The sequence below is a fragment of the Rickettsia massiliae MTU5 genome (assembly GCF_000016625.1).
GTDB classification, from domain to species: domain Bacteria; phylum Pseudomonadota; class Alphaproteobacteria; order Rickettsiales; family Rickettsiaceae; genus Rickettsia; species Rickettsia rickettsii.
Genome location: NC_009900.1, coordinates 1,142,810 through 1,200,480, shown reverse-complemented (window position 1 = coordinate 1,200,480; position 57,671 = coordinate 1,142,810). Strand labels below are relative to the sequence as shown.

The window sequence follows — 57,671 nt, the reverse complement described above, 5'->3', positions numbered from 1 at the left end:
GAAACAAGCCGTGTTAAAAAAGGAGTATCAACTACCGTAAAATGTTTTATAGAAAATTTGCCGTCTAATATTGGCACTATTTCACCTTTTTTTACTTCATATCTTTTTGTATTTAAGTTGATGTTAATCTGACCGTTTTGCATAGTGGTATACATTCCGAGTCCCTTAAGCAATGCTCCGGCATTATCGGATTCAATTAACCATTGTTCAAAAGTTTCCTTAGCGGTAAGCGACATCTTAACTTTTTTATTATCAATATTAGCATTTAGAAAGCCGGAGAAACATCGCACTTTATCACATTTAATTGCTAAATCAAGATTACCTAGAATTATATTATTCTTTAAAAGTATTTTTGATATATTAGTTTTTAAATTAATATTACGTGTAGAATCTCCCGCTTTTTCTAAAAACTGCATCATATTAGCATTTGATAAATCTAATCCGCTTCCATAAAGTGCCGTATTAAGATTATGGTTATCTATGATTATTTTTCCTTTTAAATCCGTATGATTATGTTTAACAGAGGCTAGATTAATATTATAAATATTTTTCTTAATTAAGGCATTACCGTTAATTTTTAGATTATCCTGCCCTGAAAGGTTAAATTCAATATTTCTATCGAAATTTTTATCATTTAATTTAGTATATAAATATAAATTGGCTTTTTTATATAATTTTTTATGAATAGATACTTTATCTATATAAAATTCTAAATTATTAAGATTAGAATTAACGGTAATAAAACTCTCATTATTATGCTGTTTTTTATACTCAAAATTTAAAACGGTGCTGCCTGAAATTAATTTCAACACTCCAAATCTTTGATTATTTGCCGCAATATTGCTTTTTATTTTAAGTAAACACTCATTATTTTTATCCGATATATCATGATCATAAGTAAAGCTGCTTGCATAATTATTAATGTTACCTTTACCGCTAATATTTAGTTTATTATCTTTAAAACTACCTTTGGCTTCACCGTTTTGTAATAGGATATTATTGTCTAAGGTGTTAAAAGAGATATTTGTTAATGTCGACAAAACATTATAGCTATTAGGGATATTGGGGCTAATAGGAATTATTAGCTCTATTATTGAATTTGCCGTTCCTTTGATTTTTTTAAGATCAATATTTTGAGCTTTAATATTTTGATATGCATCATTTGGAACAAAGGCAATTAAGTCATTAATTTCACCTTTAGCAGTAGCATTAAAAACAAATTGTGATTTGTTCGGTCCTTCCCATTTGAAAGTCATAATACCGTCTGAAACGACACTTTTACCGCTATATGCTTCATTAATTAGAAATTTTATTTCCGGTCCTGAAATGATTATATTAGTATCAACTTGAGTCAAAGGCGGTAAATCTGTATGATATTTATATTCAAAATTCGAGATATGTAAATTTGCTTTTAAATTATCTTCTACTAAAATATTTTTTTTTAAAAATTTTTTATCTAATTTAATATTTAATTCTCCGTTTTGGATGTAACCTTGTTTTATATGTTCTCGTAAATATGAGATTATAGGATTATCCGGAATAATTTTTTCGACTGTTTGATAAATTATTAAAGGCATATTTGCGGCAGCTGCACTTGCATCGATATTTTTATCGGTTATTATACCGCTTAGTGATAAAAAAGCTTTGTCCCCAAAGGTGAGTTTGCAATTAATGGTCTTTGGATTATCTTTAGAATAGGCGATTTTATATGAGCATAAAGCATTTCCTAGAGGTAAGGCTGCTCCTTGCTCATCAGTTAAGATATCACTTTTTATTGAAGTTAGTCGTATGTCGGTTAGGGAATCTTTTTTCATTATATTTAACGAATAATCACCGGTTGTTGAAGTATTTATAATCTCTTCATCGTTATTTGAAATTACGGAAATTTTATCGATATTAAAATTAGCCTCTATTAACGCATTAGAGAAGAAATTTTTGAAATTAAAGAAAAGATTAAAATCGTTAATTTCTCCTCTAGCATTATCTATAAGACTTAAGGAAATTTTATCTATGGATAATCGGTTTTCTTTAAATTCTAAATTATGTAGTACAGCCTTTATATTATTTTTACTTAAATAAAATTCAATTATTTTTTTCAAAGGTTCATTTAAGTTTCCTTTATTTGCACTATAAACAGTTAGAGTTATAGCCAAAGATAATGAAATCAGAATTATAAAAATACTAATAAAGGTTTTTTTAATAAAATTCATTTGAGCTTGTAAATCTATTGAAATATGATAAAAGCTTTTTATATACTCGGATAGAACTTCAAAAATTGGCTACGTCATCCTACAAGTACTTCCGGTACTCACGTATTAAGTATACGCTTTGTTCCTCGTTTTGTGGACTCCTTGCACTTTTTGAAATTGAGCTTCGTCTATACTACTCTTCATTTATTTGAGGTATACACTTGGAATATAACGTATAATTTAAAAATTTAATATAAAAATCACAAAAAATTATGAATATTACATTTATCGGTAGTGGATATGTGGGATTAGTTTCAGGTATTATTATGGGCTATTTAGGTCATAATGTTACTTGTCTTGATAATGATGAGGTTAAAATATCCAAATTAAATAAGCAAATATTACCGATTTATGAAGCTAAACTTGATGAGTATCTTAAGCAAGCTTTAGAATCTGATAGGTTAAAATTTACAAATATTTATAATAATGAACTTCAAAATGCCGATGCAATATTTATTACGGTCGGTACACCTTCAAAATGGTTGGGAGAAGCGGATTTAAAATATGTTTATGATGCTATTGATAAAGTTTCCGAGCATATAAATAAAGATTGTTTAATCATCATAAAATCTACCGTTCCGCCGGGTAGTTGCAGTAATATTATAGCTTATTTAAAATCAAGAGGCTTTTCATTTAATGTTGCTTCTAATCCTGAGTTTTTAAGAGAGGGTAGTGCGGTAGAAGATTTTTTATATCCTGATCGTATAGTTATCGGTGTAAATAATAAAGAATCAGAGGAAATATTGCGAAAAATTTATGCACCTTTAATAGAGCAAGGTGCAAAGTTTGTGGTTACCGATTTAGTGACGAGCGAACTTATTAAATATGCTTCAAATAGTTTCTTAGCTACCAAAATTGCTTTTATTAATGAAATGGCTGATTTATGTGAAAAAATCGGCGGTAATATTAAAGATTTATCTAAAGGTGTAGGACTTGACCAAAGAATCGGTCAAAATTTTTTAAATGCAGGACCTGGTTTTGGCGGTTCGTGCTTTCCAAAAGATATTCTAGCATTAAATAATCTTGTAGAAAATCATCATATAGATTGTAGGATTCTTAAGGCAGTAATTAAAAGTAATAAGCAGCGTCCAAGTAATATGGTAGATAAAATAGCTACTTTGTTAGACGGAGATTTAAAAGGTAAAAATATAGCAATTTTAGGCTTAACATATAAAGCAGAAACAGATGATGTGAGAGCAAGCCCTGCCATCGAAATTGTAAAGATCTTATTAAATAAAGATGTATATGTTAAAGCATTTGATCCTATCGGTCTTAAAAATGCTAAAAAGAATTTGGAACATAAAAATTTGCTATATTTAGATTCAGCAGTTGAAGCCTGTAAATCAGTAGATATTATAGTTATTGCAACTGAATGGTCAGAATTTAAAAAACTTAATTGGCAAGAAATTTATGATTTAGTAAAATCGCCGATAATCATTGATCTTAGAAATATACTAGATAATGAAGCAATGCAAAAAATCGGTTTTGGATATTATGCAGTCGGAAGTAAAATGTAGTCTTGTCGTTAAGGCTTCCGATGTCATTCCCGCGTAGGCGGGAATCCAGGGTAAAGCGAGATAAATCGAGCTTTTAAAAAGCTTTAAAGTACTGGATTCCCGCCTACGCGGGAATGACATAAAGAGTCATACAGTAAGACAATAAACTTTAACATTAATTTAAAATGCGACCTGAATTTATTCATTTAAGAACTCAAAGTTCTTATTCTTTTCTCGAAAGTGCATTAACGATTGAGAAGGTAGTAGAACTTGCTTCAGCGAATAAAATGCCTGCTATTTGTTTGGCAGATAAGGGAAATTTATTCGGCTCATTAGAGTTTGCATTATATGCAGTAAAAAAAGGACTGCAGCCGATACACGGAGTTATTCTAAATATAAAATACGATATAGATATTTTTGCTCAAATTTTGCTTATAGCTAAAGATGAAACTGGCTATAAAAATTTACTCAAACTATCAAGCCTTACTTTTACTAAAGATGATCGTAAGATATGTGATCACATTGATTTTGAAGATTTAATCGAATATCAAGAAGGATTAATAGGATTATGCTGTTATACCGACGGTATTGTCGGAAAATGCTTACTAGCTCGCAACGAGGAACAAGCGATGCTGTTTGCACGTAAATTACAGGAAATTTTAGGAGATCGTTTTTACTTTGAGATTATGAGACATGAGCTACCGGAAGAACAGTTTATTGAGGATAGTTATATTAGAATTGCTGCCGAGCTTGCTATTCCGCTTGTTGCTACTAATAAAGTTTTGTTTAGTGAGAAAAGCATGCATGATGCACATGATGTATTGTTATGTATATCAGCCGGTGTTACTAAAGAATATCCGGATCGAAAAACAGTTAGCGAAAATTGTTATTTTAGATCACCGCATGAGATGATAGAGCTTTTTTCCGATTTACCTAGTGCCATCCAAAATACCGTGAATTTAAGAGAGCGTTGTTATTTTGCCGCACATGCAAACCCGCCGATGCTGCCTAATTTTGCCACCAAAGATATTAGTGAAACGGATTTAATTAGAAAAGATGCAAAAGAAGGGTTGCTTGCAAGGCTTGCTACAAAGTTTAAATCTGAAAATATTTCGTTAGAGAATCAAGAAGAATTGAAAACCGAATATTTTGCCCGTCTTAATTATGAGCTGGATATTATCTGTAATATGAATTTTGCCGGTTATTTTTTGATTGTATCCGATTTTATTAAATGGAGTAAAAAAGAGGGTATTTTAGTCGGACCGGGTAGAGGATCGGGAGCAGGCTCGGTTGTTGCTTGGAGCTTGCTTATTACTGATCTCGATCCGATTAAATTTGGCTTATTATTTGAAAGATTTTTAAATCCTGAACGTATTTCAATGCCTGATTTTGATATTGATTTTTGTCAGGAAAGGCGTGAGGAAGTAATTAATTACGTACGTTCCAAATACGGTAATAATAGAGTAGGACAGATTATAACTTTCGGTAAGATGCAGGCAAAGGCTGTAATTAAGGATGTCGCTCGTGTACTTAGCTTACCTTATAAATTCGCTGATTATCTAACGGAGCTTGTCCCTTTTAGTGCAGTTAATCCAGTTAGCTTAGAACAGGCAATGCGTGAAGTTCCGGAGCTTGCAAATGCCGCTAAAGGTAATGGGCTGTATAATTTAGACGGTGAAGCGGAGTTAATTAAGCTCGTGCTTGATACTTCGTTAATTCTTGAGGGGCTGCATAGGCATTCCTCAACTCATGCTGCAGGAATCGTAATAGCAGGTACTGATTTAGTCGATATAGTACCGGTATATAAAGATGCTAACTCCGATATGCTGGTAGTCGGTTATTCTATGAAATATGCCGAGATTGCCGGTTTAATTAAATTTGATTTTTTAGGACTACAAACCCTAACGGTTATTACCGATTGTAAGAAACTGCTTAAAGAGCAAGGGATAGAAGTAGATTTTAACAATATGACGTTTGATGATAATAAGACTTATCAAATGTTGTGTAAAGGTAAAGGAGTCGGCGTTTTCCAATTTGAAAGTATCGGGATGAAAGATGCACTTAGACGCCTTAAACCTGATTCTATACATGATTTGATAGCTCTTGGTGCGTTATACCGTCCTGGTCCTATGGAAAATATTCCTACCTATATAGCTTGTAAGCATAAATTACAACAGCCTGATTATTTACATGAGCTATTGAAGCCAATCTTAGAAGAAACTTACGGAGTGGTGATATATCAGGAGCAGGTACAAAGAATTGCTCAGGTTCTTGCAGGTTATACGCTAGGAGCTGCCGATTTACTTCGTAGAGCAATGGGTAAGAAGATAAAAAAAGAAATGGAGGAGCAGGAAGAAATTTTTGTTAAAGGAGCAATTGCTAATAATATTTCGGAATCTCAAGCTAAATCCATTTTTGCGACCGTGGCTAAATTTGCCGGATACGGTTTTAATAAGGCACATGCTGCGTCTTACGGTGTTCTTTCATACCAAACTGCATATCTTAAAGCTAATTATCCTGCTGAATTTTTAGTAGCATGCTTAAATCTTGAATTGAATAATCACGATAAAATTAATTTCTTTTTACAAGAAGCAAAAGATAACGGCATAAAAATTACTGCACCTAATATTAATATTTCTGAAGGATATTTTAGTGTAAAGTTTTCGGACACTGTCATCCCGCATAGCGTAAGGCCTGTCATACCGCGACTTGATCGCGGTATCCAGGAAATTTCAAAAGATACCGTGGTCAAGCCACGGTATGACATCGCGGGTGCAATAATCTTCGCCTTAGGTGCTATTAAGGGAGTCACGCCGAATTTTGGTAAGTTAGTAACGGATGAGCGAAAAGCAAGGGGGGCGTTTAAATCAATTACTGATTTTATTGAAAGATTACCCCCCAAATCTATTAACAGTAAATTATTGGAAAATTTAATCAAGTCAGGCTGTTTTGATGAGCTGCATGATAATCGATTGCAATTATTGTCAAGCATTCCAAAATTGCTTTCTTATGCAACTTCATATCACGAAGAGCAGGAATCTAATCAATTTAGCTTAATTAAAGTTTCTAGTTTAAGTCCAACTATTTTAGTATCAAGCGATTATGCCGATAAAAATACTTTAGCCTTTTATGAATTTGAGGCTATGGGTTTATTTATCTCTAATCATCCTCTTACGGAATATCAAGAAATATTTAGTCGTTTAAATATTTTAAATACTGCGGATTTGCATAATAACTTACCTGATGGTACTAACCGAGTAAGTCTTGCCGGTGTAATACAAAAAAAGGATTCTCGTATGTCGGCAAGAGGTAGGTTTGTGACGCTCGTGCTTTCCGATCCTGAAAATATCTTTGAACTTAGTATTTTTAGTGAGGAAGTTTTAAAAGATTATGTACATTTACTTGATGTTAAAAGTTTGGTAGTTGTTAATTGTGACATAGTTAAAGATGAGGGAGGAATAAAACTAACGGCAAAAAGCTTTTCATCAATTGAGGATGCAATTAATAATAAACAATTTGAACTACAGTTTTATCCACAAAATCATGAAGAATTACGGCAGATAGTAACCTTGCTTGCAGCTCGTATAAATAACGAAGATCAGAGTAATGCTAGAGCTACAATCTATTTACAAAGCGCAGATGTAAAGAATTTTGTAGCAAAAATTACATTACCTGAAAAATTCTTGCTCCAAGGGCAAGATTTTGAGATTTTAAAAGGATATAGTAAATAGCGTAGTTGTTGCGTGGTTCGGTTTTCCGCTGTCATTCCCGCAAGGTATTGTTGTGTGTGGATACCGAGTCGTCATTGTGAGCAGCCATAGGCTGCTCACAATGAGTAATATTCTTTGATGTTTTTTTACCGCCAAATACTGCATTATTATTTTTATTATCGCTAAGTTCCATATATTTTGTTAGTCGATGTTTGTCTGCTATTAACTTTGCTTCTTTTTCTAAATTGATATTTTGCTCAAGATTTGGATCTTTAATTAATTCTTTAAAATAATTACTTATGGATTTTAATCCCAATTTTCTCGTTAATTTACTTAAATACTTATAAAATTTATTTTTGATAGTTTGTTTTTGAGGTTCTGAATTTTTATTGAATGTATTATCGGTTTTAACTTCTTGTTTTTTATCTTCTAATACTCCTGTATTATTAGGTAGATTTTTATTAACTTCAGTTATTAGTGCATTTACTAAATTTTATTTTTCTTCTTTAAGTACAGCGTCATTCAAAAAGCTTGATAGAATTTTTTGAGTGTATTGTATCCAAGTTAAGGTTAGTAGTTTCTTGTGTTTCTATGTTTGGGAGCGGTATATTAGCTCGTTTTTTGTTTCAATTATAGGTGAGTCTATTAATTTATTCTCTCCAAAAATATCTAGAGTTTGCTGCGTAAATTCATCTACTAATTTTTGAGCTTTTATAGGTGTTATTTATTCATTAAATTTATTTTCACTATAATCTTTGACCATTTGAGTGATTGCTTCGGATGCTTTTGCTTCCGGTATAGTCATTTTGTATTTTTGTGCCATATCTTTTATGACATCATCCAATTTCTTATGTTCTTCCGATAGCTCTAGCGGTTTAGGGTTAGTATTACTTTGTTTCATTTGTTGGAAAATATCTATAGCCGGGCGGTTTGCTATTTTCGTTTGTCTTTGTGCTTTGATAAGTATATTTACATCTGTATCATTTAAGCATTTTGCTGATAGCTCTTTAATGATTTGTTCTTTGTTAGATTTATATAATCTATAATTTTCTAAAACTTTTTTTGAGGGAGCGATTTCGTGATCTTCAAAACAAGTTTGGATATGGTTTATAACAGGCTTTAAAAGATCCTCGGTAATAGGTAAATCAGTGTCCTTATAGGGAAACACAGTAGATAAAAAATCTACTAGATCAATCTTGATATACTTTAAATTAGATTCTTCAGCAACTTTATTAAATAACTTTTCTTTTGTGCTTGGTTGTATGTCCTTCATTATAATTAGTAGCTGAATTGGCAATATCTTTTTGAAGAAGTTGTATTTGAGATACTTTGTTCTTTTATTAAAGGTATATTTAAGATATTTGCTAAATTTTTTTGTTCACTTTCTAAGTTTGATATTATTTGTGATACTTGATTTTGTGTAATAAAATTATATATTTCACGAAATTCTGAATCCGGTACATTGTCTCTTAAAGCTTCTCTTATTGACCTGCTACTACAATGCCCTAAAGTTTGTCCAGTAACTGTTCTGCTTGAATCAGCTGTTGGATTAATAAATTGCCCCGATTTGAATCTGTTGATTTTGTTATTATGAGCTTTTATCACTTCTATTTCATTTATAGATAATATAGAAAATATACTATCTTTTATTTCTTTATCTGTTTGATTTTTGAGTTCATATTTAATTGGGCTAAATTTTGCTTTACTTCTTGCTTCTATTGTTTCATTTATTTTAGATAATTGATCTTTTGGTGTTTGATTTAGCTTTGAATTATCTGCTCTTATCCCAGCACCGGCATTATATATATACGATAATTTTTTCCGTTTTCTTTAGAAGATTTTATAACATTTACATGTAATCCTGTATTAGTAGGAGCATTAGAATATGATAAATATGCTTGTCCGGTTTTTGCAGTTTATCATATATTTCATCTGTAGTTTTTTCTAAAAATTTTTTTAACTGTTCTGCTGGTGGTAATTCAGTTGAGCTAGTTAAATTACGTACTAAAAAGGATTTAAATCTCATCTAAACCATCCATAAAATGGTCTAATTTTTTACCTGTATTTTCGTCAGGATTTAAAAGCTTTATACGCTAGCCGTTATAAAATGAGCTGAGCCTAATGTGGATTTATCATAGGTACGAGCATCGTCAAGCATTTTGCGGTACTGAGTTGCTTTTGCTTCATACTCATATTTCCGTATGTTATTTAAGGCTTGAGTGAGATTTTCATAATGCTTTTTCAGCTTATTTTGGTTATTCTCTTTTAGAGCAGTATTTGTAAGTTCATTATCATAATTTTCTAAGTGACCGAACTTCCTATCATTATTTATATTCTCAGCCATATTTTCAACTAACTAGTGAAACAAGGATAAAAATAATCATGTATTACGAATAAATAAATGTCAATATTACTCACCTCAATATATCTACTTTATCTAATTGCTCCCATGTAAAATTTTTGTCTTCTCGGCCGCAATGACCGTAAGAAGCCATTTTTTGATAACATGGAGTGCGAAGCTTAAGATGTTTAATAATTCTTCCTGGACGCATATCAAAATGCTGTGTTATGAGCTTAGTAATTTGTTCGTTGCTTAATTTGCTAGTACCGTAAGTTTCAGCATAAACAGATATGGGAGTAGCTACGCCTATTGCGTAGGATATTTGTATTTCACAGCGATCGGCAAGTCCTGCTCCTACTATATTCTTAGCAATATAGCGTGCCATGTAAGCAGCCGACCTATCTATTTTTGTTGGATCTTTTCCAGAAAAGCAACCGCTGCCCCGTGTCTTGCCATTCCTCCATAGCTGTCCACGATAATTTTCCTACCGGTTAAACCGCAATCTGCAACGGGACCGCCTATAACAAACCGACCGTCGGATTCATGAGGTATTTAGTGTCTTTATGAAGTAAATTGCTTGGTAATGCCTGTTTAATCATTTCTTCCATTACTGCTTCAATAAGGTCTTTTTGTTGTATTTCCGGATGATGCTGAGTTGATAAAACTACTGCATCAATGGCAATTGGTTTGTTATTTTCATATCGTAACGTGACTTGAGATTTTACATCGGGTCTAAGCCAAGACAAGACATTTTGTTTACGTAAATATGCTTGCCTTTTCATTAATAAATGAGCGTAGTAAATCGGTGCGGGCATGAAACTATCCGTTTCATTACAGGCATAACCGAAAACCATTACCGTCAAATCCATAATTTGGATTATTATAGTCGATTTCGTGTATCTTGCTACGTACTATTTGCTCAATATCCACATAGGTACTAGTAGTAATTTCGCCGCTCACTAGAACTAGACAGGTTGTTACAAATGTTTCACAGGCAACACGACCGTTAGGGTCTTGTTTTAGAATCTCATCAAGTACCGTATCTGAAATTTGATCGGCAATTTTGTCCGGATGCCCTTCAAAAACTGACTCAGACGTGAATATAAAATTTTTCATACATTACGCTCCTTTTAAAATTCTTCAAATGTTATATTAATATATGATTTTTTATATGCTTTACTGGATTCCCGCTTTTGCGGGAATGACATCAAGTCATGCAATAACGCCGCCTTTAGCTAGGAATGATACACCTTCAATGAATTTCCATCCAGTTATTACCTGCTCTAATTTCGGTTATAATCGGTACATCCATATTAGTAGAATTTTCCATGATTTTTTTAATAATAGGTGTTATAATTTCTACTTCATCAATCGGTGCTTCAAATAGTAATTCATCATGAATTTGCAGTACTAATCTTGTTTTAAGTTTACGTTTTTCTATTTCTTGATCTAGATTGATCATAGCAATTTTAATTATATCGGCATTAGTTCCTTGAATCGGAGCATTAATAGCCGCACGTTCTGCAAATTGTTTAAGCTTTTTATCATGAATTAGAGGTACAAAACATTTTCTGCCAAAGAAATTTGTGACATAGCCGTTGCTACTTGCAAAAGCTTTTGTTTGCTCCATATATTCTTGCACTCCTTTATATTCAGCAAAATATTTCTTGATATATTCGGATGCTTCGCCGTTAGTAACGTTTAATTGCTTAGCAAGCCCAAAAGCACTTATACCGTAAATGATACCAAAATTTATAGCTTTTGCTTTACGCCTATGTTCGCTAGTTAGTTCGTGTTTTTGTAAGTTAAAGATCTGACAAGCAGTTTGAGTATGGATATCGTCTTTATTGATAAATGCTTGTTTTAGTGCATCTATATTTGCGATATGGCTTAATATTCTAAGCTCAATTTGCGAATAATCAGCAGATATTAATTTATAACCTTCTTCAGCAATAAAAGCTTGTCTGATTTGATTCCCCTCACTAGAGCGAGTAGGTATATTTTGTAGATTAGGTTCTTGTGAGCTAAGTCTTCCTGTAGTGGTAGAAGTTTGTAAAAATGTCGTATGTACTCTATGTGTTATATTATCTATCTGTTTCGGCAAACTATCGGTGTAGGTATTCTTTAATTTTGTCAGTTGCCGCCATCTTAATAACAAATCTGCAATATTATATCCATGCTCACTAAGTTTTTCTAGTATTTCCGCTCCCGTTGAGTAAGAGCTTGCTTTAGCTGAAGCTTTACCGAAAGGTAATTGCATTTTTTCGAACAAGATTTCGCCTAATTGTTTTGGCGAACCAATATTAAATTTAGTTCCGCTAAGAGCAAAAATTTCTTCTTCAAGTTTTAGAATTTCTGTTCCAAATTCAGCGGATAATTGTTTTAGGTAATTAGCATTTACTGTAATACCCACTTTCTCCATTTTATCTAAAATAAAACAAATAGGTAAATCAATGTCGCTATAAAGTCTAAAGGTTTTGTTGTCTTTAAGCTCCAATATAGTTTGCTTATAAAGTGAGATAAAGTTTATTACTATTTTTGCTGATTCGATAATTATATTTTCTATCAAAGTTTCTTTCAAAACTTCTTTAAATAAAATTTTCTGTGATAAGCCGGCAGATAACGCATACTGCATTAATTCTAAGTCTTCTATAGCCGTAATGTCATGAGATTGGTTTGCATAAAATTTAAGTAGAGGTTTAAGAGAGTAAGTAATTTTTTTTATGGATTTATCGGTTAGTAAATTGAAGATTATATCCGAAAACCAGTTGTTATTAGTTTTAGTATTATAAGAAAATAGATCATGAGAAGTGTTTGAAATTTTAATAATATAGCTTTGGTTTTGCAGTGATAAAATAAAAGCAAGATTAGCTCCTTTATGCTGTAATAAATATATCCCGAATATTCCTATTTTCTCGGCTTCTTTAGCAAAGTCTGCTAACTCATTAGCATTATTAATTTCTTTTATTTCCGTTACTTTATTATCTGCTATCTCTTTGTGGTCATTAATTTTAATATCCAATAAATTTTCTACTCTTTTATATAAAGATCTAAAACCGTATTCCTGTAAAAATCCTGTTAATTTATCGCTATTTGGAGGTGACCATTTTAAATTATTTAGCTGAAAATCTAAATCAACATTAGAATCAAGCCCTATTAACTGCCATGAAATTAACGCCGCTTCTCTTGAATTTTGTAAAGTTTCACGTTGTTTTACGCTTGAGACTTGGTCTAAAGAGTTAAATATATTTTCTACAGAACCAAATTGTGTTATAAGACTACTTGCAGTTTTTGGTCCAATAGATGGCACACCCGGAATATTATCCGATCTATCGCCGATTAAAGCCATTACTTCACGTAATTTATCAGAAGTAGTGCCGAATTTTTTAACAACATCATCCTCCGTAATATATTTCCCTTTTAACGGATCATATATCTTGATGTGTTCAGTCATTAACTGTAATAAATCTTTATCGGAAGAGATAATGACTACATGTTCGCCAAGTGCGGCAGTTTTAGTAGCAAAGGTTGCGATAATGTCATCGGCTTCATAACCTTTCTTCTCTAGAATAGGAAAATTTAAGTTACTTGCAACATCACGAACTAAAGGTAATTGTACAATTAAATCTTCAGGGGGTGGAGGGCGGTTAGCTTTATAGTCGGGATAAATCTGATGGCGAAAATTTTTCCCGCCGCTGTCAAATACTACAGCGACATGTTGAGGCTTAAAGTCGTTCAGTAATTTTAGCAGCATTGAAGTAAAACCGTAAAGAGCACCGACAGGCTCGCCTTTTGGTGAAGTTAAAGGCTGTTGTGTATAATAGGCTCTAAAAACAAATCCGTATCCGTCTATGAGCAATAAGGTATTTTTTTGAGTCATTTTATGATTTTATTTTTAATTAAATCGTCATTGCGAGGAAATTGCATAGCAATTGACGAAGCAATCTCAGGAGTTTATTATTACTTCATGAAATTGCTGTGCAGCCTACAGCTGCTTGCAATGACGACTCAATATTCGTGCAGGCAATGACGTGGCAAAACCTCACAACCCCACTAGATTTCTAGCAAAATCATGTCGGTTGAATATTTTTAAGTCTTCTATCTTCTCGCCTATACCGATAAAGTATAAGGGTAAATTAAATTTTTGTACTACTCTGACAATTACGCCCGCTTTAGCACTGCCGTCTAGTTTAGTCACGATAAGCCCCGTCAAATTAGTAGCATCATTAAAATGTTCTACTTGGTTATAAGTATTTTGTCCGGTAATAGCATCAATGACTAAAACGCTATGAGTGGGTGCATTCTCGTCTAGTTTTTTTATAACTTTTACAATCTTAGACAGTTCATCCATCAAATTTTTCTTATTATGAAGCCTACCTGCCGTATCGATAAAAAGTATATCGATATTTTGTTTTATCGATTCTTCCATCCCGCGATAAGCAACACTCGCAGGGTCAGCCGATTCCTCACCGGTAATAAGTAGTGCATTTGCTCTATCTGCCCAAGTACTTAGCTGATTTATGGCAGCTGCTCTAAAAGTATCGCAGGCTGCAACTGCTACTTTTTTCCCTTGTGCCGAGTACATTGCAGCAAGCTTACCTATAGTCGTGGTTTTACCTGCTCCGTTAACACCGCAAACTAAAATTACGTTTAATTTATTTTTGCTTAAGGTAAAAGGAATTTCTGATTTTGATAGCTGCTGCTCTATTAATTTAGCAAGGGCTTCTTTTACTGTATGATTATCTATTTCTTTGTCAAATTTTACCTTTTTCAACTCTTCAATAATATTAGTTACTACCGAAACACTCATATCACTTGAGATAAGTAGCTCTTCTAGCTCTTCTAGAGTTTCTGCATCTAATTTTTTCTTGTAAAATATTTTGTCGATACCTTCCGATATTTTATTAGAAGTTTTAGATAAACTTTGTTTTAATTTACTAAATATCGAAATCATATTAGATAGTTTTTTGTTTTATGGGTGTTGGTGTTACGCCTGCGTGAGTATCAAATCGTCATTGCGAGGAAATTACGTAAGTAATTGACGAAGCAATCTCAGGACGATTAGGTATCTACACAGATAAGCCATCTTGCAATGATGATTAAGGTACTTATCTCTTTTTCTTATTTTTGCTTTTGTGTTTATTTCCGTCAGTGGTTTTATTGAATCTACCTAAATTTTTAACAAATTTTTGTAGTCCGTTAAGTTCCGTTCCATATGTCCTAGTATATTCATGGACTATTTCTATATCTTGTCTATGAGAATCATCTATTACTACTACTTCCTGCATAAAATTATTAGCATCAAACGTAATTTTTACTATCTTCTGCTTTTCAATTTTTGGATTAAGCCAAGCTCTTTGAGACATAACTCTTTCAACATAATACCAGGTATTTTGGGAATATTCCGGTACCATAGTAGGCGTACCTATTAACTCTACGACTTCTGTTTTATTTAGTTTTTTAGACTCTAATTTTACAAGTGCCGAATCATCTATGGATTGCCCTCTATTTTCGATAGTTTTGCAGCCGCTTAAGGAAAAAAAGGCTAATATACTAAAAATGTATGTTATAAAAATTTTCATAAGTTTAATTTTATCTAGATTTTATTACAGGATTATAATATACTGCTTCACTAATTTGACAAATACTTTTTAATTTATATTTAGAGAGGCTAATAATGGCAGTTCCAAAGAAAAAAACATCAAAATCAAGACGTAATATGAGACGTTCGCACTTAGCACTTGGCAAAGTTAACGTAATAGTTGATTCGCAAACCGGTGAATATAAGCTTCCGCATCACGTTTCTTTAGTCGACGGTACTTATAATAATCGTCCAGTAGTAACAAAGAAAATTAAAACTGAAGAAGAAGTAGCCTAAAAGATTTATGACCTGTAAAATTATTGGTTGCGGCGGGTATCTCCCTTCAAAAATAGTTAGTAATGACGAGCTTGCAAAATTCGTAGATACTAACGATGCATGGATTAGAACAAGAACAGGTATTACGCAGCGTCATATAGCAGGTGATACAGAATATACTTCCCATCTTGCTTTAGAATCAGCTGAAAAAGCTATAGCAGATGCAGGGATATCGGTAAATGATATTGATTTAATTATTACATGTACTACTACTCCCGATAATAGCTTCCCTTCGGTTGCCTCTAAGCTTCAAGGTTATCTTGGTTTAACTAATATACCGTCTTTTGATTTACAAGCAGTATGTGCCGGCTTTGTTTATGGTTTACAAGTAGCAAATTCTCTTATCTCATCAGGTAAATATAAAACTATTTTGCTTATAGGAGCCGAGAAAATGACGTCGTTATTAGATTGGAATGATAGGACTACTTGCGTTTTATTCGGTGATGGGGCCGGTAGCGTAATATTACAGCGTAGTCGTGATGACTCCGGTTTAATAGATAGTAATATCTTCTCAAGCGGGGCTGATTATGAAATATTATACACAAACGGTGGTGTAAGTATGAACGGTATTAGTGGCAAAATAGTTATGCAGGGGCAAAAATTATTTCGTCATGCAATAGAAAAAATGCAACAATCTATAAAAGATTTACTGCATGCTAATCAATTCAGTGTAAGCGATATTGATTATTTTATACCTCATCAAGCAAATATCCGTATTATAAATAAACTCGCTGAACTATTAAATATAGAAGAGCATAAAGTAGTGAAAACCGTAGAAAAACATGCTAACTGCTCTGCTGCTTCTATTCCGCTTGCTTTGAGTACTCTCAAAGCATCAGGCAAAATAAAAAAAGGTGATATTCTACTATTTTCAGCTATCGGTGCAGGTCTTACTTGGGGCAGTGCATTCATTAGATGGTGAATATACTCGTTTTATTAGACATCTTCAGAAACTCTACTGCTAGAGGTAATTTGTACGTTGATCCTGTACTCGAATCCTCACATACCTCTATGTACGCTGCGGTTCTGCGTGCCGTGTCTCCTTCAAATTCCTCTCTATAAGCAAGTTTCTGAAGATGTCTATTTGAAAAATTGGCAACGGCTACTTTATTTGCTTATAATCCTCACATATTATATATACGCTGCGGTTATAAGCTTCAAAATCGATTCCTCTTTGCCCCATTAAACTTCATTTATCTATTTATCCAAAGTATATACGGATAAAATTGTATTATAAAAATGATATTTTTACCACATTTATACATGAGTAATTGCATTTTATAATATTTTAGCCTTTAAACGAATAAAATAATGATATATACTAACCTCACATAGCTTTTGGTTAGTTTAGTTTTATGACTAGCTAAAATGAATTCAATATTAATAAATTATAATCTCAAGGAGTTTAATTATGAAAACAAAACTTACATTAGCTTTTCTTGCATTATTTGTGCTTGCAGGGTGTAATACAACAAAAAGAGCACCGCAATTTGACGGTAATATGATGAACCAAGGTGAAGAAACTTCATTAATGAAAGATTTCGAGAAGCATGCAGGAAATGCAGTATGGTTTGCTTTTGATAGCTCTGCTTTATCACCCAAGGCTAAAGAAGAACTAGAGAGACAAGCTTGCTGGTTATCAAAGCATCCTGAAGTAAAAGTTACTGTTGAAGGACATTGCGATGAACGAGGTGCCAAAGAATATAACATAGGTTTAGGTGAAAGAAGAGCAGCAGCAGTGAAAAAATTCTTAGCTCATAAAGGAATCGATCATAACAGATTAAATACAATCTCTTATGGTAAAGATAGACCTGCTATGATGGGTAATACTGAAGAAGCTTTTGCTTATAATCGTAGAGCTGTAACAGTTGTACACCACTAAAATTATTTACTAATTATAGTATCCTAAAAGGTCGAGTTTACTACTCGGCCTTTTTTTATTTATAACTTGATATTATTATTGCGAAAGCGTTGATGCGTGGATACCAAATCGTCATTGCAAGCCATAGGCTGCGTGGCAATCTCATGAAATAAAAACAAACTCCTGAGATTTTGCTTCGTCAATTACTTTTTCATTTCCTTGCAATGACGAAAAAACTGAACCATATTGCCCTGTTTTTTAGGCGATACCTCAAAATATAAAAATTTTACTAGACTTAACTGCATAATAATTATATAAATTTCAAATGAAAAGGGGCTGTAGCTCAGTTGGTCAGAGCACGCCGCTCATAACGGTGTGGTCGTAGGTTCAAGTCCTACCAGCCCCACCACACAAATTCTTATTTAAATTCGCATTAGCACTGAATTTATAATGATTAATCTAAAAACACTTTCTTGGTATCTTACTAAATTATATTTTAAGTGTTTCTTTATTATATTATTTCTTTTAATCGGGCTATTAATTATCTCAAATATTTTTGATCTTTTACAAAAATTCAAGAATATTTATGTTCCTTTTAGTTTTTTTTGGAGACTTATCTTATATAAGATTCCTTATTTACTAGGTCAAGTATCTTCGTTAATTAGTTTTTCCGCTATGTTATTTTTTCTTAGAAATCTAACAAAAAATAATGAATTAACGGCTATGTTATCTAGCGGTATTCATATTTGGCAAGTGCTTGTTATTCCATGTATTGTAACTTTAATGTTAGGTATAGTTTTTACGACTATATTGAATCCTATCGGTACTATAGGCTTACAAAAATATGAGTTATTAGAAGCAAAACTAACTAAAAAAGCCTTGAGTGAGGGTATAATATCTAAATCAGGCTTATTATTTTTTGAAGCTTTAAATGATGAAAATCAAATTATCCAAACACAATTTATTAATGTTGCCGAGAAAAAATTAAATAATATTACAATTTTATTTGTTGATCATAATAATTCTTTTTTAAAGAGAATTGATGCATTATACGGTATTATTGAAAATAAAATGTTACATTTAAATAGAGTTAAGGTTTTCACAAAAGAGGAAACTAAGGCTTACAATAATTTAACTATACAGACAAATTTATCAATTAATAGTTTAGTAAATAAATTTATTCGTCCTGAAATGGTTTCTATTTGGGTTTTACCTAAATTAATTAATGAATTATTAAATTCAGGTTTACCGGTTATTAATTATCAAATTTATTATTACAAGCAATTATTTAAGCCTATAATGATGATGGCAACCGTAATTTTAGCAAGTTGTTTTATTAGTCTTAAACAGCGTGATAATTCCCAAGAAAAAATACTGCTATTAGGTTTATTTTCAGGTTTTATAGCATATTCGTTATCAGAAATTTTATTAAAAATACTTACTTATAATAATTTGTCTTTAATTGCTGCTATTTTATTACCTAGTATGTTAATATTTTTTATTAGTAACTTTATTATGTTACATTATAAAGAAATTTAATATAGACGAAGTTTAATTTGAAAAATTGGCATCGTCGCTTCTCATTTTTGATCCTCACGTAGTATTCTACGCTGCGGTCAAAAATTCCGAGACTTCTCGCTCTTTTCCAAATTAAACTTCGTCTATATTAAATTTTTATTTACTATGGGACTGTTTATTTTGTTAACAGTTCTATAGAAGTGTTTTTAGAATTTAGAGAGAAAAAATAAAATGATAATGAGATTTTTGGAAGGGTTTTCTTCCGGTATGGCCATAGATCTTGGTACGGCAAATACTATTGTCTATCAAAAAAATTGTGGAATTGTTCTAAGGGAACCTTCTGTTATTGCGTTAATAAAAAAAGACGGTGCTTTTGTGCCTTATGCTTATGGTCATGAAGCAAAAATGATGCTTGGGCGTACTCCTACGGATATTGAAGCAAAAAGACCTTTAAAAGACGGTGTTATTGCCGATTTTAAGGGTGCAGAGGAAATGATAAAGTATTTTATTAGAATGGTGCATAATCGTCGCTCTTTTTTTGGGCCGACAATTGTTATTTGTGTGCCTTCCGGTTCTACGCCGGTTGAGCGTCGTGCTATCCAAGAAGCAGCAGAAAGTGCAGGGGGTAGGGATGTCTATTTAATTGAAGAACCTATGGCGGCAGCGATCGGAGCAGGGCTACCCGTAACGGAAGCGACCGGTTCGATGATTGTTGATATTGGAGGAGGCACTACTGAAGTTGCAGTTTTGTCACTAGGGGGCATAGTATATGCAAGGTCGGTAAGAGTCGGCGGTGATAAGATGGATGAAGCTATTATCTCATATATAAGAAGGCACTATAACCTATTGATAGGTGAGGCTACTGCCGAAAAGATAAAGCAAGAAATAGGTACGGCTTATGTAGATGAAAATGCTGAGCCGAGAAAGATGGAAATTAAAGGACGTGATTTAATTTACGGTATTCCTAAAGAAATGATATTGAACGAAAGACAAATTGCTGATAGTCTAATTGAACCGGTAAGTCAAATTGTTGAAGCGGTAAAAGTAGCACTAGAAGCAACACCTCCTGAATTATCTTCAGATATAGTTGATAAGGGAATTGTTTTAACAGGCGGCGGCTCATTATTACGAAATCTTGATTTTGTTCTTAGTGAAGCCACTAAATTGCCAGTAATAGTTGCAGATGATGCCCTCTCTTGTGTGGCACTTGGAACAGGAAAAGTACTTGAAGATTTTACAAAGCTAAAACATGTACTATTTAAACAGGATTAAAAATGGCAATACTTGCAAATAGAGTAAAAAATTCTTCAAATTCATTAGAATTAATAAGAATAGTATCAAATACTCTTAAGCGTTTTTTTGTTATATTTGGGCTTGGATTGTCTGTATATTTATTTTTTACTACACCTAAAAAAATATCTAGTATATCACTTGAAGTAACCGGTAGTATAGTATCAACTGGTTTAGCAGTTTATGACGATATATTTGAATATATAAATTCAATAACACAAAAATTTGTTTATTTTCAAGATTTAGAACGAAAAAATATAGAACTTAAACTTGAGATAGCAAGATTACAACATTTACAAAGTGAAGTAGAATCGGTAAGAGCCGAAAACATTGCATTAAAAGATTTGTTAACGATTGCTGAGGAAGAAGAATTTGAATATATTACTACTAAATTACTGAGTGTTTCCTTTAATCCCTTTTCTAGAACTGCTTTGATTTCTGCAGGTAAAAAGCAAGGCATTGAACCTGATCAAGTCGTTGTTAATTCAGGAAAATTAGTAGGAAAAGTAATAGAAGTGAGTAATAATTATGCTAAAGTAATGTTAATTAGCGATGTTAATTCTAGAATACCTATTCAAGCTAATTCTTCAAGAGAACAAGGTATTTTAGCAGGTAATAATAATAATAGTAAAATTTTATACTTGCCTAACAATCACTTAGTACAGAAAGATGAGGAGATAGTAACCTCTGGATACGGTAATATTTATCCTGCAGGTATTTTAGTGGGCTATGTGTCTAAAGTTACGGAACATGATGTTATGGTAAACGTAGCAGCTGATCTATCTAAAACAGAATTTGTACAAGTATTATTGCCTAAGGAGTAATTTCTGTTTTTTTTGTACTCTATGTCATTAGCGCAGAATCGAGGCTTTGTTGCATGGACCGGTACAATCCCCTGTGTGTCACCCCGTGGCTTGACCACGGGGTCCAAAAAAACAATAAAAAATACTAATAATTTTAGTATTTTTAACTGGATCCCGCGATCAAGTCGCGGCGCGGGATGACAGAGGTGAAAGTGATCCACGCAACAAAACTTTCCCGTGTAGGTGGGAATTCAGCAAAATAACTTCAATATTGCTACAGAAGTTATATGTTTTTACTAGATTTTCGCCTACGCGGGAATGACATTGAGTAGGCTTTTCGATCCATGTAACAAGGCTGGTAATACTCGACACACTTTGTATATATCTATCCTTTATTTATTCAGAGGTTATTAATATGGCACTTGCTACTAAAGTAAAAGAATTTTTAGAAGAAAAATTAAAACAAGAAAAGATAGATCGTAAATATCTTGCCGAAGTCACTAATATCCCTTATACGACTGTTAGCAGAATTATGAGAGCGGAAGCTAATCGTGAATTCAACCCTGAAATAGATACTATTTTAAAAATAGCAAAATATTTTAATTGTACTATGGATGAGGTAATAAAAAGAAAAGTACAGAATAATTCATAAAGCTTGATACAAGCGAATTTTGCATGACTCGCCTGTACTCACATAGTTTCCCTACTGCTTTTGCAGGCTCGCATTTAAATTCATCTTGTCTAAATCTTTCTGAAATATGCTGTACCTACGCAATAAAACAGAAAATATGACAATAAAAAATAAAAGAGTTCTTCAGAAATTCGCTTATAGAGAGGAATTTAAAGGAGACATGGAACGTAGCACCGCAGCGATGTCTAAATTACCTCTAGAAGTAGAACTTTCGAGGAACTCTAAAGGACTGATTATAATTTTATCTTCCCCTTCAGGTACAGGTAAGTCGAGTTTAGCTAAAGCATTATTGAAAATAGATAATAATTTGCGTTTATCTATTTCGGCAACTACAAGAAAACCACGTTCAGGAGAAGTAGAGGGTATACACTATTACTTTAAGACCGGTCTAGAGTTTGAAAAATTAGTTAAGCAGAATAAATTCCTTGAATATGCTAAAATATACGATAATTATTACGGTACGCCTAAAGAATATGTCGAAATGTTATTAAATCAAGGCTTGGATGTTTTGTTTGATATTGATTGGCAAGGAGCAAGGAGTATTAAGAAAAATGCTACTAATGTTGTTGCTATATTTGTATTGCCTCCTAATATTGAAGTATTGGAACAACGCTTAAGAAATAGAGCGACCGATAATGAAGAAGCAATAAAATTACGTATGCAGTCGGCACAAAACGAAATATCACATGCTAATGAGTATGATTATGTAGTTACTAACGATGACTTTGACCGGACGCTTAAAAAAATACATGCGATTATAGTTGCAGAACGAGAAAAAGCGTTTTGACTTTGTCGTTTTTTCTTTCTATACTGAGAATTAGACGTTATGTTTCTAATTTTCATGGTACTAATTTAAATGCTTAGAAAACAATTCCTTTCATCAATAATAAAACATTTTAAAACTCATAAAGTTTGTGCCTTGTTAGGACCAAGGCAGTGCGGAAAAACTACACTTTCTAAACAATTCGTAGAAGCTTATAATATTCCTAAAATCAATATTTTTGATCTGGAAAATCCTTTAGATTTAGCAAGATTAAATGAACCGATGCTTGCTTTGTCTGATCTAAAAGGATTTGTTATTATTGATGCAATTCAGTATAAACCGAATCTATTCCCTATTTTAAGAGTTCTTGTTGATACAACTGATATTAAATTTTTAGTACTAGGCAGTGCATCAAGAGACTTAATTAAACAAGGTTCTGAAACACTAGCAGGTAGAATAGGTTATATTGAAATGACACCGTTTACCTTATCTGAAGTGTCAGGTACTCAGCAATTATGGATACGCGGCGGATTTCCTTTATCATATCTTGCAGATGATGAAGAGTTAAGTGCTTTATGGCGTCAGAATTACATTAAAACATTTTTAGAAAGAGATATACCAAATTTAGGTTTTACAATTCCGTCTATGCAGTTACGTAGGTTTTGGTTAATGCTTTGCCATTATCACGCTAATATATTTAATGCTTCAGAACTTGGAAATTCTTTATCTATCTCATATCATACCGCAAAGCATTATTTAGATATTTTAGAGGGAACTTTTATGATCCGTATTTTGCAGCCTTGGTATGAAAACCTTAAAAAAAGACAAGTTAAGACTCCAAAAATCTTTTTTAGAGATAGTGGAATATATCACGCTTTATTAGGCTTAAATAATTATGAATCTTTAAGCACTCATCCTAAAATAGGTGCATCATGGAAAGGATTTGCCTTAGAACAAATTATTAGATATTATAAAGCCGAATCCGAAGAATGTTATTTTTGGTCATCTCATAATGGAGCAGAAATAGATCTGTTAATTTTTAAAAATGGAAAACGTTTGGGGTTTGAAATTAAATATACAAATACACCGAGCATTACAAAATCAATGCAAATATCTTTAAAAGATTTAAAACTTGATCAAATGAATGTAATATTTCCAGGTGAGATTAGCTTTAAATTGTCAGAAAAAATACAAGCAATAGGTCTTTCGAGCTTAATTCAAAATGATACAAAAGCTGCAACTATATAGTTACAGCTTTTAGAATGTTATATTATTTCACATCCGCATTTAGAAGCTTTACCGGCAAGTTTGATATCTTTGGAAGCATTATCCACACAATTACCTAAATCTTGATTATATTGGTGGATTTGACTACTCGCTTGCATAGCTTCTTGAAATATTGCGTTATGTTGTTGCTGTTGTGCTTCAAATTGTACTTTTGCAGCTTCTAAAGCTGCTTTTCTTTGTTCAGGAGTTAAATTTTTAAATTTAGACATAATATTACTCTTTAGTTAAATTCCTCTCGTTTTATTATTTGTAACTTTAATATTAGGAGTACGAGCAGGATATAAACTCCCAGTATTAGTATCTTTTACTTGTGTTTGTTCTCTGATTTTATTAGCTAAAGATTTAGTTTTATCCACGTTAATTTTATTTAGTATTTTATTATGATGCTTTATATCCTTTACAACGCCGTCTGTCTTAATTGCTTTATGCTGATTTTTTAGAGCTACATATTTTTCATATGCATCTAAATATTTTTCTGGTTCTTTTTTATAACGCTCTTTAATATCACTTCCTAATTTCTTTATTTTATCTTTATTTATGTTGTGTTCTTTTTCATGTTTAATAATTTCTTGATCTAATATTTTTTTACTATTTTCAATCTTCTCTACATGTGCCTTATGTATTTTTAGCATTTCTTGGTAAAATTCTAGTTCTCCTTTTAATTCTTTAACTTTTTGTGGTGCTAAGCCTTTTTCTTGTAATTGTTGTGATAAATTCGTTATTGTTGTATTTAATTCATTTAATTCTGTATGTGCTTGTTTGTGTTTTTCAGTTATTTTTTTATGGTTTTCATGTAATACTTTATGCGCTTGATTTAGTTTAAATATTTCTTCATGAGTTAATATTTCACGATTTAACTCTTCATGATCAATAATGTTTTCCTTTTCCAGTTTATTTATTATCTTATCTAAACGTTTATTACTTTCTTTAATTCTTTTAGTATCTTTAGTAATATTTTTTATAAATTCATTATGCAAATTATTAAGTGCAGCAATTCTTTGTGCGATTTCTTTTTCTTCTTCGGCAAGTTTTATTGCTCTTTGTGATTTTAGAAATTCTTCTTCTTGACTCCTAGCTTTCTCAAGAGATTGTTCTACTTCATAGTTCTTGAGCTTAGTTTCAGCATTCTCTTTTAGATTGGATATGTCAAAATTCAAGCCATATGCAGCTGCTTCGCTTTGTAAACTACTCAATGCTCCTAGAATTGTTTCTATTCGAGAGCGAGAATAAGAATTTTTAAGATGCTCTTTTAAATTATCGAATTTATATTTTAATGTAGCTGTTATATCAGGCATACATGCTAATCATCTTTAATATTAACGCCAAGAAACGTTAACAAAAGTTAATAATTAAGTCAAGAAAATTTTAACAAAAATTAATCTTGTATTTCTAGCCATTGATTTAATAACTCGTCTAGTTTCTTTTTATCATTAATTAATTGGCTAGTAATGCGGTTATATTTTTGAGGATTATCTAAATATAGATTAACGTCTTCAAGTGCTTTTTCTAAGTGTTTGATGGATATTTCTAGCTTTTCAATATCGTTGGGCAATGTTTCAAGCAAACGCTGATATTTATAAGATAGCTTTTTATTTAGAGGTTCTTTTTGAGAAGTTAGTGGTAGTGGTTTTGAAGCTTTTTTGGCTATAGGAGAGGTAGTAAAATACTGCTTATAATCTTCATAACCTCCTGTTAAATCATGAATTTTACCTTGAGCGAAAACTAAAGTTCTAGTAACTAACCTATCTAAAAAGTCACGATCATGGCTCACGACTATTAAAGTACCTGAATAATCTGCAAGTATATCTAGTAAAATTTCTAGACTATCTATATCGAGGTCATTAGTCGGTTCATCTAAAATTAACAGATTTCCAGGGTTAATTAGAATTTTTGCAAGTAATAATCTATTAGCTTCACCGCCTGATAAAATAGTGGTTTTTGCATTAAGTAGTTTAGGATTAAACATGAATTGTTTTAAATAACCGGCAACATGCATGGTTTTACCGTTTGGCAAAAATACTTGATCACCGCCTGTAGGACATAAAGTTTGTTGTAATGTATGATTAGGTTCTAGTTTTTCTCTATGTTGATCAAAATATGCAATATCTAAATTACCGCCATATATAATTTTGCCGCTTTCAGGGGTAAGCTGTTTTGTTAGTAGTTTGATAAAGGTAGATTTGCCTGCGCCATTTGCACCGATTATACCAATTTTCTCGCCTTTTTTTACACGAAAGCTAAAATTATCAATAATTTTAGTATTTTTATAACTAAAAGTAATATTATCTGCTTCAATAATGAATTTACTTTTAGCTATATTTCCGGCAAGCTCTGCCCTAACTCTTTGTGTTGAACTAGCTAGTTTTGCAATCTGTTCTTGTGTTATTGCTCTTAAAGCTTTCAAATCCGCAAGTCTCTTTTGATTCCGCTTACGTCTAGCAGTAACACCGGCATTTAACCATTCATTTTCTTGAGATAATTTTTTATTTAATTTCCGAAGAGCGGCTTCTTCTTGGTCTATGATAATTGTTTGCCATTCATCAAAAAATTTAAATCCTTTATCAGATTTACGTAAAATTCCTCTATCAAGCCACCAAATTTTATTAGTAACATTTGAGAGGAATGTTCTATCATGACTAACGCAAATAATAGCACCGTTATAAGATTTAACAAATTCTTCTAACCATTCGATTGTTGCAATATCTAGATGGTTAGTCGGTTCATCAAGTAGTAATATTTCCGGCTCTAATATTAAAGCTTTAACAAGGCTTGCTCTTCTCAGTTGACCGCCTGAATAGGTGGATAAATTATCTGTTCCGTTGATTTGTAATTTTTCTAGAATTATATCGATTTGGTATTTATCTATTTCTTTTGTACTATCTGTTTGTTGTAAGACAAAATCATAAACAGTTAGATGAGTTTTTATAGAAGTATCTTGTCTTAAATAACCGGTTGTAACTAAAGGATCTTGAAATAATGCACCGTTATCTAGCTCATAATCACCTGATATTACTTTCATTAAGCTTGATTTCCCGCAGCCGTTACGTCCTATAAGACAAATCTTATCGCCTTTGTACAAATAAAGCTCTAAATCAGATAAAATTACTTTATCCGCAAAACTTAAGTTACCGTCTTTAATGTAATAAATTGGAGTCATAGTTGATTATTGGCTAGTTTTTATGTCATTCCTGCGAAAGCAGGAATCTAGAAAATAACCTTAATATTGGTACAAAATTACATATTTGATAGAATAAACATATAAAAACTTGTTTTTATATGTTTTACTGGATTCCTGCTTTCGCAGGAATGACATTAGTTAAAGGTTGGTAGACGAAGTTTAATTTGGCAAAGCGCAAGGAGTCCATAAGACGAGGAGCGGAACGTATACTTAATACGTGAGTACCACAGTGCTTATAGGACTTTGTGCCAATTTTTCAAATTAAACGAATATACTCTTAATCACTAAACTAGCATTAGTACCACCGAATCCGAACGAGTTGGAAAGCACGTAATCTATCTTAGTTTTCTTAGCTTTAAGTGCAACTAAATCTATATTCACCTCATCCATAGGGTTATCTAAGTTTAAGGTTGGTGGTGCAATCTGGTCTCTAATTGCAAGAGCTGAAAAGATAAACTCAACACTTCCTGCCGCACCAAGCAAATGTCCTATTGATGATTTAGTAGAAGACATTAAAACTTGGGGATTCGCTTCTAAAAATAATTTTTGTACGGCTGCTAATTCTATTCCATCACCAAGTGTAGTAGAAGTACCGTGTGCATTAATATAATCAATCATATCGGGCGTGATAGTTGCATCTAGCATTGCGTCTCTCATAGCTCTATAAGCTCCTCTACCTTCAGGATGTGGAGCTGTCATATGATAGGCGTCACCTGTAGAGCCGTATCCTATAACTTCACCGTAAATTTTAGCCCCTCGATTTAAGGCATGCTCATATTCTTCTAAGACTACAACGCCTGCTCCTTCACCCATAACAAAGCCGCTGCGGTCTTTATCCCAAGGTCTTGAGGCTTTTTCAGGATTATCGTTATATTTAGTACATAATGCTCTAGCAGCAACGAAACCTGCAACTCCGACAGGTGTAACTGGAGCTTCCGCACCGCCTGCGATCATAACATCGGCATAGCCGTGCTTTATCATACGCATAGCATCGCCTATAGCATGTGCCCCTGTAGAGCAAGCTGTTACTGCCGTTTGGTTTGGACCGCTAAAACCGTATTTTATAGAAACAAGACCGGATAAAAGATTAATTAATGAAGCGGGGATAAAGAAAGGACTAACTTTGCCGTTATTTTCTTGATAAAGTTTTATAGAGGTATCTTCGATCATTTTAAGACCGCCGATTCCTGAACCTAATATCAAGCCGGTTCTATCACGAGATTTTGCATCGTCGGGTAACCAGCCGCTATCTTCAACTGCTTCGGTTGCGGCTGCTACTCCGTAATGGATAAATTTATCCATTTTACTTAGTCTATTAACGTCATCTGCTTGTGTAAAATTTTCAAGTTTAAATCCATCTTTCTCAGAGTTATCTATAAGTCCGGCAATTTTACACGCAAGTTTAGAAGTGTCAAATTCTGTAATAGTTTTTATACCGCTTACTCCATCTACAATATTTTTCCAAGATGAGCTAACATTAAGCCCAACAGGAGTAACAAGTCCAAGTCCGGTAATAACTACTCTTTGATGCGACATTTTTAATTATCTATTAGGGATTTAATTTATGCAGATTAAGATTGGCGTTCTTTGATATATTTTATAACATCGGATACGGTTTTAATTTTAGTGGCTTCATCATCAGGGATATCAATACCATATTCAACTTCTATTGCCATCATTAACTCTACGGTATCAAGGCTATCGGCTTTCAAATCTTCTATAAATCTTGAATCCGTAGTTATTATCGATTTATCTTTATTTAGCTTTTCAGCAACCATTTCAATAACTTTCTGTTCGATCTTATCCGTTGTACTCATAATTTTGAACTCCATAAATCATTTAATTTTATATGCCGTATAATAGCGGTTATTCAGCTATTAGACTTTATTTTAACTGTATTGAATATTTATTTAAAATATTCATCGCATTTTATCTTTAAAAGAACTTTTAACACAAAAAATTATTTTATGCTAGCACAAAATAATCTTATTAATTTTTATACCATTAACATACCGCCGTTTACATGTATAGTTTGACCGGTAATATATGATGCCTGATCGCTTGCTAAAAATGCGACTGCGTTTGCCACGTCTTCCGGCATACCGTAAATGCCTAGCGGAATTTTTTGTACTATAGCTTCTCTTTGTTTTTCATTGAGTTTATCGGTCATATTTGATTTAATAAATCCTGGAGCTACTGCGTTAACCGTAATTCCTCTGGTTGCAACTTCGTAAGAGAGTGATTTGGTCATACCTATTAAACCTGCTTTAGAAGCACAATAATTAGCCTGCCCGGGGTTACCTGAAATTCCTACTATTGAAGATATGTTAATAATACGTCCATACCTGTTTTGTATCATTTTTTTTATGGCTTCACGATTTAAAATAAAATTTGCTTTTAAATTAATATCAATAACTTTGTCAAAATCTTCATCTTTCATTCTAATTGCTAGCGTATCGCTAGTAATACCGGCATTACATACTAAAATATCTAACTTTGATGCTTTAGATATTAAATTGCTACATTCTTCCTTATCGGCAAGATTACATACTTCTATCGTATAATTATCTTTTACAACCTTTCCAAGGGATTTTAATTTTTCCTCATTACTACCGCTAATAATTACATGGCTTCCGAGTTTGTGCAGTAACCTCGCTATAGCTCCGCCTATGTCTCCTGAAGCTCCCGTAATTAAGGAAGTTTTACCTGTTAAATCAATCATTTTCTTCCCCCGTTTGATCAAGATTTATATTAGTAATTTTTGACGATTTTTCACGTATTATTTTCTCAATTTCGTTGGAAATTTGTGGATGTTCTTTTAAATATTGTTTGACGTTTTCACGCCCTTGACCTATGCGTACGTTCTTGTAGGAAAACCAAGAGCCGGATTTCTCAACAATATCAAGCTTAACTCCAAGGTCGATTATCTCGCCTTCTTTTGAAATACCTGAACCGTACATTATATCAAAATCTGCAGTTTTAAATGGAGGAGATACTTTGTTTTTGACTACTTTTACTTTGGTTTGGCTGCCTATTACTTCTTCTTTATCTTTAATGGAGCCGATTCTTCTTATATCGATCCTAACAGAAGCATAGAATTTTAAGGCATTACCGCCTGTCGTAGTTTCAGGACTACCGAACATCACACCTATTTTCATTCTGATTTGATTAATGAAAACAGTAATACAATTGGTGCGATTAATTGATGCGGTCAGTTTACGCAAAGCCTGGCTCATTAATCTTGCTTGAGAAGCCATTTGAGCATCACCCATTTCGCCCTCAATCTCTGATTTTGGTACTAAAGCCGCAACACTATCTATTATTATCATATCAATACCGCCGGAGCGAATTAACGTATCGGCAATTTCTAGTGCTTGTTCACCTGTATCGGGCTGTGAAATAATAAGCTCATCAATATTTACGCCTAATTTTTTAGCATAAGCAGGGTCTAATGCATGCTCGGCATCAATAAAAGCACATGTACCACCCTTTTTTTGAGCTTCTGCAATTAAATGCAATGTTAGAGTGGTTTTACCTGAGCTTTCAGGACCGAAAATCTCGATGATTCTACCTTTGGGAATACCGCCGATTCCAAGAGCTATATCTAGCCCAAGTGAGCCGGTCGATACGGCCTCTATATCAACATGCGGACGCTGCCCTAGTTTCATTACCGAACCTTTACCATAGCTTTTTTCAATTTGTGCGAGTGCTGCGGCAATGGCTCTTTCCTTATCTGTATTTGACATAAATTTATATTATAAACTTACCAATTAAAATATAAGCTTGAGAAAGAAAAATCAAATTTTATTTATGTTATTGTGCTTGTAAGATTAAATCTTGACTTCCATACTAGGTGATGCTTAGATGTTAAATTTACTTGTGTTATGGTTAATGGATTTGGACTTGCTTACTATTGTTACCAACTGAATTAACCTAGGACTATTAACAAAATAAATTTTAAAGCTAATTAAATTACTTGTTAACAGTCCCATAGTTCTCGAAAAAGATAGATTTAGTAAAACCCTTATTAAATAACTTATCACATATGGTATCACAATTTCTGCAAACTGAATATATCACTAAAGATAATTCATCATCTATATCTTATAAATTTAGATGGCATATTTTAATTATTTTAAGCATTTGCTTACTTTTGGTATCGATGGATGCATACAATCTTGCATGCTGTTATGCCTACTATAATCCTTGACTTAAAACCATCTAATTTACAACAATTATGGATAATCAATGCATTTAGTATTATCAGGTCTTCTAATTACCGCAGGTGCTAGGAGATAGATTTGGTCGTAAAAGATTATTACTTTGGGGGCTTTTAGTTTTTTCCATCGCTTCAATGTTAGTTTATGTATTTGATAGCTCATGGGGATTAGTATTATGTCATGCTTTACTTGGGTTAGGAGGATCAGTGATGATGCCTTCCACTTTATCGATATTGCGTAACATTTTTACTAATACACATGAACGTATGATCGCAATATCCGTGTGGGGAATAATGGCAACCGTAGGAGCTACAGGACCAGTACTAGGAAGGAGTATTGGTTGAGCTTTTAAGTTGGCAATTTGCATTTTTTATAAATGCACCTATTGCATTAGTAATTATTGCTTTTGGCATAGTTTGGATTCCTGAATCATCTAATCCTAGTAATGAACCATGGGATTGGATAGGAGTATTTCAATCGTTTTTTGGGATGGCAGCTTTAGTTCAAGGCATTGAGATGTTGGCTAAATACGGTATTATGAATCTAGCATCCGGCGGAATGCTATTAATTGGCATTGTGTTACTAATAATATTTACCTTACGTCAACTTAAAAGTGATGATCCGTTAGTGGATATGCGTTTATTCTTAATTAGCAATTTTATTATAGGAGTAATAGTTTATTTGCTGATTACGTGTGTCTTAGGATCCATAATGTATCTTATGTCCTTATGGTTACAGTTTATCAAAGGGGTTAAGTCCTTTGTATGTAGGTCTTTATATGTTGCCTGCAGCAGTTTTTGCTTTAATTGCCTCTTTAGTTGTGCCATATTTACTCACACGATTTATCGCACGTGTAATAATGTTTAGTGAGCTTATCTTTACTACTATATCATTGATCTTACCTAGTATATTAGACTATAGAGATTTATTATCAAATACTATATATCTTGGATTGCTTGGTATAGGAAGTAGTCTATGCCTCTCTACCACCGTAACAGTTATGATGAATGCAGTACCGGCAGAGAGATCCGGAGGTGCAGCAGCATTACAAGAAACAGCATATGAATTAGGTAATGTATTAGGTATAGCTGTTATTGTAAGTATTACGTCTTTTATATATAGTAACAATCTAGTAATCCCTCACGGTGTTTCTGTATCAATGGCAGAAATAGCTCGTGACTCAAATCGGTGAAGGAATAATTATTGCTCAACAAATACCACCTTCATTTGCTCATGAATTAATTAAGGAGGTTAATATTACTTTTATAAATGCATTTAATAGTAGGTATTATTCTAGGAATAATCATGCTAATATTGGCGGATGTGATTATGTATGTTCTTCCTCCTTTTAAAGCATCTACCTCTCTACATTAATATGATGAAACTGGTATAGAAACCTTACCGTCTTTTGCTATTTTTGCACTATTTACCATAATGGTTAAATGATCTTAGTGCTTATTTTTATAGTAGGTAGTTAATAAAATGAGATGATGATATTTTTAAGGCTATAAATCATTACTAAATATTTTTTCTAATTCTGCTAAGCGTTGTTCTATTCTTTCGATATTGCTTTTTGTTATAGGTCTTTCTAGTAAATCTGCTCTCTCGGCTTTTAGATTTTTTTTATTTTCATTTAAAGTACATTCTATGACGAGTCTTGAGATGGTTTTAGTATTTTGGTCAGACATATTTGTTCCCGATTGATTAAACTTAAACTGCTCACGTTTCAACCACCGAAGAGAAATAAACTCTTGGTGGTTGGGGGAGTAAGAAAACCATCAACGATAGCCATAATAGCCTTTAGGTTCTAAGCTTAAGCTTTAAACCTTGGACATAACTATTATAACCCCGACCGAAATAAAGCCGAGGATTGCATCAGTTTTGTGAGAAATGTTCTCACTTTTGGCAGAGGTTTTGACACCCCGAAATAGCACTTTGCTACTCTAAGTATCATTTTATGTATAACTTTCAAAAAGTCAATGATGGTTTGTTATGGTACTAACAACGTTCTATGCTTCTATACCTGAGGAGTCATATAGTGATGATACATCGGCTAATAAAGGCATTTCGCAATTTTGATAGTCAATATCTGTGTAACGAGGGCTAAATATCTCAAATATTTCTGTAATGCTTTCTTTATATTCTTCAGACTCGGGATTTGCTGTTCGTATAATTGTTATTAAGCGTGCAAAGTTGCTGATAGTATTAAAACTATCATCACCGCCAAGACTCTTACATATTTCATGCAATATTCCGCTTGAAGAAGCTAAGTTTATTGCTATAGCGGATGGGGAATTTAATTTTACAATTTCATTATTTAAATTAGTTAGTGGTAGTATTGAGAATTCATATTCCTTAATAGATTTTGCTAGTTTTATAATATCATGTAAATTATTAATTTTTATAACTTCATCTAATATAACTGCATTATTCTTAAAATTTTCATGTAGTAGTGCTATAAATGCTAATTCTTTATTCTTCATTACTAAATCTAAAGTTTCATTTTTTATATTTCTTCCCTTATACCAATCCCATCCATATTTAATGTAATACCCTAAGATAGTACCTACAGCTAATGTTCCTAATGCTACTCCAGCTATATAATAAGCACCGCTATATCCACCGTCATTTGTATCATCGTTAGGTCTTTCTGTAGTAGGGTCAGTGTAAACTTTACCGAGTTGAGCTAAAATATCTTTACCTATTTCTGTAGGAGAGACATTATCTAAAGAGAGACCTAAGTGATTTAGAGTATTTTCAAGAGTATTTATAAACGATTCACGAGGGATTAAAGTTTCTTTATAAGCGTTATAGTTTTGTAAAGCACTCATAGCTTCTTCTTTAGTGCATTCATTTAAACCTAAGAAATCAGCTTCGCTAGTTTCGGTAATATTGCCTTGAGAGAACACATAATCATTCGTTACTTTATAAAGTTGACCAAGAATACTAGCCGTACCGTTTTGATGAGGTGTTACGGCTTGTTGTAAAAGTATATGAGGATTATTTTCAGCATCGATAAAAATATTATTTATTGGAGTATTTAAACCATTGTTGCACTCTTGGTGTAGTATTGAAAAATCATTTGGGGACTCATTGAAAGATTGTTCAATGTTTTTCCAATTACACTGTGCATTATCCACTATATAACCTTTTTTAAAAGCTCCTTTAATAGTACTATATACTGAGGACAATATAGTACCGCTTAATTTATGAATGATGTGACTTATATTACCCGTTAAATTGCTTACTATTTCATTTCCAAATATAGGCATAACGCATTTAAATTTTATATTTAATGTAGATGCCATAATGTTACTCCGTTAATTAATAAAACGTGGTTTCTAAAGTATGTTAATGTTTTTGTCAAGATGAAGTTAAAATAAATTAATATATGGAAAGATTTGAGAAAGATGATTGTTATGCTGTAATGTTTCGTTTTTTCGTTATTGCGAGGGGCGAGGCAAAGCTTCGACGTGGCAATCTCAGGCATTTTGTACTAGACTTCTTGCATAACCTATCTTATAAAGAGGACTTTGCAGGAAACGGATGCGAGTACCGGATTGACGTACAAATTACCTTTAGAAGGAGGTTGGTTATGCAAGAAGTCTAGTACAAAATGCCTGAGATTGCCACGTCGAAGCTTTGCCTCGCCTCGCAATAACGATTTGGTGTCCATGCAATAATACCTTGCGGGAATGACATAGAACGAGCTATACAATATTACTTACCTATGCAGAAATTTTTAAAGATCTCGCCTAGTATTTCTTCTACGTTGATAACACCCATAATTGCACCGATGCAGCGTGCCGTCATTCTGATATCTTCAGTTGCTAGAACTAAATCATTATCTAAGCTAAAAGCCGTTAAATGTGAGAGAGCTTGTTGTAAATAGTTACGATGACGCTGATTTGTTATATAAGGAGTTTCGGTAAATCCTGCCATGTTTTCGGCAATATTTTCAATATTTTTTAATATACTTGAAAGAGCAATATTATTTTTTACTGAAACTCTTAAGCATTTATATTTATTTTCAATAGAAAAGATTTTACTAGCTTCGATTAAATCGATTTTATTAATTATTGTGATAGTATTTTCATCAATTAAATTAATAATATCTTCATTTATAGAGGAGTCTAATTTTTCGGCATCAAACATTATAATTTTAATATCTGCTGTTTTAGCTGAATTTATAGCTCGTTTTATACCTTCCTGCTCGATAATGTCACTACTTTCTTCTCCTATACCTGCTGTATCCTGTAAAATAATAGGATAGCCGCCAATGTCTAAATGTCCCTCAATTATATCTCTAGTAGTTCCTGCAATATTTGAGACAATCGCTATATCTCTCTGCATTAAGAAGTTTAGTAAGCTAGACTTACCAACGTTTGGTGGACCGATAATTGCAAGCTTAAGACCACTTCGTAGTAATTCTCCTTTTCTGTTATCATTAAGATATTCCGATATTGTATTTACAAGAATTGTATGAGTATTAGTAACTTCATTAAGGACGGTATCAGGTATATCTTCATCAGGGAAATCTATATAAGCTTCAAGCAGAGAGATAATTTTTAAAAGCTGACTACGCCAATTATTATATAATTCTTCAAGTTTGCCGTTTGCTTGTCTAATTGCTTGCTTATGCTGCATTATAGTTTCGGCATTAATTAAATCGGCTATCCCCTCTGCTGCCGTTAAATCAAATTTGTTATTTAAAAAAGCTCTTTTGGTAAACTCTCCTGCTTCTGCCAAACGAATACCAGCTATATTTAATAATGCATTTGTCAGTATTATAGATATAGCTTTACTGCCATGCGTGTGAATTTCGACTACGTCTTCCCCGGTAAAGCTACCAGGTGACTTAAAATAAACAACCATAACATTATCGATTAGCTCCTTAGTTTCAGGGACTGTAATTTGTTGATAATACATTAATCTCGATTTAAAGTCCTTTCTACCGGTAAGTAGCTGTAAAACTTCTAAGCTTTTAGGACCAGAAATCCTAAAAACCGCTACGCCTGCTTTACCGAATGCAGAGCTTTGTGCAAATATCGTTTCCACTTATTTTCTATGCCTCTTGCTTAAGTTATTTTATATAATATAATAACAACAGAAATAATCATATTATTACTTAAGAAAATTATGACCCCAAAAACAACCTCTTTAAACTTTAGCCGTTTAAATTGTCAAATCCCGAATTATAAAACTAAAATTCTAGAACTTAGCAAGGAACGTGAGTCAAGTTCTATATATATAGATTTTGTTCAAAAGTTTTTAAATTATATTCCGATAGATTATGATTTTGAGAATAGAGAAAAATTATTCCAAAATTTTGCAGATGAAGCCTTTAAGTTTTTTAAGCAAAGGATAGTAAGAGCAAGAAAAATAGCAATAACAAAGGCAGTTATCGAAAATGATCCGGCAATAAATGTCTTGATATTACTTGATAATAAGCCGCATATTGTTGATTTTATCATATGTCTGCTTAAAAACATAAATTTGCAAACTAAGTTTTTACTCCATCCGGTAATAAACTGTGTCCGAAATAGTAAAGGAGAATTAGAAAAAATATTAGAAAATTCTGTGTCGGATGAAAAATCAGAATCAATACTACATTTAACCATTTTAGGAAATTTTGATGATAAAACTACTACATTTTTAACCGAGGCTATAAATGAAAGATTAGAAAAGTTAGAGCAAAGCTATAGCCATTTACCGCAATTACGCACAAAATTACAAGATTTATCTAAAAATATAATTGATAATTATCAATTAAATTTTAAAGAGGCTCAAGAATTCTTAAATTGGTTACAAAACGATAATTTGGTTTTATTAGGGACTCTGGATTTTGAAGTAAAATCTTTAAAATTAAGCAATGAAATAGGAGCAGCAAAAATATGGCAAGAAGTAAAAGACGAGATTGATGATATTATAAAATGTTCTGCTAATTCTTTATATCAAAATCAATTAATAATACTCGGTAAAATAAATAGTGCGTCGCTTATCCATGCAGATAATTTAATCGACTATATCTTAGTGAAAAAATTTGACTCTTCGGGTGAATATATTGCGGGAAGTATAATTTTCGGTATATATAATTCAAATATGTATTACCATTCAATAAGTAATATTCCAATCCTACGACAAAAATTTAATTTTGTAATTGAGAAAGCCGGTTTTGCATTATCTGGTTATAATGCCGATAAGTTAAGAATTTTAATGGAGTCGTTACCGAGAGAAGCTTTAATACAAATTGATCAAGGCGATTTATATTGTATGTGTTTACATATGCTCTCAAGTATGATGAGTAAGAAGCTTAAATTATTTATTCAATATGATTGGTCTAGTTCTTTTCTTAATATCATAATTTTTCTGCCACGAGAACGTTTAACGTCTGAAATGCATAATATGATAGATTGTTATTTAGCAGAAAAATTCGGTAGTAAAATTTTATCCAACTATATCACCGAAGTAGCCGGTAATTTTTCTTATCTTTTTGTAACGCTTGAAGCACAAGGGGAACATAAAATAAATTTTGAAGCAGAAATAATACAGCAAGATTTAGATCGTATCTCTACACGTTGGAGTGAAGATTTTTATTTTAAGCTTTCTAAAAAATTCGGCGAATATCAAGCAGGTATTAATTTAAAGCTTTTTGATAATGTTTTTCCGGCAGATTATAGGCAAAAATTTTCTCCGGAAATAGCTTTAGTAGATATTGAATATCTAACGGAAGCAAGTAAGTCACAAAAATGTATGTTTAATCTAGTTTCTGTAAATGAAACGGAATTTTACTTAAAAATATATAGTCCAAAAGTAAAACTTGCACTTTCTAACATATTGCCGCCAATAGAAAATTTAGGTTTTAAAGCAATTGATGAACAAACTTTTGCAATTAAGGAGGCTCTCGAAATCAAAGAAAGCTGGATATATAATTTTATCTTAACTTCTATTGTACCTGTAAAGGATAATATTACCGAATTAAAAATAAATGTTGAAGAAGCTTTAGACAAAATGGCACTTGGGATGCTTGCTAATGATTCTTTAAGTAAATTAATAGTGCTTGCCGGTTTTAATTGGAAGCAAGTTAAACTCGTCAAAGCTTTAACAAGATATTTACATCAAACGGGATTTAGTTACGGTAAAGGTTATGTACAGTTAACGTTACTTAAACATCCCGAATATACAAAAATGTTGGTAAATCTATTTGATATAAAATTTAATCCTAAATATTCGGATAATAATTGTGACGTAATTAAAGACAAACTAAATAATTACTTAGTAACCGTTGAGATGAGTAGTGAAGATAAAGTACTACGTAATATGCTTGGTATAGTTAATGCTATTACTAGAACAAATTACTATCAACCACATAAACATATTTTTTCATTTAAGTTTGATTCTTCAAAAGTACCGGATTTACCTAAACCTGTTCCGTTTGCCGAAGCATTTGTTTATTCTAGAAATTTTGAAGCTATTCATTTAAGAGGCGGTCCCGTATCACGCGGAGGGCTTAGATGGTCGGATAGAGCAGAAGATTATAGGCTTGAGGTCCTTGGGCTTATGAAAGCACAAATGACTAAGAATTCCGTTATTGTCCCTGTCGGTTCTAAAGGCGGCTTTTATGTTCATTTTACTGAGGAAGGGCTTACTCGTGATGAATATATGGAAAAAGTGGTAGAATGCTATAAGAATTTCCTAAGAGGTTTATTAGACATAACTGATAATATCATTGACGGTAAAGTAGTACATCCACAAGACGTTATTATTTATGATAAAGAAGATCCTTATTTAGTTGTTGCTGCCGATAAAGGTACAGCCTCATTTTCGGATTATGCTAATAGTGTGGCAAGAGAATATAATTACTGGCTTGATGATGCTTTTGCTTCCGGTGGTTCTGCAGGTTACGATCATAAAAAAATGGCTATTACTTCCAAAGGAGCTTGGATTTCCGTAACTAATCACTTTAAAACTTTAGGGTTAGATGTCCAAAAAGACCCTATTACCGTCGTAGGTATAGGAGATATGTCGGGAGATGTGTTTGGTAACGGTATGCTTAGATCAGAGGCTATTAAGTTAGTTGCTGCCTTTAATCATAAACATATATTTATTGATCCTACTCCTGATCCTTTATCAAGTTTTAATGAGCGTTTGCGTTTATTTAATTTAAAGGGGTCTAATTGGTCTGATTATGATTCTAAGCTTATTTCTAAAGGAGGCAAAGTATTTGAACGCAGTAGTAAATTAATAAAATTATCACCGGAAATTAAAAAATTACTTGATATAAATGATAATGAATTATCACCGGAAGAATTAATTAAAGCTATTTTAAAAGCAGATGTTGATTTATTGTGGAATGGCGGAATAGGCACTTATATCAAAGCTAAAACGGAAAATAATTTAGAAATCGGTGATAAAGCAAATGATAACCTTAGATGTAACGGTGAAGAAATTAGAGCAAAAGTTATAGCAGAAGGCGGTAATGTTGGGGTATCACAGAGAGGTAGAGTCGAATATGCTAAAAAAGGCGGACGCATAAATGCTGACTTTATTGATAATTCAGCAGGTGTTGATTGCTCCGATCATGAGGTAAATATCAAGATTGCTTTAAGTAGTGCGATAACCTCAGGAAAAATTACTTTAGAAGAACGTAATAAACTTCTAAACGATATGACAAAGCAAGTTGAAGAGTTAGTATTACTTGATAATTATAAGCAAACTGAAGCAATAACAATTATGCAATTATCTCCTACTTTAACTGTTAATATACTTAGTCAATTTATAGATATTTTAGAAGAAGCAAAAGTATTAGAGCGGGAAAATGAATTCTTGCCTAGTGCAGAAGAATTGAATAGAAGAGCTATTAGCGGTGAAGTATTAACTCGTCCTGAGCTTTGCATATTGCTATCATATAGTAAGAGATTTGCTTATCATGAGTTAATTAATTCTACTTTTTCCCATGATAAATATTTTGATGCATATCTTATAGATTATTTTCCTGAAATGATGCAAAAAAAGTTTCGTAATGAAATTTTATCTCATCCACTTAAACATGAGATTATTAAAACCGTTACTATAAATAAAATAATTAATCAGCTTGGCGGACCGCTTATTAGTATTGTAAAGCGTGAGATTGGGGCTCCTCTTTGTGATATAATAAGGTCATATACCATTATTTGTGAAATTTTTGATCTTGATGATATATGGGAAACGATAAGTAATAAGCTACCTGCTAATATTGATTACAATGTAAAAATCGACATGTTTACCGAAATAACGAAATTAATGCGTCGAGGTATTTCGTGGTTTATTAAAAATTTAAAACATCCTATTAATATTAGTGGAACTATAGAAGAGTTTAGAGTTCCTGCACAAAACTTAAGAAAAATGGTAGATACTTTATTAGTCGGAGAAACTAAAATAAGATTTGAAGAAAAATTAAATTATTATACCACTAGCGGGGTAGAGGAGTCATTTGCTGCTACTATCGCTACATTTGACAATTTAATTTCAGTATTTGACATTATATATGTAACAAAACAGACTTCAGGGAATAATAAAGAGATAGCAAAAGCTTATTTTGTTATAAGTGATATGTTTAGTCTTGATTGGTTACGTAAAGCTTGTGATAGGCAATTGAACGATTCATTTTGGCGTCGCTTAGGTATTCAATCGCTAAAAGATGATTTATATGACAAACAACGTAGATTATTAATAAAAATAATTAATAAATCTAAAACAACTATTGATTTAGATTTATGGATTGATAATAATAATAACTTAGTTAGAAATTTTCTTGATTTTATTAAAGAAATTAAAGCTCAAGAAACTATAGACTTAAATATAATTATTTTAGCAAACAAGACATTTGAAATATTCTTACAAAAACTTGAGTAAATTATGTCGTCAATGCTTAAGCAGATTAGGTTAGATTCAGGTAAAACTTTAAATCAGGTATCTAGTGATTTAAAAATTAGAAAAAAATATTTAGTAGCTTTAGAAGAGGATGATTTTAATGTTTTACCGGGGGAAGTATACGTAAGAGGTTACTTAAAATTATACTTGGATTATCTTAATGTAAAAGATAGAAATGCAGAGCAGATAGAAACCGAAAAATTATTAAATAATAAAAGAGCTACGGTATTGATAAATTATAAACGTAAAAAACAATTAGTACTTATATCTATTATAATGTTATCAATTATTATTGTAAGTCATCCATTCATAATTAACGCTTAAACGAAAATGAATAATGAAATATTAGACTGCTTACAGAACGAAGCTAATAAAGAGGCATTTGAAGGAGACACGGAACGCGGCACCGCAGCATACATAGACGTACGTGAGGATGCGAGTACAGGATCGACGTACAAATTACCTTTAGAAGCAAGTTATGTAAGCAGTCTAAAGAAATTAATGGAAGAAGTAGAACATAAACTCGATGATTTGTTGAGTATGCTTGTAAATAATCAAAATGAAGTTCAAAAATTACAAAACGAAAATAAAGCATTAAAAGATAATTATATAACAATGCTAGATCAAATTAGCATTTATATTAATGAACTTGAAGAACTAAAAAGACAGCAAAAATAATTATGTCAATTGTTACGGTAACATTAAATAACAAGAGTTTTCAATTATATTGTAATAATGGAGATGAGGAAGAATTACTATCTTTAGCGAATAAATTGAATGATAAAATAGCGGAAATTAAACTTGGTAGTCCCACAGCTTCTTTTGAGCTATTATTAGTTATGGCATCACTTAATGCGCAAGCTGAAATAGCTAGTCTAACAGAAACACTTAATAAAAACGGTCTTCAAAAAAATCATCCCGACGAAGAAAAATTCGCAGAAACCTTAACTACTATAGCAGGTTACCTAGAAAACCTTGCACGTAAAATGGGAAAGTGATATATTAGCTCTTGGCTGCTTGGTTCGTGAGCTTAATATTAACCTAGGACTACCACTAACTTTTAGGACATCGTCCCTGTCTAATACTAATTCAGTTTAGATATATGAAGTCCACCTTTACATAAAGGTCTTTAAAGGATTTTAAGTAACGGCCAAAGCGGTTATGTATACTCGTTTAATTTGAAAAATTGGCTACGTTGTCTTTTGCTGATAATCCTCACGTACTAGTATGTACAGCTGTGGTTATCAGCTTCAAGATGCCTTGCTCTTTTCCAAATTAAACTTCGTCTACCTACTTTTCGTTTACTCACAGTATACCTTTAAAATGAAACAAACAAAATCACGCAATAAAGTTCTCGGTGCTTTTTTAGGCACTATTATTGAATATTACGACTATAGTTTATATGGTTTTTCAGCGGCAATTATCGCTGATAAATTCTTTTCAGCCAGTACTGATCTATTAACAAAGCTTGTAAATGTTTTTGCCGTTTATGCAGCAGCATATTTATCAAAGCCTATGGGTGCTTATATTTTTGGACGTATAGGGGATATATACGGTCGAAAAAAAGCCTTAAGTTTTACGATTATCGGTATTGTAATCCCTACCTTAATAATAGGTTTATTGCCCGATTATGCCTCGATAGGAGTTTGGAGTACAATAATTTTAGTGTTATGTCGCTTCATGCAAGGTATTTTTATTGGAGGGGAATATGACGGTGCAGCGATTTATGTTATTGAACATTTAGGAGCAAAATACCGATTTACTGCCTCGGCAATAACTAGATGTACAGGAGTAATGGGTTTATTATGCGGAATCGGTGCAACTAATTTCTTTAATTCTCATATTTTTCCGGAGTGGGGTTGGCGTATTCCGTTTTTACTAAGTTTACCACTTGCATTAATAACTCTTTATTATCGCCAGAAATTTGATGAAACACCGGCGTTTAAAAAAGCACACTATAGCCAAGATTCTATTGAAAAACTTAGCTCTATAATTAAAAAGCAATGGAAAAATATTGCACGGTTAATATTTTTAGCCGGAGGTTTTGGAGCAACATATCAAATTGCGATCATCTTTATGAAGCAATATTTACCGATCATATTACCTTCAGTCGGTATTATTATGAGTTCTTTTTCGGTCTTAATAGTAATATGTTTTGCTGTTTGCATGCCGATTGCCGGTTTTATTGCAGATCGCTTAGGAGTTAATTCGGTATTAAAAATCGCATTTATATGTACTATTACAGCAAGTGTATTTTTTGTGATAGCAGTAAAATATCAAATGACTAATTTAGGACTTGCAACTAGTTTAATGTTAGCTGTATCAGTTGCACCTTTTAATGCTCTTGCTCATAGTATAGTTATTAAGTCTTTTGTAGTTAAAGAACGCTATCGTGTTATAAGTTTAGGACATAATATCGGCTCAATGTTAATGTCCGGTACTGCTAATTATATTTGTGCAAAGGTAATAAAATCATTTGATTTTAACCTATTCCCGATTTTATATCTTTGCATGTTTGCCGTACTTGCTTATTCTATGACCATATTATTTAACCGTAATAGGTAAAAAATAAATCTTGACGAAATAATGAATGTAAGTATCTTTATTTGTAATTTTTTTAACTTTAAATGTTATTAAAATTTTTCATAAATCTATAATTTTTATTATCTTATCTATACAAGGAAATATTAGTTTTACCGATGCAAACGGAAGTATATATGCTAGATATTGGTAATTGCAAAGAACGTAAATATGACTATGAAGATCATTTGGAAGAATTGTTGAGGCAAGAAATTTCTTTAGCAATGCAGAAGAATGGTTTAAGAGTTAAGTTATTGCAACCAAAGATATTAGAACACAAAAGCTTGATGATTTTAGTATCTCGTTTCCGTAGCTCCTATAATAATGCTTATACTGCTTTATATACGCCTTTATTATGGCCTGAAGCAAAAGCTTTCTCAATGACTTAAAATATAGGTGAACCTGTTATAATTTTAGGAGAAAAAACAGGAACTGATATATTTGTATTACTTAATTATGTGCAAATGATAAAGACTAATGGAGCTCGTACACGTGACTTTTTAATGAGTGCTTTGGGTTGTTCAGTAAGTAATGCAGATAATATATTTATGTCTATAGGAATAGTAGAAGCCAAAAGTGGTAGAATATTATGGACTAATGCAACGCCCCAAGCACAACCATTTAGTAGCTCTATTTTCTCTTCTCGTGATAAATCAGAAATTGGCAATTTTCTCATTCAGTAATAAATATGCTGTTATCTCCATTATAAACTGAATTTTGTGTCGTTCAGGGGTGGTTTTGGTGTGGCTTATTATTATTCCTCTCTGTCATCCCGTGATTTATTCACGGGATCCAGTAAAACATATAGTATGGGTAGACAAAACACATCTAATTTAAGTTCATAAACTATAAATCGTTTTTATCAAATAGGAAAAATTCACCTATTTCAGAGATAATAAACTTATTTTCATCAATATTATGTTTTTTCATAGCTTGTCGAAGTTCCAAAGGAGCGGCATTAAATGCTTCATCAGCTAATTGAAAGACGTCAAAATGACTAGCTATAGAATATTTAGCGCCTAAGTCCAAATGAGTAAATACGGCTTCTTCAGGATGCATATGCACCGGTTTCATAAACCATCTTGGTTCATAAGCCCCTATCGGAATAAGGCTTATTAAAATATTATGTTTTTTTCCGATCTCTTTGAAAAGAGTATAGTTATAACCCGAATCACCTATAAAACAAATATCTCCTATCTTAGTTTTAATGATAAAAGTTCCCCATAATGCTTTATTTTTATCAAATATTCCTCTAGCCGACCAATGCTGTATCGGTTCTAAATAAAATTCTACATCGCCTTTAATTGCATCTTCTTGGAAACTTTTTGAATTTAGCTGTATTTCTTGTTCTTTATATGACTCTCCCCACCCTAAGGTAACAATTTCTGCATCGGTAATATGTTTTTTGATTATTACGTCATTCATTAGCGGTGTAATAATCTTAGGCTTATTTCGTACCCATAAATCTTTAATTGTTCTGATGTCTCAATGGTCATAGTGATTATGGCTTATTAATATAACATCGATTTTAGGTCAATCAGTAAAATTAATACCGGGTTTTACCACTCTCTTTGGTCCTGCAAAAGTAAAAGGACTAACCCGCTCCGACCGTACCGGATCGGTTAAGATATTTAAACCGTCTATTTGAATTTAAAAGGTTACATGCCCTACATAGGCTACTCGTACAGCGTCATCTCGATCGCTTGATACTAATGTATTTCGTGGAACTCGTCTGTAGTCCCGTACTAATCTAATGTACACTGTGCAGACTCGTCCTTAAATTCATCTTGTCTGAAGCGATCGAGATTTAGCTGTGTATTTTTATTGCTAGTTATTTTTTGTGGTGGAATATCAGTGTAGTAAGCGGCAATGCTGTCGGCCATTTTGGTCGTTTTGAAGTTATTTTCCATTTTAGAATATCAAGTAAGGTTTTATATTAGGATCAATATTGAAAAACATATTTTTATTTAGATAGACCTTCCTTTCGGTTTATTAGAGCTTTTAACTTGTTCAGCAAAAGATTTTTTCTCTTTATTTGTGGGTTTATGAATAAATCCTTTAGTTTGTTCTCCTATCAACATGGCTTCTTGAAGTATATCTTTTGGTAGTTTAGCTATAGATGCCGATATTTTCGGAGTTTGTTTTGTTTCTACCGTTATCTTTTTTGCTTTATTTATATCTCTGCCTATTACTTCATCTAGTGGAACATTTTTATAATCTGCAAGAGCAACAATTGCTCCCATATCAGGCATTTTTGTACGACCATCTAGAAAATTTTTCCACGCTGTTTCATGAGTACCTGTTTTTTCACTTAACTTATACGGGGTTATATTGTCTGTTTCTAATATATTCAGTACAAATTTTTTAAAATTATTTCTAATTTCTTCTGGACCATCTTTATTTGTTTCTGATATATCGTTCATCTGATTAAATCTTTCTTTTGACCTTATATCTTCGCTCATTATTTTTTCCTGTAAAATTTACTCCTAAAAATTGAGAGTTAAAATAACTTCATAGATAGCCTCTGAGACTTATTTATTAATATATAACTAATAAATAGTAAATAGAAGATAATTATAATGAAAATAATAAATTTAAGCTATTGAATTAAGTATTTAGGTCTTATATATGAAATTTAAATTAATCTATTTTAACGTTTTTTGTCACAAATTATAAAATTTTTCTGTAGTAGGAACCATGTCTTTTTCACTTCTTTTACTATAAATTAAATTTCAGGTGCAGAATCTAAGATATTTTAAAAAGATTATATAAATTAAAAATTGTTTTTTCTGCATCTTGATCCTTTATGAATAAGGTAATTTTAACTTCTGATAATTGTATCATGTTAACATTTATATTATCTTTCGTTAACTTTGATAATATCGTTTCAAGTAATTTACAATCATTTTTAATCCCATAACCAATAAGAGAGATTGTAGCAATTTCGGTATCAAGAGTAAAATCTTGTATCTGCTTATCATCTTTTAAATTAGTCAGTAAAGCTTGTAAATTATTTTTATCGGTTAAATTTGTAATAAAACTATATTCTTCATTATTTTTTGTCTCTTGCATAAACTCAATATGATTATTATTTTGTGTAATCATATTTGCAACTTGCAAAAAACTTAAAGAAATGCTCTTTACAGATATTTTTAATAAATTTTTATTAGAAGTAATGCTGTTAATAATCCCATTCTCCATATTTTTATCCTTTGAAGTGATTAACGTACCTTCTGTATCCGGTGAAAATGTTGACAGAACACGCATATCTATTTTATATCGCATTACTAACTCTCCGGCTCTAGGGTGTAGTACTTTTGCTCCACTTGATGCTAGTTCTAACATTTCTAAAAAATCTATTTCTTTTATCTTCTTGGCATTTGGAATAATTCTTGGATCAGCAGTAAATATTCCCTCTACATCGGTATAAATATCACATCTATCGGCTTTCATAGCTGCAGCGATTAAGGCGGCAGTAGTATCAGATCCTCCTCTGCCCAAAGTAGTTAACCTATTGGATTTGTTAATTCCTTGAAAACCGGCTATTATAGGGACGGTATTTAACTGTAAATATTTTTCTAGTAAATCTGTAGTAATTGATTCTACTAAAGCTTTACTATGATTATGATCGGTGAGCATCGGTAATTGCCAAGCTAGAAATGATCGCGCCTTTATGTCTTCTTCTTGAAGAGCGAGCGCTAGTAATGAAGCAGTGACTATTTCACCGCTAGAAAGTGCTACATCATATTCTGCAAATTGAGAAATGTTGTTAAGGCTTGATACTTCATTACACAATGTGACAAGTTGATTAGTAACACCTGCCATAGCCGAAACTACGACAATTACTTGGTTATTTTTAGCTATTTCGGTCTTGATGATAGGAACGATTTTTTTGATTCTATCAATATTTGCAACGGAAGTGCCACCAAACTTTTGAATTATTAAGGCCATAAGTAAAGAAAGCCTAATAGCAATATTATGTTATATAATTAATTTCCGCCTGTCGTCATCTAGCTCACTTACAGACATTATTGTGTGGAACGGTTTTCAATTGTCATCTCGTGACTTGATCACGGGATCCAGCTTAAAATACTAATAATATTAGTACTTTAAATTGTTTTTATGGACCCTGTAGTCAAGCCACGGGGTGACAAAGTGGATTTTACCAATCAACGCAACAATGCCATAAAAAGCATTTTGCGTTCCACGTAACACTAGTAGATCAAACCATAATACTTAATAAGTACTGGCAATTTCTTTAACATTCACGATTTTATGATTTCGCTTAGTTAAAAATTCTACTCTACCTTCTATCAAAGCAAATATTGTATGATCTTTGCCAAGCCCTACATTCGTTCCAGGATGAATTTTTGTGCCGCGTTGTCTAACTATAATATTACCGGGTATTACATATTGTCCATCGGCTTTCTTAACTCCCAGCCTTCGACCGGCCGAGTCTCTTCCGTTCCTAGAACTACCACCGGCTTTTTTGGTTGCCATTTTATAATTCCTTTTAAGTTATTATTATTGTTTGGTAATATCTAATATTTTTAATTCCGTCAATTCTTGACGATGACCGGCTTTACGACGATAATTTTTTCTACGCTTTTTCTTAAAGACTATAATTTTATTATCTTTAAGTTGGTTAGTAATTTCAGCCGTAACGACAGCCCCTTTAACTATTGGAGTCCCAATAAAAGAAGGCTTTGAGTATTCGCCAATCATTAAAATTTGATCAAACTGAATTTTAGAGCCAAGTTCTCCATCAATTTTTTCGACTTTAATGATACTATTTCTGTCTACTTTATATTGTTTTCCACCTGCTTTTATAACTGCGAACATGAAAACTATCTCTTTAAAAATTTATAAATATTTGTCGTATTATATTATTATATTAGAAATTAGTCAATGATCTTTTTTTATAGCAAATCTATTGTCGAATATCTATTAACACAAATATAATTGCGTATTGAGTTACCGCAGCAAATATTGCGGCTAGCAAATCATCAAGCATAACGCCGATACTGCCCTTAATATTTTTGTCCAACCAATTAATAGGCCAGGGCTTTACTATATCAAAAAATCGGAATAGACAAAAAGGTAATACGAAAAGTAATATAATATTTATTGTTAGCGGACTAAAATATTTAATTAAATACGATTCATTAGCAAATAAAGCGGAAAAAAATACTAAAACGATAGTTAGCATTTGCCCTACTACTTCATCAATTACCACTTCTTTAGGGTCTTCTGAATTTGTATGATTTAAATATATTTTAGTAAAATAAGTGCCGAGTATTAAGAGTATCAAACATAGGCTAAAGCTTATAATAAATATACTGACAAGTTGAGCTTCACCGAGAGTAAGACTTAAGAAAGGAATGATTATTTTGTTATTAACAATAAAATATATTAAGAAATAAGTTAGAGGGAAAGCAGTAATCGATCCAAAAGTGCCTGGGCAGTATTTTATTTTTCCGATATAAAAAAAAGTAGCAAAAAATTCTGAAAATTGTTTTTTAGTAAACATTTCTTTAATTATTTTATCCTAGATTAGAGCTATAATATCTTATATAATTAAATTTTAACTTATACAGCAAAAATATCATGGGAATGAGCGTTAGCCATTTATTAATAGTTTTATTAATTATTTTTGTATTATTCGGTGCCGGCAAATTACCGCAAGTCATGTCCGATCTTGCTAAAGGTCTTAAAGCTTTTAAAGACGGCATGAAAGACGACGGTAGTGATAATGATAAAAATAAATAATTAATTTTTAGTGTCCCTTTGTCATCCCGTGGCTTGACCAGCCTTGTTGCATGGCTTGAAAAACCTACTCAATGTCATTCCCGCTTTCGCAGGAATGACATCCTGAACGTTCGTACAACAACATGGTCAGGCCACTGAGTGACCAAGATACAACAACTCCCTAATTTCCTGAAACAGTAGAATATATCCCATTCTCTTTCCTAATAATATCATATCGTCTCTGAGCTACTCCATCGATGAAATGAATATTACCGGATAAACCTATATAAGGTTGTCTACTGTTCATTCTATTTAAAAACCTTTCAGATGCAAATTCATTGCCTATATAGTTTGCAGTCATACGTCCTAAATCATAAGAAAGAAGATGCATGAAGCCTATATGGTTAATACCTAAGTCTTTTGCCCTATCCGGAACGTTGCTATTGAGTAAATTTAAAGAGCCGGTAAAGCTAATATCGATATTTTCAGGGTAATCGATATCAATACGATTATCACCGATTAAAATAGCCTTTTTATCTAAATTATATTTACGAATACTATCAGCGAGTAGGTTTAAATTTTTTGGATCGTCTGATAGATAAATAACCGGTTTTGTCGTGTCGCTACGTTCATTTATAATATCGGTATTGTCTGAAATATTTCTTGCGGCTTTTGCTATAGATTCAGGATTATCCTCATAAAATTCAGTGCGTGATAATGATGCATTGTTCTGAATCAATATATTTTGCATTACTTGACTAATAGTTTGCGAATGCTTCCCTTTAGGTAATAATGCCATAAAATCTTTATGGTCGTTACTTGCGTAATAATTAATGATACGTATCAGTTGTTTTAAAGGTGCATGACCGAATACAAATAATTTATCTTCTGCAAGAGCCGGATTATTTGACATAGTTATTATAATAATATCATTGGCCTTGGCTTTTTCGGCTATTAGAGAGGTAAAGTTAGAATATAGAGGACCTAAAATAATCTTAGTTTTACGTGCTACTATTTTATCCATAGCGGCTAAAACATTTTTTTCGTCTGAACCGTCGTAAGAAGTAACATGTATGTAAGATTTGATTCCGTCGTTAAGTCCCATTTTAATTAAATCTTTATATTGTTTCCCGACAATACTATCAGGCCCCTGATTTGGCATTAAAATTGCAATCTCAATTTCTTTTTGTGCTTTTTTAGGAAAACTTATAGGTGCTTCTTTAGGAGTTTGACAGGACGTTAAATATATCAAGCAAAAAAATGATAGAACGATTCGTAGTTTATGTTTTATACTAGCCATAATGTTACTTAAAATTAAAAAACTATGATTAGATATCTTTCCAAACCGGGATTATATATTGTTTCAACACCGATCGGTAATTTTGAAGATATAACGCTTCGTGCTATATCGACTTTAAAAAATTCGGATATTATTTTATGCGAGGATACTAGAATATCACAAAAATTGCTAGCAAAACATGACATTCATACAAAATTACAAATTTATAATGATCATAGTGACGAGAAAGATAGAGAAAATATCATAAATTTAATAAAATCGGGCAATATAATAAGCTTAATTTCTGATGCAGGGACTCCTTTAATTTCCGATCCCGGCTATAAGTTAGTTAGAGATATACGCAATCTTCATTGTCATATAGACGTAGTACCGGGAGTATCTGCACCGATTACTGCTCTAACTTTATCGGCTCTTCCTACTGATCGATTTTTATTTCACGGGTTTTTACCTAAAACTATAGAAAGTAAGAAAGAGATTTTTTCTGCACTAGTAAATCTTAAGGCTACTTTGATTTTTTTTGAAACGGCCCCTCGTTTGATAAATACTTTATCGGTAGCTAAGGAAATACTAGGAAACCGAGAAATATGTGTAGCTCGTGAGTTAACTAAACTGTATCAAGAAATAAAAACAGGGGATATAGATGAAATAATAGAGTTCTATCAAAATAATATTTTAAAAGGTGAGATAGTATTGTTGATTTCAGGAAATATACAGGAACAAAACCAACAAAAAAAATTAGAAAAATTTATAGAACTTTGCTTAAGTAAAAACTTAAGTAGCAAAACTACTACCGAACTTGTTTATGACAAATTCAAAGATGTTTATAGTAAAAAAGAGATATATAGATTGGTGAATAAGCAAAAGATTTAATATAAATTTATAGTAGAATATTTACCTCAGAATATGCTAAAATAAAGAGAAAATAACATTCAGTAACATAATAATATGTCAAAAGTTAATCCGAGAGTAGATTTAGCGTTTAAAAAAATCTTCGGAGTAGAAGAAAAGATTTATTGATATCGCTTATTAATTCGATAGTAAGTGAGAAAGATCAGATTGTAGAAGTAACATTACTTAATCCGTATAATCCAAAGAATTTTAAAGCCGATAAACTATCTATACTTGATATAAAAGCCACAAGTAAAAGCAGTAAAAGGTATAATATCGAAATCCAAGTAACCGATGCAGCGGATTACGATAAAAGAGCTTTGTATTACTGGGCGAAAATGTATACGGAGCAACTGTAAAGAGGGATCAGACTATGCGGCATTAAATAAAACAATAGGGATACTACACATACTTAACTTTACCAGTATTACAGATACAGATGAATATCATAATTCTTTTCAGTTAAAGGAAATAAAAAGTGGTTTAGTATATTTTAAAGATATAGAGTTACATATGATAGAGCTTAATAAATTTGCTAAGAATCCTAAGGAGGAGTGATCTGATGTCGTCAAGAAAGTTAAAAATGCTTTAGATATATGGCTAGCATTTTTAACACGTAATGATTTATTAAATAAAGATAATTTACCGAAAGAATTGGATAATGATTTATTGAGAAAAGCATTAACCGTGCTTGAGGTAATAAATTTAAATGATGCAGAAAGAGAGGAATATGAAAATCGTTTAGAGTGGCTTAGAATTGAAACTAGTGCTTTTAAAAAGATGAAAGAGGAAGGAAGAGCTGAAGGCGAAGCTAGAAGCAATATTGAAATAGCAAAAGAAATGCTAATTGATAAAGAGCCTCTAGAAACAATAATTAAATATACTAAACTTTCAAAAAAAGAAATAGAAAAGCTAAAAGCAGAAATCGATAAGGCAGACAAATAAAAAGTCGTCTGCGATATATACTCCGAGTAAATGAAGCATCAGCAGACGACCCATTATAAAAAACAGTATATTTAGTTAGCTGAGCTGTGAGGACAGCCGCAATCTTTTTTAGGCTTATTTCTTTCTGCCGAATCTTCAAGTTTTTTACCGGTTGCCTGCATATCTTGACCTGTACCTTGCATTGTATTACAAGCACTTGTTAAGAAAGCTACAGCTACTAATATAGAAGTTATAAGTGCTGAACGCATAAATTTTACCTTTATCAAATTGAGCTTAGATATTATGAAGTAAGCAAAAAATTGTCAACTTGAAAATATATTAAAATTTAAAGTATTTGTACACATCACTTAGCCGTATCTTTATAATCACATAAGATATTTTGTTGACAAAATATTAATTTCTTAGTATTTCTTTAAGCATTAATATTTAAAAGATTTATAAAATGAAAGAAATCAATGATCAATTGAAAGAAGCACTATCTTCTATGAAAGACGGTGTCTTAGATTGTACAAATTTAGAGGGAATAAGCTTACAAGAGATTTTTAATTTTCTTCAAAATCCTGATATAGTAAAGGATAAAATTATCTCTCTTGATATATCAACTTATGAAAATTGGAAAGAAGTAAATGATTTTATTTTGCAATTAAATGATAATTCATCTTTTAAGCCCCAAACTATAGAAATTTATACCTTCTATAGATATATGGAAGATATTTTTAATTTAAGATTAAAAACAGGCATAAATATTACTACTAATCATACTGATGTTAATATGACAGATTACAGAAAAAAGAGGCTTTATTAAAAAAATTCTTAGTTTTACTAAAGATGAAGAACAGTTAAGTCAATTTATAAAAGCTGCATGTAAAGAAGCTAAAACCCCGGATGGAATCGAAATGCAGTATGGGCAAGTTTTACGGCTTGGTTCTAAGTATAATTTCAGTAAAATAGATAAAAACAATATTCTGATTTACAGGGTATTTCTAAAAAGTTACAAGAGACACAAATACAAAAAGTAAATTCAGAAATTCATCATTATAAACAGGAAGATGATTTACATTTTTATATGGTAAAAGTCAACGGAGCGAATATGTCTACTTGGCAAGATTTTTTGGGTAAGCAGAGTAGCTTTCAAAGTTCTTATCAAGGCAATGATCTGGTAATAAAAATTTTTGATAAGGGGAAGTATGCCTTTTCCGCTAGTTTAGATTATCATGATCAAGGCTTAACCGATGTATTATGTAGCCTTTGTTTCCAATAAAATATGACAAAAAGGTGACTCGCTTGATACTTCATCTATAGAGATGTTTATAACCATGCTGACTTCTCAAAATGCAAGCTTTATTTCGCATTCTGGTATAGCAAGACTTCCAATATATCAAGAAAAACCTTTTATTATAAAACATAAAAATCTTGCAGTTAAACTTCATAGTTTTATTGCCGCCTGTGCCAAAGATATTTATTCTAATAAAAAAGAATATATGATTACTGTACCGGTAAAGGAAATGACACAAATAATTCTTAAAGAATATGAGAAAAAAGGAGTTTTAGATAAAATATATATAGGACATCAGCAAGAAAATTTAGATAATAAACAAACCCCTATAAAACTTATTGAGGATAATGACAACACATTTATTTAGTCTTTATGATAAAAACGGTAATATATTACATGAATTAACTAGTGCACAAATGGAAGGAGAATTCGCTTGGTTTTGCAAACAGCCGTATCTATTATTCAGGGGGCAAGGTAAAAAGGTGCACCGTTCGTTATTTGTCATTTAGAAACATTAGCAACGCTTGATCCTAAACCTAATTCTATAGAACATGAATATTATTCAGAAATAATTGGTAATTTATAAGATTTACTATAACTCTTATTTAAGGTTAAAATAATAATCGCAATACTCTTTAATAGGGCAGATGTCGCAGTCGGGTTTTCTAGCTTTGCATATATATCTGCCGTGCAGAATTAGCCAGTGATGGGCATGCGTTAGCCATTTTTTATCGATAATCTGCAGTAGCTCTTTTTCTACTATTTCAGGAGTACCGCCTTTAGCAAGCCCGATCCTTTTGGCTACTCTAAAGACATGCGTATCAACTGCCATTGTAGGCATGCCGAATAAGCAATTTAGTACAACATTAGCAGTTTTTCTGCCAACGCCTGGTAGTTTAATTAATTCCTTAAAATCATTTGGTACTGAAGCTTGATAATTGCTTATCAATATTTTACATAATGCAATAATATTTTTTGCTTTGCTGTTAAATAGTCCGATAGATTTTATATATTTTTTAAGTCCTTCTTCGCCGAGTTCTAAAATTTTTTCTGGTGTATCATAAGTTGCAAATAAAGATTTAGTTGCTAAATTGACTAATATATCAGTGGCTTGAGCAGATAATATTACTGCTACTAATAAGGTAAAATCATTCCTATATATTAATTCGGTTTTCGGATTTGGATTATTCTTGCTAAAAATCTCAAAAATTTTATTAACTATTTGTGCTTGCATATATTGCTATAGAAAGTGTATTTTAGAAGATAAATTATTGAGTCTTAAAATGCTAGAAAATAAAAATTTTAAATTTATAGAAAATGAAATAAAAAATAATAAAGTAGTATTGTTCATGAAAGGTACTAAAGAGTCGCCTGCATGCGGATTTTCAGGAACCGTAGTAGCTATTTTGAATAAATTAGGTGTAGAATTTCGTGATATTAATGTACTTTTTGATGCTGAATTACGTGAAGATTTAAAAAAATTTAGCGACTGGCCGACATTCCCACAATTATACATTAACGAAGAATTAGTCGGCGGGTGTGATATTGCTAGAGAGTTATATCAAAGTGGGGAACTTGAGAAGATGTTGAAAGCGTATACTCGGTGAATTTCAAAAATTGGCGTCGTCGTCTACCAAGTTCTGCGGTGCTCACGTATTAAGTATACGCTCCGCTCCTTGCCTTGCAGACTCCTTGCTCTTTTTGAAATTGACCTTCGTATACTACTACTCAACCTTAATATTTTAAGTACATAAACATATAAAAACATGAGCAAATATTTAGAATACCCCGAAGTAGAAAGTAAAGAGCAGCCGCCGAAGAAGCTAGTAGTATTACTGCACGGTGTCGGCTCGGACGGACATGATTTAATAGGACTTGTGCCTTATATCAAAAATTATTTACCCAATTGTCATTTTATTTCCCCGCATGGTATCGAGGCTTATGATATGATGCCTTATGGTAGACAATGGTTTAGTTTGCAAGACCGCAGCCCGCATATTATGGCAAAGCTAATTGCAAATAATATTTCTAAGGTTGAAGATATAATAAAGCAAAAGCAGGACGAGTTAAATCTAACCAACAAAGATACTATCATTATTGGCTTTTCTCAAGGTACGATGATAGGGTTATATTTAACACTAGTTCAAAAAGAGCCGTTTTTCTGTACTATAGGTTTTTCGGGTGCATTAATTCCACCTATGGAAGTTAATAATAAGCTTACTCCTATATGCTTGATTCATGGGGAATTAGATGAGGTGGTCGGTGTTAGCGAGATGTATAATGCTTCAAACTATTTATCTAAGCTGCATATAGAGCATAGTGGACATAAATTAACGTCTCTTGCTCATTCAATAGATGGACGGGGGCTTGAGATTGCGATTAATTTTATAAATAGCCGTCATTGCGAGCAGCCGTAGGCTGCGTGGCAATCTCAGGATTTTGGTACGAGATTGCTTCGTCAAAATTTTCAATTTTTCCTCGCAATGACGATTAGATCTCCACACAACAAAACCAAAAAAGAATATGAGGATGAATGAATATTTTTAATAAAAATTTACATGAAACGGATAAAGAGATTAATGAAATAATAAAGCATGAAAAGCTACGTCAAAGTAGCGTAATCGAGCTTATTGCATCAGAAAATTTCGTAAGTCCTGCTGTGCTTGAAGCTCAAGGGTCGCTTCTGACTAACAAATATGCCGAAGGATACCCAAGTAAGCGATTCTATAACGGTTGCGAGGAAGTAGATAAAGCTGAAAATTTAGCTATAGAACGAGTAAAAAAACTCTTTAACTGCAAATATGCAAATGTCCAACCTCATTCAGGATCACAAGCAAATCAGGCTGTATATCTTGCTTTATTACAGCCGGGTGATACGGTTCTTGGTATGTCTTTAGATAGCGGCGGGCATCTAACGCACGGTGCAGCTCCTAATATGTCCGGTAAATGGTTTAACGTCGTTTCTTATAGTGTAAATAAAGAGACTTATTTAATCGATTATGATGAGATTGAACGCTTAGCGGATTTACATAAACCAAAATTACTTATAGCCGGTTTTTCTGCTTATCCTCGTAATATTGATTTTGCAAAATTTAGAGAAATCGTGGATAAAGTAGGAGCTTACTTTATGGCAGATATTGCTCATATTGCAGGACTTGTTGCCACAGGTGAGCATCAAAGCCCTATTCCTTACGCTCACGCTGTTACCTCTACTACTCATAAAACACTTAGAGGTCCAAGAGGCGGTTTAATTTTATCTAACGATGAAGAGATAGGTCAAAAAATAAATTCTGCATTATTTCCAGGACTACAAGGTGGTCCGTTAATGCATATAATCGCCGCAAAAGCCGTAGCTTTTTTAGAAAATTTGCAGCCTGAATATAAAAGTTATATTCAGCAGGTAATAAGTAACGCTAAAGCTTTAGCAAGTAGCTTGCAAGAAAGAGGATATGATATATTAACAGGTGGTACCGATAATCATATTGTTTTAGTGGATTTGCGTAAAGACGGAATCACGGGTAAGTTTGCCGCAAATTCTTTGGATAGAGCAGGGATTACGTGTAATAAGAATGCTATCCCGTTTGATGAAACTTCGCCTTTTATCACTTCAGGTATTCGCCTTGGTACTCCCGCATGTACTACTAGAGGCTTTAAAGAAAAGGATTTTGTATTAGTTGGTTATATGGTAGCAGATATTT

At 32.3% G+C, this 57,671-nt stretch carries 59 protein-coding genes, 1 tRNA gene, 1 other RNA gene and 5 pseudogenes (2 of these 66 running past the window's edge); 34 read left to right on the top strand and 32 right to left on the bottom strand.

The features are described 5' to 3' along the window. Positions 1–2,210 carry the 5' portion of an AsmA-like C-terminal region-containing protein gene (locus RMA_RS06545; RefSeq protein ID WP_041404872.1) on the bottom strand. Its footprint begins 301 nt before the window's first position, so the window shows 2,210 of its 2,511 coding nt (coding positions 1–2,210); its start codon is at positions 2,208–2,210; its stop codon lies off the left edge, out of view. A 251-nt stretch (positions 2,211–2,461) separates the two neighbouring features. Here RMA_RS06545 and RMA_RS06540 point away from each other — a divergent pair, with 251 nt between their 5' ends. Together RMA_RS06540 and dnaE are read left to right on the top strand one after the other, a co-directional pair. Beyond that, on the top strand, positions 2,462–3,766 hold the full coding sequence (locus RMA_RS06540; RefSeq protein ID WP_041404871.1) for a UDP-glucose dehydrogenase family protein: 1,305 nt from the start codon (positions 2,462–2,464) through the stop codon (positions 3,764–3,766). Between the two features lie 164 nt (positions 3,767–3,930). Further along, a complete protein-coding gene (gene dnaE, locus RMA_RS06535) occupies positions 3,931–7,476 on the top strand; it encodes a DNA polymerase III subunit alpha (protein ID WP_012153166.1) in 3,546 nt (1,181 codons plus the stop codon). A gap of 31 nt (positions 7,477–7,507) precedes the next feature. Here dnaE and RMA_RS06530 read toward each other — a convergent pair whose 3' ends face one another. From RMA_RS06530 to RMA_RS06485, 9 genes and pseudogenes are all read right to left on the bottom strand, one after another. Beyond that, on the bottom strand, positions 7,508–7,771 hold the full coding sequence (locus RMA_RS06530) for a hypothetical protein (protein ID WP_148194426.1): 264 nt from the start codon (positions 7,769–7,771) through the stop codon (positions 7,508–7,510). Between the two features lie 408 nt (positions 7,772–8,179). Beyond that, positions 8,180–8,728, bottom strand: coding sequence for a hypothetical protein (locus RMA_RS10080; RefSeq protein WP_187145914.1), 549 nt, complete (start codon positions 8,726–8,728; stop codon positions 8,180–8,182). Positions 8,729–8,733: 5 nt separating this feature from the next. Continuing rightward, positions 8,734–9,060, bottom strand: coding sequence for a hypothetical protein (locus RMA_RS06525; protein ID WP_238375453.1), 327 nt, complete (start codon positions 9,058–9,060; stop codon positions 8,734–8,736). A 176-nt stretch (positions 9,061–9,236) separates the two neighbouring features. Beyond that, positions 9,237–9,494 (bottom strand): annotated as a pseudogene (locus RMA_RS06520) (hypothetical protein). 47 nt (positions 9,495–9,541) lie between these two features. Continuing rightward, positions 9,542–9,799, bottom strand: coding sequence for a hypothetical protein (locus RMA_RS06515; RefSeq protein WP_041404870.1), 258 nt, complete (start codon positions 9,797–9,799; stop codon positions 9,542–9,544). A 70-nt stretch (positions 9,800–9,869) separates the two neighbouring features. Further along, positions 9,870–10,912 (bottom strand): annotated as a pseudogene (gene metK / locus RMA_RS09575) (methionine adenosyltransferase). Positions 10,913–11,048: 136 nt separating this feature from the next. Continuing rightward, complete coding sequence (gene polA, locus RMA_RS06495) at positions 11,049–13,676, bottom strand: DNA polymerase I (RefSeq protein WP_012153165.1); 2,628 nt, start codon at positions 13,674–13,676, stop codon at positions 11,049–11,051. A gap of 162 nt (positions 13,677–13,838) precedes the next feature. Continuing rightward, the gene (gene ftsY / locus RMA_RS06490; protein ID WP_012153164.1) at positions 13,839–14,750 is read right to left on the bottom strand and encodes a signal recognition particle-docking protein FtsY; all 912 of its coding nucleotides are present in this window, start codon (positions 14,748–14,750) and stop codon (positions 13,839–13,841) included. A gap of 154 nt (positions 14,751–14,904) precedes the next feature. Further along, complete coding sequence (locus RMA_RS06485) at positions 14,905–15,378, bottom strand: outer membrane protein assembly factor BamE (protein WP_041404866.1); 474 nt, start codon at positions 15,376–15,378, stop codon at positions 14,905–14,907. A 95-nt stretch (positions 15,379–15,473) separates the two neighbouring features. Here RMA_RS06485 and rpmF point away from each other — a divergent pair, with 95 nt between their 5' ends. Both rpmF and RMA_RS06475 read left to right on the top strand, forming a co-directional pair. Next, a complete protein-coding gene (gene rpmF / locus RMA_RS06480; RefSeq protein WP_014014787.1) occupies positions 15,474–15,674 on the top strand; it encodes a 50S ribosomal protein L32 in 201 nt (66 codons plus the stop codon). A gap of 7 nt (positions 15,675–15,681) precedes the next feature. After that, positions 15,682–16,635 carry a beta-ketoacyl-ACP synthase III gene (locus tag RMA_RS06475; RefSeq protein WP_012153161.1) on the top strand — a complete coding sequence of 318 codons (954 nt, stop codon included), beginning with the start codon at positions 15,682–15,684 and terminating at the stop codon, positions 16,633–16,635. Here the strand turns inward: RMA_RS06475 and RMA_RS08905 are convergent. Further along, positions 16,625–16,896: pseudogene (locus RMA_RS08905) on the bottom strand (palindromic element RPE1 domain-containing protein). The gene RMA_RS06475 and the pseudogene RMA_RS08905 sit on opposite strands and share 11 nt — an antisense overlap. 228 nt (positions 16,897–17,124) lie before the next feature. Here RMA_RS08905 and pal point away from each other — a divergent pair. The 8 genes from pal (at position 17,125) to RMA_RS06435 (ending at position 23,887) form a co-directional block, all read left to right on the top strand. Continuing rightward, positions 17,125–17,595, top strand: a complete 471-nt coding sequence (pal, locus tag RMA_RS06470) for a peptidoglycan-associated lipoprotein Pal (protein WP_041404865.1) — start codon at positions 17,125–17,127, stop codon at positions 17,593–17,595. Between the two features lie 311 nt (positions 17,596–17,906). Further along, a tRNA-Ile gene (locus RMA_RS06465) sits at positions 17,907–17,983 on the top strand. A 41-nt stretch (positions 17,984–18,024) separates the two neighbouring features. Further along, positions 18,025–19,113: an LptF/LptG family permease gene (locus tag RMA_RS06460; protein ID WP_041404864.1), complete on the top strand. Its 1,089-nt coding sequence runs from the start codon at positions 18,025–18,027 to the stop codon at positions 19,111–19,113. A gap of 210 nt (positions 19,114–19,323) precedes the next feature. Continuing rightward, entirely contained in the window at positions 19,324–20,364 is a 1,041-nt protein-coding gene (locus tag RMA_RS06455) for a rod shape-determining protein (RefSeq protein WP_012153158.1), read from the top strand. A gap of 2 nt (positions 20,365–20,366) precedes the next feature. After that, the gene (mreC, locus tag RMA_RS06450) at positions 20,367–21,206 is read left to right on the top strand and encodes a rod shape-determining protein MreC (RefSeq protein WP_012153157.1); all 840 of its coding nucleotides are present in this window, start codon (positions 20,367–20,369) and stop codon (positions 21,204–21,206) included. 394 nt (positions 21,207–21,600) lie between these two features. Further along, on the top strand, positions 21,601–21,837 hold the full coding sequence (locus RMA_RS06445) for a helix-turn-helix domain-containing protein (RefSeq protein WP_004997409.1): 237 nt from the start codon (positions 21,601–21,603) through the stop codon (positions 21,835–21,837). A 136-nt stretch (positions 21,838–21,973) separates the two neighbouring features. After that, positions 21,974–22,663, top strand: coding sequence for a guanylate kinase (gmk, locus tag RMA_RS06440; protein WP_041404863.1), 690 nt, complete (start codon positions 21,974–21,976; stop codon positions 22,661–22,663). Positions 22,664–22,732: 69 nt separating this feature from the next. Further along, the gene (locus RMA_RS06435; protein WP_012153154.1) at positions 22,733–23,887 is read left to right on the top strand and encodes an ATP-binding protein; all 1,155 of its coding nucleotides are present in this window, start codon (positions 22,733–22,735) and stop codon (positions 23,885–23,887) included. 17 nt (positions 23,888–23,904) lie between these two features. Here the strand turns inward: RMA_RS06435 and RMA_RS06430 are convergent, their stop codons facing one another. The 7 genes from RMA_RS06430 to recA all read right to left on the bottom strand — a co-directional run bounded on the left by RMA_RS06430 (position 23,905) and on the right by recA (position 30,850). Next, positions 23,905–24,135, bottom strand: coding sequence for a hypothetical protein (locus RMA_RS06430; RefSeq protein ID WP_041404862.1), 231 nt, complete (start codon positions 24,133–24,135; stop codon positions 23,905–23,907). Positions 24,136–24,150: 15 nt separating this feature from the next. Next, positions 24,151–25,221: a hypothetical protein gene (locus RMA_RS06425; RefSeq protein WP_012153153.1), complete on the bottom strand. Its 1,071-nt coding sequence runs from the start codon at positions 25,219–25,221 to the stop codon at positions 24,151–24,153. A gap of 80 nt (positions 25,222–25,301) precedes the next feature. Beyond that, positions 25,302–27,083 (bottom strand): ABC-F family ATP-binding cassette domain-containing protein, encoded by a 1,782-nt coding sequence (locus RMA_RS06420; RefSeq protein WP_012153152.1) that lies wholly within the window; start codon positions 27,081–27,083, stop codon positions 25,302–25,304. A gap of 282 nt (positions 27,084–27,365) precedes the next feature. Next, the gene (gene fabF, locus RMA_RS06415) at positions 27,366–28,640 is read right to left on the bottom strand and encodes a beta-ketoacyl-ACP synthase II (protein WP_012153151.1); all 1,275 of its coding nucleotides are present in this window, start codon (positions 28,638–28,640) and stop codon (positions 27,366–27,368) included. A 35-nt stretch (positions 28,641–28,675) separates the two neighbouring features. After that, positions 28,676–28,936 carry an acyl carrier protein gene (gene acpP / locus RMA_RS06410; RefSeq protein WP_008579292.1) on the bottom strand — a complete coding sequence of 87 codons (261 nt, stop codon included), beginning with the start codon at positions 28,934–28,936 and terminating at the stop codon, positions 28,676–28,678. Positions 28,937–29,100: 164 nt separating this feature from the next. Further along, entirely contained in the window at positions 29,101–29,826 is a 726-nt protein-coding gene (gene fabG, locus RMA_RS06405; RefSeq protein ID WP_041404861.1) for a 3-oxoacyl-ACP reductase FabG, read from the bottom strand. Further along, positions 29,819–30,850 carry a recombinase RecA gene (recA, locus tag RMA_RS06400; protein WP_012153149.1) on the bottom strand — a complete coding sequence of 344 codons (1,032 nt, stop codon included), beginning with the start codon at positions 30,848–30,850 and terminating at the stop codon, positions 29,819–29,821. The genes fabG and recA overlap by 8 nt, the downstream gene beginning before the upstream one ends. A gap of 539 nt (positions 30,851–31,389) precedes the next feature. Here recA and RMA_RS11400 point away from each other — a divergent pair. From RMA_RS11400 to RMA_RS11395, 3 genes are read left to right on the top strand one after another with little or no spacing between them, the layout of a single operon-like run. Further along, positions 31,390–31,668: an MFS transporter gene (locus tag RMA_RS11400; protein ID WP_238375452.1), complete on the top strand. Its 279-nt coding sequence runs from the start codon at positions 31,390–31,392 to the stop codon at positions 31,666–31,668. Continuing rightward, on the top strand, positions 31,661–32,191 hold the full coding sequence (locus RMA_RS10070) for a hypothetical protein (RefSeq protein WP_041404860.1): 531 nt from the start codon (positions 31,661–31,663) through the stop codon (positions 32,189–32,191). The genes RMA_RS11400 and RMA_RS10070 overlap by 8 nt, the downstream gene beginning before the upstream one ends. Next, positions 32,103–32,516: an MFS transporter gene (locus tag RMA_RS11395; protein ID WP_337998652.1), complete on the top strand. Its 414-nt coding sequence runs from the start codon at positions 32,103–32,105 to the stop codon at positions 32,514–32,516. Before RMA_RS10070 ends, RMA_RS11395 begins: the two co-directional genes overlap by 89 nt. A gap of 313 nt (positions 32,517–32,829) precedes the next feature. Here the strand turns inward: RMA_RS11395 and RMA_RS06380 are convergent, their stop codons facing one another. The 3 genes from RMA_RS06380 to mnmE form a co-directional block, all read right to left on the bottom strand. Further along, the gene (locus tag RMA_RS06380) at positions 32,830–33,012 is read right to left on the bottom strand and encodes a hypothetical protein (RefSeq protein ID WP_014409076.1); all 183 of its coding nucleotides are present in this window, start codon (positions 33,010–33,012) and stop codon (positions 32,830–32,832) included. A 321-nt stretch (positions 33,013–33,333) separates the two neighbouring features. Beyond that, entirely contained in the window at positions 33,334–34,632 is a 1,299-nt protein-coding gene (locus tag RMA_RS06375) for a DUF5460 family protein (RefSeq protein ID WP_041404859.1), read from the bottom strand. Positions 34,633–35,044: 412 nt separating this feature from the next. Continuing rightward, positions 35,045–36,382, bottom strand: a complete 1,338-nt coding sequence (gene mnmE, locus RMA_RS06370; RefSeq protein ID WP_012153146.1) for a tRNA uridine-5-carboxymethylaminomethyl(34) synthesis GTPase MnmE — start codon at positions 36,380–36,382, stop codon at positions 35,045–35,047. An 81-nt stretch (positions 36,383–36,463) separates the two neighbouring features. On the opposite strand from mnmE, the gene RMA_RS06365 reads away from it, so the two are divergent. The 8 genes from RMA_RS06365 (at position 36,464) to RMA_RS06335 (ending at position 44,499) form a co-directional block, all read left to right on the top strand. Then, positions 36,464–41,218: an NAD-glutamate dehydrogenase gene (locus RMA_RS06365; protein WP_041404858.1), complete on the top strand. Its 4,755-nt coding sequence runs from the start codon at positions 36,464–36,466 to the stop codon at positions 41,216–41,218. 3 nt (positions 41,219–41,221) lie between these two features. Then, positions 41,222–41,560 (top strand): helix-turn-helix domain-containing protein, encoded by a 339-nt coding sequence (locus RMA_RS06360; protein WP_041404857.1) that lies wholly within the window; start codon positions 41,222–41,224, stop codon positions 41,558–41,560. A 6-nt stretch (positions 41,561–41,566) separates the two neighbouring features. Next, positions 41,567–41,914 carry a palindromic element RPE1 domain-containing protein gene (locus RMA_RS06355; protein WP_012153143.1) on the top strand — a complete coding sequence of 116 codons (348 nt, stop codon included), beginning with the start codon at positions 41,567–41,569 and terminating at the stop codon, positions 41,912–41,914. A 2-nt stretch (positions 41,915–41,916) separates the two neighbouring features. Next, positions 41,917–42,234 carry a cell division protein ZapA gene (locus RMA_RS06350; protein ID WP_014409081.1) on the top strand — a complete coding sequence of 106 codons (318 nt, stop codon included), beginning with the start codon at positions 41,917–41,919 and terminating at the stop codon, positions 42,232–42,234. 9 nt (positions 42,235–42,243) lie between these two features. After that, positions 42,244–42,402, top strand: a non-coding RNA gene (ssrS, locus tag RMA_RS08875) — 6S RNA. A 157-nt stretch (positions 42,403–42,559) separates the two neighbouring features. After that, positions 42,560–43,801: an MFS transporter gene (locus RMA_RS06345; protein WP_041404856.1), complete on the top strand. Its 1,242-nt coding sequence runs from the start codon at positions 42,560–42,562 to the stop codon at positions 43,799–43,801. A gap of 134 nt (positions 43,802–43,935) precedes the next feature. Continuing rightward, complete coding sequence (locus RMA_RS06340; protein ID WP_041404855.1) at positions 43,936–44,205, top strand: hypothetical protein; 270 nt, start codon at positions 43,936–43,938, stop codon at positions 44,203–44,205. A gap of 75 nt (positions 44,206–44,280) precedes the next feature. Further along, entirely contained in the window at positions 44,281–44,499 is a 219-nt protein-coding gene (locus RMA_RS06335; RefSeq protein ID WP_238375450.1) for a hypothetical protein, read from the top strand. A gap of 163 nt (positions 44,500–44,662) precedes the next feature. Here RMA_RS06335 and RMA_RS06330 read toward each other — a convergent pair whose 3' ends face one another. The 7 genes and pseudogenes from RMA_RS06330 to RMA_RS06300 form a co-directional block, all read right to left on the bottom strand. After that, positions 44,663–45,241, bottom strand: a complete 579-nt coding sequence (locus RMA_RS06330) for an MBL fold metallo-hydrolase (protein ID WP_148194448.1) — start codon at positions 45,239–45,241, stop codon at positions 44,663–44,665. Positions 45,242–45,478: 237 nt separating this feature from the next. After that, positions 45,479–45,636 (bottom strand): annotated as a pseudogene (locus tag RMA_RS12130) (palindromic element RPE3 domain-containing protein); the annotation flags it as partial. A gap of 147 nt (positions 45,637–45,783) precedes the next feature. Continuing rightward, complete coding sequence (locus RMA_RS06320; protein WP_041404854.1) at positions 45,784–46,278, bottom strand: hypothetical protein; 495 nt, start codon at positions 46,276–46,278, stop codon at positions 45,784–45,786. Between the two features lie 283 nt (positions 46,279–46,561). Beyond that, entirely contained in the window at positions 46,562–47,767 is a 1,206-nt protein-coding gene (locus tag RMA_RS06315; protein ID WP_014365430.1) for an aspartate kinase, read from the bottom strand. 285 nt (positions 47,768–48,052) lie between these two features. Next, positions 48,053–48,316 (bottom strand): 50S ribosomal protein L27, encoded by a 264-nt coding sequence (gene rpmA / locus RMA_RS06310; protein WP_012153137.1) that lies wholly within the window; start codon positions 48,314–48,316, stop codon positions 48,053–48,055. A 24-nt stretch (positions 48,317–48,340) separates the two neighbouring features. After that, entirely contained in the window at positions 48,341–48,658 is a 318-nt protein-coding gene (gene rplU / locus RMA_RS06305) for a 50S ribosomal protein L21 (RefSeq protein ID WP_004997480.1), read from the bottom strand. Positions 48,659–48,746: 88 nt separating this feature from the next. After that, the gene (locus RMA_RS06300; RefSeq protein WP_041404853.1) at positions 48,747–49,346 is read right to left on the bottom strand and encodes a phosphatidylglycerophosphatase A; all 600 of its coding nucleotides are present in this window, start codon (positions 49,344–49,346) and stop codon (positions 48,747–48,749) included. Between the two features lie 77 nt (positions 49,347–49,423). Here RMA_RS06300 and RMA_RS06295 point away from each other — a divergent pair, with 77 nt between their 5' ends. Beyond that, on the top strand, positions 49,424–49,585 hold the full coding sequence (locus RMA_RS06295) for a Sec-independent protein translocase subunit TatA (RefSeq protein WP_014365434.1): 162 nt from the start codon (positions 49,424–49,426) through the stop codon (positions 49,583–49,585). A 160-nt stretch (positions 49,586–49,745) separates the two neighbouring features. Here the strand turns inward: RMA_RS06295 and RMA_RS06290 are convergent, their stop codons facing one another. After that, positions 49,746–50,864, bottom strand: coding sequence for a penicillin-binding protein activator (locus RMA_RS06290; protein ID WP_041404852.1), 1,119 nt, complete (start codon positions 50,862–50,864; stop codon positions 49,746–49,748). 24 nt (positions 50,865–50,888) lie between these two features. Between RMA_RS06290 and rsmI the strand changes: the two genes are divergently transcribed. From rsmI to RMA_RS11380, 4 genes are all read left to right on the top strand, one after another. Next, positions 50,889–51,734, top strand: coding sequence for a 16S rRNA (cytidine(1402)-2'-O)-methyltransferase (rsmI, locus tag RMA_RS06285; protein ID WP_012153132.1), 846 nt, complete (start codon positions 50,889–50,891; stop codon positions 51,732–51,734). A gap of 143 nt (positions 51,735–51,877) precedes the next feature. Next, positions 51,878–52,111, top strand: a complete 234-nt coding sequence (locus tag RMA_RS08870; RefSeq protein WP_012153131.1) for an Rpn family recombination-promoting nuclease/putative transposase — start codon at positions 51,878–51,880, stop codon at positions 52,109–52,111. Further along, positions 52,047–52,310, top strand: coding sequence for an Rpn family recombination-promoting nuclease/putative transposase (locus tag RMA_RS11385; RefSeq protein ID WP_238375449.1), 264 nt, complete (start codon positions 52,047–52,049; stop codon positions 52,308–52,310). Before RMA_RS08870 ends, RMA_RS11385 begins: the two co-directional genes overlap by 65 nt. 96 nt (positions 52,311–52,406) lie before the next feature. Beyond that, complete coding sequence (locus tag RMA_RS11380; protein WP_238375448.1) at positions 52,407–52,697, top strand: hypothetical protein; 291 nt, start codon at positions 52,407–52,409, stop codon at positions 52,695–52,697. A 71-nt stretch (positions 52,698–52,768) separates the two neighbouring features. On the opposite strand, the gene RMA_RS06270 is transcribed toward RMA_RS11380, so the two are convergent. Next, positions 52,769–52,945 (bottom strand): entericidin A/B family lipoprotein, encoded by a 177-nt coding sequence (locus RMA_RS06270; protein WP_014365439.1) that lies wholly within the window; start codon positions 52,943–52,945, stop codon positions 52,769–52,771. 194 nt (positions 52,946–53,139) lie between these two features. On the opposite strand from RMA_RS06270, the gene RMA_RS10065 reads away from it, so the two are divergent. The 3 genes from RMA_RS10065 to RMA_RS06255 all read left to right on the top strand — a co-directional run bounded on the left by RMA_RS10065 (position 53,140) and on the right by RMA_RS06255 (position 54,340). After that, complete coding sequence (locus tag RMA_RS10065) at positions 53,140–53,502, top strand: hypothetical protein (protein WP_014365440.1); 363 nt, start codon at positions 53,140–53,142, stop codon at positions 53,500–53,502. A gap of 261 nt (positions 53,503–53,763) precedes the next feature. Next, positions 53,764–53,958, top strand: coding sequence for a hypothetical protein (locus RMA_RS10225; protein WP_041404850.1), 195 nt, complete (start codon positions 53,764–53,766; stop codon positions 53,956–53,958). A gap of 55 nt (positions 53,959–54,013) precedes the next feature. Next, positions 54,014–54,340: a hypothetical protein gene (locus RMA_RS06255; RefSeq protein ID WP_041405048.1), complete on the top strand. Its 327-nt coding sequence runs from the start codon at positions 54,014–54,016 to the stop codon at positions 54,338–54,340. Positions 54,341–54,574: 234 nt separating this feature from the next. On the opposite strand, the gene nth is transcribed toward RMA_RS06255, so the two are convergent. Next, complete coding sequence (nth, locus tag RMA_RS06250; protein ID WP_012153128.1) at positions 54,575–55,207, bottom strand: endonuclease III; 633 nt, start codon at positions 55,205–55,207, stop codon at positions 54,575–54,577. Between the two features lie 49 nt (positions 55,208–55,256). On the opposite strand from nth, the gene grxD reads away from it, so the two are divergent. Both grxD and RMA_RS06240 read left to right on the top strand, forming a co-directional pair. Further along, positions 55,257–55,580 carry a Grx4 family monothiol glutaredoxin gene (gene grxD, locus RMA_RS06245; protein ID WP_041405047.1) on the top strand — a complete coding sequence of 108 codons (324 nt, stop codon included), beginning with the start codon at positions 55,257–55,259 and terminating at the stop codon, positions 55,578–55,580. Positions 55,581–55,739: 159 nt separating this feature from the next. Then, positions 55,740–56,390, top strand: coding sequence for a hydrolase (locus RMA_RS06240; RefSeq protein ID WP_012153126.1), 651 nt, complete (start codon positions 55,740–55,742; stop codon positions 56,388–56,390). Here the strand turns inward: RMA_RS06240 and RMA_RS12325 are convergent. Then, a pseudogene (locus tag RMA_RS12325) lies at positions 56,358–56,477 on the bottom strand (zinc ABC transporter substrate-binding protein); the annotation flags it as partial. The gene RMA_RS06240 and the pseudogene RMA_RS12325 sit on opposite strands and share 33 nt — an antisense overlap. 29 nt (positions 56,478–56,506) lie before the next feature. On the opposite strand from RMA_RS12325, the gene glyA reads away from it, so the two are divergent. Further along, positions 56,507–57,671: the 5' portion of a serine hydroxymethyltransferase gene (gene glyA, locus RMA_RS06235; protein ID WP_012153125.1), read on the top strand. The gene runs 98 nt beyond the window's last position; the window shows 1,165 of its 1,263 coding nt (coding positions 1–1,165); the start codon lies at positions 56,507–56,509; its stop codon lies beyond the right edge, outside the window.

What these genes read in the sequence shown, in the direction of transcription:
- RMA_RS06540 (WP_041404871.1), top strand. Translation starts at nt 2,462, where the DNA reads ATGAATATTACATTTATCGGTAGTGGATATGTGGGATTAGTTTCAGGT.
- dnaE (WP_012153166.1), top strand. Translation starts at nt 3,931, where the DNA reads ATGCGACCTGAATTTATTCATTTAAGAACTCAAAGTTCTTATTCTTTT.
- RMA_RS10080 (WP_187145914.1), bottom strand. Translation starts at nt 8,728, where the DNA reads ATGAAGGACATACAACCAAGCACAAAAGAAAAGTTATTTAATAAAGTT.
- RMA_RS06515 (WP_041404870.1), bottom strand. Translation starts at nt 9,799, where the DNA reads ATGGCTGAGAATATAAATAATGATAGGAAGTTCGGTCACTTAGAAAAT.
- polA (WP_012153165.1), bottom strand. Translation starts at nt 13,676, where the DNA reads ATGACTCAAAAAAATACCTTATTGCTCATAGACGGATACGGATTTGTT.
- ftsY (WP_012153164.1), bottom strand. Translation starts at nt 14,750, where the DNA reads ATGATTTCGATATTTAGTAAATTAAAACAAAGTTTATCTAAAACTTCT.
- RMA_RS06485 (WP_041404866.1), bottom strand. Translation starts at nt 15,378, where the DNA reads ATGAAAATTTTTATAACATACATTTTTAGTATATTAGCCTTTTTTTCC.
- rpmF (WP_014014787.1), top strand. Translation starts at nt 15,474, where the DNA reads ATGGCAGTTCCAAAGAAAAAAACATCAAAATCAAGACGTAATATGAGA.
- RMA_RS06475 (WP_012153161.1), top strand. Translation starts at nt 15,682, where the DNA reads ATGACCTGTAAAATTATTGGTTGCGGCGGGTATCTCCCTTCAAAAATA.
- pal (WP_041404865.1), top strand. Translation starts at nt 17,125, where the DNA reads ATGAAAACAAAACTTACATTAGCTTTTCTTGCATTATTTGTGCTTGCA.
- RMA_RS06460 (WP_041404864.1), top strand. Translation starts at nt 18,025, where the DNA reads ATGATTAATCTAAAAACACTTTCTTGGTATCTTACTAAATTATATTTT.
- RMA_RS06455 (WP_012153158.1), top strand. Translation starts at nt 19,324, where the DNA reads ATGATAATGAGATTTTTGGAAGGGTTTTCTTCCGGTATGGCCATAGAT.
- mreC (WP_012153157.1), top strand. Translation starts at nt 20,367, where the DNA reads ATGGCAATACTTGCAAATAGAGTAAAAAATTCTTCAAATTCATTAGAA.
- RMA_RS06445 (WP_004997409.1), top strand. Translation starts at nt 21,601, where the DNA reads ATGGCACTTGCTACTAAAGTAAAAGAATTTTTAGAAGAAAAATTAAAA.
- gmk (WP_041404863.1), top strand. Translation starts at nt 21,974, where the DNA reads ATGACAATAAAAAATAAAAGAGTTCTTCAGAAATTCGCTTATAGAGAG.
- RMA_RS06435 (WP_012153154.1), top strand. Translation starts at nt 22,733, where the DNA reads ATGCTTAGAAAACAATTCCTTTCATCAATAATAAAACATTTTAAAACT.
- RMA_RS06430 (WP_041404862.1), bottom strand. Translation starts at nt 24,135, where the DNA reads ATGTCTAAATTTAAAAATTTAACTCCTGAACAAAGAAAAGCAGCTTTA.
- RMA_RS06425 (WP_012153153.1), bottom strand. Translation starts at nt 25,221, where the DNA reads ATGCCTGATATAACAGCTACATTAAAATATAAATTCGATAATTTAAAA.
- RMA_RS06420 (WP_012153152.1), bottom strand. Translation starts at nt 27,083, where the DNA reads ATGACTCCAATTTATTACATTAAAGACGGTAACTTAAGTTTTGCGGAT.
- fabF (WP_012153151.1), bottom strand. Translation starts at nt 28,640, where the DNA reads ATGTCGCATCAAAGAGTAGTTATTACCGGACTTGGACTTGTTACTCCT.
- acpP (WP_008579292.1), bottom strand. Translation starts at nt 28,936, where the DNA reads ATGGAGTTCAAAATTATGAGTACAACGGATAAGATCGAACAGAAAGTT.
- fabG (WP_041404861.1), bottom strand. Translation starts at nt 29,826, where the DNA reads ATGATTGATTTAACAGGTAAAACTTCCTTAATTACGGGAGCTTCAGGA.
- recA (WP_012153149.1), bottom strand. Translation starts at nt 30,850, where the DNA reads ATGTCAAATACAGATAAGGAAAGAGCCATTGCCGCAGCACTCGCACAA.
- RMA_RS11395 (WP_337998652.1), top strand. Translation starts at nt 32,103, where the DNA reads ATGTTGCCTGCAGCAGTTTTTGCTTTAATTGCCTCTTTAGTTGTGCCA.
- RMA_RS06380 (WP_014409076.1), bottom strand. Translation starts at nt 33,012, where the DNA reads ATGTCTGACCAAAATACTAAAACCATCTCAAGACTCGTCATAGAATGT.
- RMA_RS06375 (WP_041404859.1), bottom strand. Translation starts at nt 34,632, where the DNA reads ATGGCATCTACATTAAATATAAAATTTAAATGCGTTATGCCTATATTT.
- RMA_RS06365 (WP_041404858.1), top strand. Translation starts at nt 36,464, where the DNA reads ATGACCCCAAAAACAACCTCTTTAAACTTTAGCCGTTTAAATTGTCAA.
- RMA_RS06360 (WP_041404857.1), top strand. Translation starts at nt 41,222, where the DNA reads ATGTCGTCAATGCTTAAGCAGATTAGGTTAGATTCAGGTAAAACTTTA.
- RMA_RS06355 (WP_012153143.1), top strand. Translation starts at nt 41,567, where the DNA reads ATGAATAATGAAATATTAGACTGCTTACAGAACGAAGCTAATAAAGAG.
- RMA_RS06350 (WP_014409081.1), top strand. Translation starts at nt 41,917, where the DNA reads ATGTCAATTGTTACGGTAACATTAAATAACAAGAGTTTTCAATTATAT.
- RMA_RS06345 (WP_041404856.1), top strand. Translation starts at nt 42,560, where the DNA reads ATGAAACAAACAAAATCACGCAATAAAGTTCTCGGTGCTTTTTTAGGC.
- RMA_RS06340 (WP_041404855.1), top strand. Translation starts at nt 43,936, where the DNA reads ATGCAAACGGAAGTATATATGCTAGATATTGGTAATTGCAAAGAACGT.
- RMA_RS06335 (WP_238375450.1), top strand. Translation starts at nt 44,281, where the DNA reads ATGATAAAGACTAATGGAGCTCGTACACGTGACTTTTTAATGAGTGCT.
- RMA_RS06330 (WP_148194448.1), bottom strand. Translation starts at nt 45,241, where the DNA reads ATGAATGACGTAATAATCAAAAAACATATTACCGATGCAGAAATTGTT.
- RMA_RS06320 (WP_041404854.1), bottom strand. Translation starts at nt 46,278, where the DNA reads ATGAGCGAAGATATAAGGTCAAAAGAAAGATTTAATCAGATGAACGAT.
- RMA_RS06315 (WP_014365430.1), bottom strand. Translation starts at nt 47,767, where the DNA reads ATGGCCTTAATAATTCAAAAGTTTGGTGGCACTTCCGTTGCAAATATT.
- rpmA (WP_012153137.1), bottom strand. Translation starts at nt 48,316, where the DNA reads ATGGCAACCAAAAAAGCCGGTGGTAGTTCTAGGAACGGAAGAGACTCG.
- rplU (WP_004997480.1), bottom strand. Translation starts at nt 48,658, where the DNA reads ATGTTCGCAGTTATAAAAGCAGGTGGAAAACAATATAAAGTAGACAGA.
- RMA_RS06300 (WP_041404853.1), bottom strand. Translation starts at nt 49,346, where the DNA reads ATGTTTACTAAAAAACAATTTTCAGAATTTTTTGCTACTTTTTTTTAT.
- RMA_RS06295 (WP_014365434.1), top strand. Translation starts at nt 49,424, where the DNA reads ATGGGAATGAGCGTTAGCCATTTATTAATAGTTTTATTAATTATTTTT.
- RMA_RS06290 (WP_041404852.1), bottom strand. Translation starts at nt 50,864, where the DNA reads ATGGCTAGTATAAAACATAAACTACGAATCGTTCTATCATTTTTTTGC.
- rsmI (WP_012153132.1), top strand. Translation starts at nt 50,889, where the DNA reads ATGATTAGATATCTTTCCAAACCGGGATTATATATTGTTTCAACACCG.
- RMA_RS11385 (WP_238375449.1), top strand. Translation starts at nt 52,047, where the DNA reads ATGCAGCGGATTACGATAAAAGAGCTTTGTATTACTGGGCGAAAATGT.
- RMA_RS06270 (WP_014365439.1), bottom strand. Translation starts at nt 52,945, where the DNA reads ATGCGTTCAGCACTTATAACTTCTATATTAGTAGCTGTAGCTTTCTTA.
- RMA_RS10065 (WP_014365440.1), top strand. Translation starts at nt 53,140, where the DNA reads ATGAAAGAAATCAATGATCAATTGAAAGAAGCACTATCTTCTATGAAA.
- RMA_RS10225 (WP_041404850.1), top strand. Translation starts at nt 53,764, where the DNA reads ATGGTAAAAGTCAACGGAGCGAATATGTCTACTTGGCAAGATTTTTTG.
- RMA_RS06255 (WP_041405048.1), top strand. Translation starts at nt 54,014, where the DNA reads ATGCTGACTTCTCAAAATGCAAGCTTTATTTCGCATTCTGGTATAGCA.
- nth (WP_012153128.1), bottom strand. Translation starts at nt 55,207, where the DNA reads ATGCAAGCACAAATAGTTAATAAAATTTTTGAGATTTTTAGCAAGAAT.
- grxD (WP_041405047.1), top strand. Translation starts at nt 55,257, where the DNA reads ATGCTAGAAAATAAAAATTTTAAATTTATAGAAAATGAAATAAAAAAT.
- RMA_RS06240 (WP_012153126.1), top strand. Translation starts at nt 55,740, where the DNA reads ATGAGCAAATATTTAGAATACCCCGAAGTAGAAAGTAAAGAGCAGCCG.